General features: G+C 71.8%; 44 protein-coding genes (1 of these 44 running past the window's edge). 32 read left to right on the top strand and 12 right to left on the bottom strand.

What is annotated here, in order from left to right; genetic code table 11:
* The first annotated feature begins 935 nt into the window (after positions 1-935).
* Positions 936-3,005: a midas domain-containing protein gene (locus ACZ6SD_RS03660; RefSeq protein WP_465315332.1), complete on the top strand. Its 2,070-nt coding sequence runs from the start codon at positions 936-938 to the stop codon at positions 3,003-3,005.
* Between the two features lie 664 nt (positions 3,006-3,669).
* Here the strand turns inward: ACZ6SD_RS03660 and ACZ6SD_RS03665 are convergent.
* Positions 3,670-5,205: a putative glycoside hydrolase gene (locus tag ACZ6SD_RS03665; RefSeq protein ID WP_465315333.1), complete on the bottom strand. Its 1,536-nt coding sequence runs from the start codon at positions 5,203-5,205 to the stop codon at positions 3,670-3,672.
* A 161-nt stretch (positions 5,206-5,366) separates the two neighbouring features.
* On the opposite strand from ACZ6SD_RS03665, the gene ACZ6SD_RS03670 reads away from it, so the two are divergent.
* The 3 genes from ACZ6SD_RS03670 to ACZ6SD_RS03680 all read left to right on the top strand — a co-directional run bounded on the left by ACZ6SD_RS03670 (position 5,367) and on the right by ACZ6SD_RS03680 (position 8,655).
* Complete coding sequence (locus ACZ6SD_RS03670) at positions 5,367-6,419, top strand: polysaccharide deacetylase family protein (protein ID WP_465315334.1); 1,053 nt, start codon at positions 5,367-5,369, stop codon at positions 6,417-6,419.
* 185 nt (positions 6,420-6,604) lie between these two features.
* Entirely contained in the window at positions 6,605-7,195 is a 591-nt protein-coding gene (locus tag ACZ6SD_RS03675; RefSeq protein WP_465315335.1) for a copper resistance CopC family protein, read from the top strand.
* Complete coding sequence (locus tag ACZ6SD_RS03680; RefSeq protein ID WP_465315336.1) at positions 7,192-8,655, top strand: multicopper oxidase family protein; 1,464 nt, start codon at positions 7,192-7,194, stop codon at positions 8,653-8,655. Before ACZ6SD_RS03675 ends, ACZ6SD_RS03680 begins: the two co-directional genes overlap by 4 nt.
* Before the next feature lie 23 nt (positions 8,656-8,678).
* On the opposite strand, the gene ACZ6SD_RS03685 is transcribed toward ACZ6SD_RS03680, so the two are convergent.
* The 5 genes from ACZ6SD_RS03685 to ACZ6SD_RS03705 all read right to left on the bottom strand — a co-directional run bounded on the left by ACZ6SD_RS03685 (position 8,679) and on the right by ACZ6SD_RS03705 (position 13,193).
* On the bottom strand, positions 8,679-10,049 hold the full coding sequence (locus tag ACZ6SD_RS03685; protein WP_465315337.1) for a copper resistance D family protein: 1,371 nt from the start codon (positions 10,047-10,049) through the stop codon (positions 8,679-8,681).
* Positions 10,050-10,227: 178 nt separating this feature from the next.
* Positions 10,228-11,307, bottom strand: coding sequence for a serine hydrolase domain-containing protein (locus ACZ6SD_RS03690; protein ID WP_465315338.1), 1,080 nt, complete (start codon positions 11,305-11,307; stop codon positions 10,228-10,230).
* Positions 11,304-12,236 carry a DUF6895 family protein gene (locus ACZ6SD_RS03695; protein WP_465315339.1) on the bottom strand — a complete coding sequence of 311 codons (933 nt, stop codon included), beginning with the start codon at positions 12,234-12,236 and terminating at the stop codon, positions 11,304-11,306. Before ACZ6SD_RS03695 ends, ACZ6SD_RS03690 begins: the two co-directional genes overlap by 4 nt.
* A complete protein-coding gene (locus tag ACZ6SD_RS03700; RefSeq protein ID WP_465315340.1) occupies positions 12,233-12,934 on the bottom strand; it encodes a hypothetical protein in 702 nt (233 codons plus the stop codon). Before ACZ6SD_RS03700 ends, ACZ6SD_RS03695 begins: the two co-directional genes overlap by 4 nt.
* Positions 12,935-12,944: 10 nt before the next feature.
* Positions 12,945-13,193 (bottom strand): hypothetical protein, encoded by a 249-nt coding sequence (locus ACZ6SD_RS03705; RefSeq protein ID WP_465315341.1) that lies wholly within the window; start codon positions 13,191-13,193, stop codon positions 12,945-12,947.
* A 481-nt stretch (positions 13,194-13,674) separates the two neighbouring features.
* Here ACZ6SD_RS03705 and ACZ6SD_RS03710 point away from each other — a divergent pair, with 481 nt between their 5' ends.
* On the top strand, positions 13,675-14,781 hold the full coding sequence (locus tag ACZ6SD_RS03710) for a type III polyketide synthase (RefSeq protein ID WP_465315342.1): 1,107 nt from the start codon (positions 13,675-13,677) through the stop codon (positions 14,779-14,781).
* A gap of 53 nt (positions 14,782-14,834) precedes the next feature.
* On the opposite strand, the gene ACZ6SD_RS03715 is transcribed toward ACZ6SD_RS03710, so the two are convergent.
* A complete protein-coding gene (locus ACZ6SD_RS03715) occupies positions 14,835-18,308 on the bottom strand; it encodes a BTAD domain-containing putative transcriptional regulator (RefSeq protein WP_465315343.1) in 3,474 nt (1,157 codons plus the stop codon).
* 20 nt (positions 18,309-18,328) lie between these two features.
* Positions 18,329-20,524, bottom strand: coding sequence for a BTAD domain-containing putative transcriptional regulator (locus ACZ6SD_RS03720; protein ID WP_465315344.1), 2,196 nt, complete (start codon positions 20,522-20,524; stop codon positions 18,329-18,331).
* 400 nt (positions 20,525-20,924) lie between these two features.
* Here ACZ6SD_RS03720 and ACZ6SD_RS03725 point away from each other — a divergent pair, with 400 nt between their 5' ends.
* The 3 genes from ACZ6SD_RS03725 (at position 20,925) to ACZ6SD_RS03735 (ending at position 22,173) form a co-directional block, all read left to right on the top strand.
* Complete coding sequence (locus ACZ6SD_RS03725) at positions 20,925-21,293, top strand: hypothetical protein (protein WP_465315345.1); 369 nt, start codon at positions 20,925-20,927, stop codon at positions 21,291-21,293.
* The gene (locus ACZ6SD_RS03730) at positions 21,290-21,466 is read left to right on the top strand and encodes a hypothetical protein (protein WP_465315346.1); all 177 of its coding nucleotides are present in this window, start codon (positions 21,290-21,292) and stop codon (positions 21,464-21,466) included. Before ACZ6SD_RS03725 ends, ACZ6SD_RS03730 begins: the two co-directional genes overlap by 4 nt.
* A gap of 83 nt (positions 21,467-21,549) precedes the next feature.
* Positions 21,550-22,173, top strand: a complete 624-nt coding sequence (locus ACZ6SD_RS03735) for a helix-turn-helix transcriptional regulator (RefSeq protein ID WP_465315347.1) — start codon at positions 21,550-21,552, stop codon at positions 22,171-22,173.
* Between the two features lie 59 nt (positions 22,174-22,232).
* Here the strand turns inward: ACZ6SD_RS03735 and ACZ6SD_RS03740 are convergent, their stop codons facing one another.
* Positions 22,233-23,519: a COG1470 family protein gene (locus tag ACZ6SD_RS03740; RefSeq protein ID WP_465315348.1), complete on the bottom strand. Its 1,287-nt coding sequence runs from the start codon at positions 23,517-23,519 to the stop codon at positions 22,233-22,235.
* A gap of 180 nt (positions 23,520-23,699) precedes the next feature.
* Here ACZ6SD_RS03740 and ACZ6SD_RS03745 point away from each other — a divergent pair, with 180 nt between their 5' ends.
* From ACZ6SD_RS03745 to ACZ6SD_RS03780, 8 genes are all read left to right on the top strand, one after another.
* The gene (locus ACZ6SD_RS03745) at positions 23,700-24,323 is read left to right on the top strand and encodes a helix-turn-helix transcriptional regulator (RefSeq protein WP_465315349.1); all 624 of its coding nucleotides are present in this window, start codon (positions 23,700-23,702) and stop codon (positions 24,321-24,323) included.
* A 120-nt stretch (positions 24,324-24,443) separates the two neighbouring features.
* The gene (locus ACZ6SD_RS03750) at positions 24,444-27,518 is read left to right on the top strand and encodes a hypothetical protein (protein ID WP_465315350.1); all 3,075 of its coding nucleotides are present in this window, start codon (positions 24,444-24,446) and stop codon (positions 27,516-27,518) included.
* 13 nt (positions 27,519-27,531) lie between these two features.
* Positions 27,532-28,212, top strand: a complete 681-nt coding sequence (locus ACZ6SD_RS03755; protein ID WP_465315351.1) for a Pvc16 family protein — start codon at positions 27,532-27,534, stop codon at positions 28,210-28,212.
* Positions 28,209-30,239 carry an ATP-binding protein gene (locus ACZ6SD_RS03760; protein WP_465315352.1) on the top strand — a complete coding sequence of 677 codons (2,031 nt, stop codon included), beginning with the start codon at positions 28,209-28,211 and terminating at the stop codon, positions 30,237-30,239. The genes ACZ6SD_RS03755 and ACZ6SD_RS03760 overlap by 4 nt, the downstream gene beginning before the upstream one ends.
* 511 nt (positions 30,240-30,750) lie before the next feature.
* Complete coding sequence (locus ACZ6SD_RS03765) at positions 30,751-32,259, top strand: phage tail sheath family protein (protein ID WP_465315353.1); 1,509 nt, start codon at positions 30,751-30,753, stop codon at positions 32,257-32,259.
* A 30-nt stretch (positions 32,260-32,289) separates the two neighbouring features.
* Complete coding sequence (locus ACZ6SD_RS03770) at positions 32,290-32,730, top strand: phage tail protein (protein WP_465315354.1); 441 nt, start codon at positions 32,290-32,292, stop codon at positions 32,728-32,730.
* On the top strand, positions 32,727-33,170 hold the full coding sequence (locus ACZ6SD_RS03775; protein WP_465315355.1) for a hypothetical protein: 444 nt from the start codon (positions 32,727-32,729) through the stop codon (positions 33,168-33,170). Before ACZ6SD_RS03770 ends, ACZ6SD_RS03775 begins: the two co-directional genes overlap by 4 nt.
* A complete protein-coding gene (locus ACZ6SD_RS03780) occupies positions 33,167-33,325 on the top strand; it encodes a DUF6760 family protein (protein WP_465315356.1) in 159 nt (52 codons plus the stop codon). The genes ACZ6SD_RS03775 and ACZ6SD_RS03780 overlap by 4 nt, the downstream gene beginning before the upstream one ends.
* A gap of 1,407 nt (positions 33,326-34,732) precedes the next feature.
* On the opposite strand, the gene ACZ6SD_RS03785 is transcribed toward ACZ6SD_RS03780, so the two are convergent.
* Positions 34,733-35,572, bottom strand: a complete 840-nt coding sequence (locus ACZ6SD_RS03785; protein ID WP_465315357.1) for a hypothetical protein — start codon at positions 35,570-35,572, stop codon at positions 34,733-34,735.
* Positions 35,573-36,227: 655 nt separating this feature from the next.
* Between ACZ6SD_RS03785 and ACZ6SD_RS03790 the strand changes: the two genes are divergently transcribed.
* Genes ACZ6SD_RS03790 through ACZ6SD_RS03830 form a run of 9 tightly spaced genes read left to right on the top strand, consistent with a single transcriptional unit; the run spans position 36,228 to position 43,667 of the window.
* A complete protein-coding gene (locus tag ACZ6SD_RS03790) occupies positions 36,228-36,383 on the top strand; it encodes a hypothetical protein (protein WP_465315358.1) in 156 nt (51 codons plus the stop codon).
* Between the two features lie 15 nt (positions 36,384-36,398).
* Entirely contained in the window at positions 36,399-36,824 is a 426-nt protein-coding gene (locus ACZ6SD_RS03795) for a phage tail protein (protein WP_465315359.1), read from the top strand.
* A gap of 20 nt (positions 36,825-36,844) precedes the next feature.
* Positions 36,845-37,552, top strand: a complete 708-nt coding sequence (locus tag ACZ6SD_RS03800; protein ID WP_465315489.1) for a CIS tube protein — start codon at positions 36,845-36,847, stop codon at positions 37,550-37,552.
* Positions 37,549-39,324, top strand: a complete 1,776-nt coding sequence (locus ACZ6SD_RS03805) for a VgrG-related protein (protein ID WP_465315360.1) — start codon at positions 37,549-37,551, stop codon at positions 39,322-39,324. Before ACZ6SD_RS03800 ends, ACZ6SD_RS03805 begins: the two co-directional genes overlap by 4 nt.
* Positions 39,325-39,351: 27 nt before the next feature.
* The gene (locus ACZ6SD_RS03810; protein ID WP_465315361.1) at positions 39,352-39,666 is read left to right on the top strand and encodes a PAAR domain-containing protein; all 315 of its coding nucleotides are present in this window, start codon (positions 39,352-39,354) and stop codon (positions 39,664-39,666) included.
* A complete protein-coding gene (locus ACZ6SD_RS03815; RefSeq protein ID WP_465315362.1) occupies positions 39,663-40,067 on the top strand; it encodes a GPW/gp25 family protein in 405 nt (134 codons plus the stop codon). The genes ACZ6SD_RS03810 and ACZ6SD_RS03815 overlap by 4 nt, the downstream gene beginning before the upstream one ends.
* Entirely contained in the window at positions 40,067-42,016 is a 1,950-nt protein-coding gene (locus ACZ6SD_RS03820; RefSeq protein ID WP_465315363.1) for a putative baseplate assembly protein, read from the top strand. Before ACZ6SD_RS03815 ends, ACZ6SD_RS03820 begins: the two co-directional genes overlap by 1 nt.
* A complete protein-coding gene (locus ACZ6SD_RS03825; protein WP_465315364.1) occupies positions 42,013-42,570 on the top strand; it encodes a phage tail protein in 558 nt (185 codons plus the stop codon). Before ACZ6SD_RS03820 ends, ACZ6SD_RS03825 begins: the two co-directional genes overlap by 4 nt.
* On the top strand, positions 42,570-43,667 hold the full coding sequence (locus ACZ6SD_RS03830) for an NADase-type glycan-binding domain-containing protein (RefSeq protein ID WP_465315365.1): 1,098 nt from the start codon (positions 42,570-42,572) through the stop codon (positions 43,665-43,667). Before ACZ6SD_RS03825 ends, ACZ6SD_RS03830 begins: the two co-directional genes overlap by 1 nt.
* Here the strand turns inward: ACZ6SD_RS03830 and ACZ6SD_RS03835 are convergent.
* Complete coding sequence (locus ACZ6SD_RS03835) at positions 43,654-44,634, bottom strand: AraC family transcriptional regulator (RefSeq protein WP_465315366.1); 981 nt, start codon at positions 44,632-44,634, stop codon at positions 43,654-43,656. The genes ACZ6SD_RS03830 and ACZ6SD_RS03835 overlap by 14 nt on opposite strands.
* 282 nt (positions 44,635-44,916) lie before the next feature.
* On the opposite strand from ACZ6SD_RS03835, the gene ACZ6SD_RS03840 reads away from it, so the two are divergent.
* Complete coding sequence (locus ACZ6SD_RS03840) at positions 44,917-46,827, top strand: CocE/NonD family hydrolase (RefSeq protein WP_465315367.1); 1,911 nt, start codon at positions 44,917-44,919, stop codon at positions 46,825-46,827.
* A gap of 64 nt (positions 46,828-46,891) precedes the next feature.
* On the opposite strand, the gene ACZ6SD_RS03845 is transcribed toward ACZ6SD_RS03840, so the two are convergent.
* Complete coding sequence (locus tag ACZ6SD_RS03845) at positions 46,892-47,299, bottom strand: ester cyclase (protein WP_465315368.1); 408 nt, start codon at positions 47,297-47,299, stop codon at positions 46,892-46,894.
* A gap of 74 nt (positions 47,300-47,373) precedes the next feature.
* Here ACZ6SD_RS03845 and ACZ6SD_RS03850 point away from each other — a divergent pair, with 74 nt between their 5' ends.
* The 6 genes from ACZ6SD_RS03850 to ACZ6SD_RS03875 form a co-directional block, all read left to right on the top strand.
* Positions 47,374-47,901 (top strand): TetR/AcrR family transcriptional regulator, encoded by a 528-nt coding sequence (locus ACZ6SD_RS03850; protein ID WP_465315369.1) that lies wholly within the window; start codon positions 47,374-47,376, stop codon positions 47,899-47,901.
* A gap of 127 nt (positions 47,902-48,028) precedes the next feature.
* Positions 48,029-48,970, top strand: coding sequence for a LysR family transcriptional regulator (locus tag ACZ6SD_RS03855; protein WP_091453226.1), 942 nt, complete (start codon positions 48,029-48,031; stop codon positions 48,968-48,970).
* A 69-nt stretch (positions 48,971-49,039) separates the two neighbouring features.
* Positions 49,040-50,821, top strand: a complete 1,782-nt coding sequence (locus ACZ6SD_RS03860) for an AMP-dependent synthetase/ligase (protein ID WP_465315370.1) — start codon at positions 49,040-49,042, stop codon at positions 50,819-50,821.
* A 192-nt stretch (positions 50,822-51,013) separates the two neighbouring features.
* On the top strand, positions 51,014-52,249 hold the full coding sequence (locus ACZ6SD_RS03865; protein WP_465315371.1) for an NAD(P)/FAD-dependent oxidoreductase: 1,236 nt from the start codon (positions 51,014-51,016) through the stop codon (positions 52,247-52,249).
* Positions 52,250-52,325: 76 nt separating this feature from the next.
* Positions 52,326-52,928: an SGNH/GDSL hydrolase family protein gene (locus ACZ6SD_RS03870; protein WP_465315372.1), complete on the top strand. Its 603-nt coding sequence runs from the start codon at positions 52,326-52,328 to the stop codon at positions 52,926-52,928.
* Positions 52,929-52,969: 41 nt separating this feature from the next.
* Positions 52,970-57,671 carry the 5' portion of an SDR family NAD(P)-dependent oxidoreductase gene (locus tag ACZ6SD_RS03875; protein ID WP_465315373.1) on the top strand. The gene runs 2,846 nt beyond the window's last position, so the window shows 4,702 of its 7,548 coding nt (coding positions 1-4,702); its start codon is at positions 52,970-52,972; its stop codon lies beyond the right edge, outside the window.

Consider the following 57,671-nt stretch of genomic DNA (forward strand, 5'->3'; position numbering starts at 1 on the left):
AACCGGGAGCAGGAGACACGGGGGGTGCGGCGTTCTCAGGGGTTGGGGGGGGGGGGGGGGGGGGGGGGGGGGGTGGGGAGCCCCCCCCCCCCCCCCCCCCCCCCCCCCACGCCATCGTTTGCTGTTTTCAGAGGTATCTCGTGTCTGCTTTCCCGGCCCGCGTGTTTCGTTCCTCCGCGGCCGGATGAGGTCACCGGGTTCTCGCCGCGCGTTCCGGCGATCGAGCCCGAGTCGCTCTCTTCCCCCGTGGTGTCACCGGGGCCGTTGATCCTGCCGCGTTCGGCCGCGCCGGATCCAGACTGTCTACTGTGGTTGGTCGTGCGCCGTGCCGGTCTTCGGGTGGATCTTTTCCGGGTTATGCGCGATCTCCCTTGAGATAACCCGAAAGTAGGACGAGACGCGCCGATCCGAGTGCGGTCCGATGATCGATGACCATGCTTAGATCTTCCTGACGGGCGTGATCGCCTCCGCTCGTGCTGTCGACTTGTCGGCATATTGCCGCGCGTGCATGTCACCGTGTGAAGTCGGATTCCTTCGCTTATCCCACGAGCGTGGATCATAAGTGGTGAAACTGTTGACGTTGTGGTGGCTCACTTTCCGTGTTTAAGGCCCCAAGAATGAGATGACCAGGGTTCTCGGGGGACCCTCGAAAGAGCCACTGATCCACCCGGCAGGGGGTCTGTGATTGGTTACCTTTAATACAGGGTCAGGCCACGATGGCTGGTCCTATCCGCGGGTCGAGATGACTTGTGGGTCTTCGACAAGGAAGGAAGCGATCGGTGATCTTCGATCGATGGGTTTCGAAAGCGGCGACGGCCCTGGCGCTCGCCTTCGTATTGCCCTTCTCAACGGGCTCAGCAGAAGCGGTTCCTCGCGACCACGACCCAAACGCCACAGAAGAAGCGGAAGGCTTCTTGTGGTCAGATGTGTTCGACGTGCTTTATGACGGGTTCCCCGGCCTCGGGCACCTCGACGACGAGGACGATGACGACGACGAGGATGACGACGAGGACCTTCTCGATGACGAGGATGACGAATCCCTCGCCGACGACGAGGACCTGATTGACGAGGACGAGTACCTCGCCGACGAGGAGTCCGACGAAATCGTCCTGGTGGACGACGAAGAGTCCGACGACGAGGACGCGTACTCCGACGAGGACGAGTCCGAGGGCGACGAGTCGGACGAGTCGGACAGCGCGTACTCGGATGAGGACGAGTCTGAGGGTTACGAGTCGGACGAGGCCGACAGCGCCTACTCGGACGAGGACGAGTCCGAGAGCGACGAGTCGGACGAGGCCGACAGCGCCTACTCGGACGAAGACGAGTCTGAGGGTTACGAGTCGGACGAGGCCGACAGCGCCTACTCCGACGAGGACGAGGACGAGGGTGACCACTCCGACCACGCGTACTCGAACGACGACGAGGACGAGGGCGACCACTCGGACCACGGCTACTCGGACGACGATGAGGACGAGGGCGACCACTCCGACCACTCGGACCACGCGTACTCCGATGACGACGAGGACGAGGGCGACCACTCCGACCACGGCTACTCGGACGAGTCCGAGGGCGACGAGTCGGACGAGTCGGACAGCGCGTACTCGGACGAGGACGAGTCTGAGGGTTACGAGTCGGACGAGGCTGACAGCGCCTACTCCGATGAGGACGAGTCTGAGGGTTACGAGTCGGATGAGTCGGACAGCGCGTACTCGGATGAAGACGAGGACGAGGCTGACGAGTCGGACGAGGCCGACAGCGCCTACTCGGACGAGGACGAGTCCGAGGAGTTCATCGCTGAGGACGCCGAGGCCGTTTACTCGGACGAGGACGAATCCGAAGAGCTGATCACTGACGACGCCGACTACGTCTTCTCCGAGGACGAGACCGAGGAGATCACCACCGAGGAGATGGAGCTTCTCGACTCCGAGGACGTGCTCGCCGACGAGGACGCGGACGAGTTCTGGGGCAGCGACAACTGGATCGACGTCTACAACGACGGCGCCGAGAACCTTGTCGAGGTCCTGAACGAGGGCTCCGAGGACAACGAGATCTTCGTTGTCAACGAAGAGTCCGACGACAACGACGTCGCGGTGTACAACGAGGAATCCGACAACAACGAGATCGGTGTTGTCAACGAGGAGTCCGACGAAAACGACACCACGATCTACAACAACCTCTCGGACGAGAACGAGATCGTCGCCTACAACGACGAGTCCGAGGACAACACCACTGAGGTCTACAACCAGGACTCGGACTACAACGAGATCGTTGTCGCCAGTGAAGAGTCCGAGGACAACGCGACTGGTGTGTACAACTCCGAAGCCGACTTCAACGACATCGCCGTGGTGAGCGACGAGTCGGAGGAGAACGTCACCGAGATCGAAAGCCACGAGGCCGACTTCAACGACATCGTCGTGGTCGCCGACGAGGCCGACGAGAACTACACCGAGATCGCGACTTACGAGGCCGACGGCAACGACATCGCCGTTGTCGGCGACGAGGCTGACGAGAACTACACCGAGGTCGCGACCGCCGAGTCCGACTTCAACGACCTCACCGTCGCCAACGACGACGCGGACGCCAACTACACCGAGGTCGAGACCTACGCCTCGGACGACAACGACGTCTACGTCTCGAACGAGGAGGCTGACGAGAACGTCACCACCGTCGCGACCGAAGAGTCCGACGAGACCGCCACGGTCGTGAGCAACTACGAGGCCGACCACAACTACACCGCGGTCGAGAACGACGAGTCCGACGGCGCCACCACGGTCGTGAGCAACTTCGCGAGCGAGGACAACGCCACCATCGTCGACAACGAGGGCGCCGCCGAGGCGGTCACCGTCGTCAGCAACAACACCAGCGACGACAACCTCACCTCCGTCTACAACGGCGAGGGCGAGGAGAACGTCACGGTCGTCTCCAACAACGGCACCGACGGCAACGTCGTGTCGGTCGACAACTCGGGCGCGGAGACCACCACCCTCATCAGCAACCACGGCTGAACCAGGAGAACCGATTCGATAACCACAGCTAGATCCGATAACCACAACTAGATCCGATATATCGACAAACTGGTACTCAGGCGGGTTCGGGTGATAGCCATCCCCGAGCCCGCCTGTCCATGCGCCGGGTTGAGCGGGCGGCCCGGCTCGCGGGCCGGGACCGGCCAAGGGGGCGAACGTCAGCGCCCGCAGGCTGTGCGTCACCGGTGGGCAGGGGCGCGCTGGGCGGCCGGGCGGGCAACCGGTGGTGCGGTAGGGAGTGGCGAGGCAAGCGGTTCGCGGACGAGGGTGGTGTGGGGGACGGAGAAGAGGTTGGGGGTTAGGGGGAACTGGAAGCGGCCGGGTGCTGAGTGAGATTGGGGGAGGAGAAGTGGGGTGGGGGTGAGAAGCAAGAAGGGGCGGGGGCGAGAGGAGGGGAAGGCGAGTGGGTGGGGGTGCGGTGGATAAGGGGCGGGAAGTAGGTGGGGGTGGGAAGTAGGCGGGGGAGCAGGAAGAGGGCGGGGCGAGAGGTGGGAGAGGGCGGCAAGTGCGTGGGGGTAAGAGGTGGGGGAGGGCGGCGAGTGCGTGGGGTGAGAAGAAGTGGGTGAGGGGTGGCACGGTGGGAACGAGCGGAGGGGCCGGGAACGTCCCGGCCCCTCCGCTGTTTCGGTCTCTGTGGATCAGGTCAGGGCTTGGGCTCCAGGCCCGCGTTGTCGTAGCGGCATCCCGCGTTCCACAGGAGGAAGGAGTGCATCCCGTTGTCCTGCGACGCCTTGATCTGGGCCTGCACCTCGGCCGGGCCGTACGCCTTGCGCAGGTTGAACGCCTGGAGCCACGGGATGATCTGGGTGTCGGAGCCCTCGACCTTGGCGGCGAAGTCGGCCAGCGACCGGACCACGATGTCGTAGGGCTGCGAGTCCGGCTGCGGCACCCCGTACTCGCCCGGGCCCCAGTGGGACGGGTAGACCATGGGGGAGATGTAGTCCACGTGCGGGGCCATGGTGGGGATGTCTTGGGCCACCGGGCCGGGGCGGGTGGCGGCGATGCCGAACACCGACGCGCCGAGGAACGAGCCGCGCGCGCGCACTTCCTCGCGGCTCTTGGCGAGGAAGTTGGTGATCGCCTGTTCCGGGGTGACCTGCAGGCCCGGGATCTTCATCTGGGCCAGGTCGCCTTCGGGGCGGCGGATGTAGTCGAACAGGATGTCGTCGAAGCCGAGTTCGGCCGCCTCGGTGGCCAGGCCGATGTTGTAGGAGATGACTTCGGGGTTGGCGAAGTTGGTGAACGCGTACTCACCGTAGGAGCCCGACCATGGCCTGCCGTCGCGGGTCTGGATCACCCGGTCGTTCTTGCCGGAGGTCCAGGACGCCTTGGCCAGGATCGGGTCGCGGAAGGCGACGAGCCTGCCGACCACCCGGATGCCCTCGGCGTGCAGCTGGTCGATGACGGCCTTGGCGTCGTAGTGGCCGCGGGCGGAGCCGATCTCCTTGGCCAGCGGCACCTGGGACTGGTAGCCGACCTCGCCGCTCTCGTCCTTGATGTCGAGCTGGATGGTGTCGATCCGCTTGTCCCGCGCCATCTGCAGCACCGGGTCGCGCAGGGCGGGCGACGACCAGGCGATGGCGGTCATGTGCACGCCGCGCATCCCCGGGTGGCGCACCGGCACGGTGAACTCCTGCTTGACGCTGTTGCCCGCGTCGTCGCGGGCGGCCAGGTGGACCTTGGCGGGCGCGTGCGGGAACTTCAGGGAGAACGCGCCGTCGCCGCCCAGCGGCACCGGCTGGTCGTCGGCGGTGAGCACCGTGGCCCCGGTCGCCTTGCCCTGCAAGGTGAAGGGCTTGCGCGGGTCGGAGACCGCGGTCGGGTTCACCGACAGCGTCGGGGCCGTGCCGTCGACGGTGAAGGCCATGGTGACCTCGCGGTCGGGCATCATCTTCTCCGGCACGAGCGCGGTCAGGGTGTGCTCGCCGTCGGGCAGGGCAGGGTTGGCGAGCAGCAGCCGGTCGCCATCGCGGCGGGTCTGCGCGGGCGCCCCGTCGACCAGCAGCTGCACCTGGGAGATGTCCTTGCCCTCGGGGGCGCGGACGCTGAGCGCGCGCACGGCGTCGGTGTTCACCGTCGCGCCGTCATCGATTCCGGTGACCACCGGTTCGGCGGCGGACATGGCGCGCACGCCGATGGGCGCCGCGATCGCCAGGGTGACGAGCAGTCCGATGGCCACCAAGACCAGAGTCCGTCTACGGCCCACTTGAAGTCCCACGTGACGTCCCTCCACTGGCGCGTTTCCCCTTGTCATTCCCCCTGCGTGGCGGCGGTAACCACAAGTCATACTTTCGGGTCCTCCGCGTTGCGGCGACCGGCGCGCCGGTTGACGGTGAAGGGGTGACCAGAACTCCGATCGCCCGAGCCGAGCGGGTGTTGGCCGCCGCCGCTCTGGTGGCGTTGACGGCGGCCTGCGGGGGTTCCGGGTCCAGCGACCCACCGGCGAACCAGCCTGCGGCGAACGCCTCGGCGGCCGAGCCGGTCGTCAGTGCCCCGACGAGCCCGCCGCCACCGGAGCCGCAGGCGGTCGCGGCGAACGAGTTGGGCCAAGTGCCGGTGCTCATGTACCACCGGATCATCGCCCAGCCCACCAGCGTCTACGACCGCACGCCAGCGGACTTCCGGGCGGAGTTGGAGCGGCTGGCCAACGAGGGCTACGTGACCGTCACCGTCGCCCAGTACGCCACCGGGGACATCGACATCCCGGCGGGCAAGCACCCGGTGGTGCTGACCTTCGACGACGGCGACCCGACGCAGCTCACGCTGACCCCGGAGGGCGAACCCGCCCCGGACACCGCGGTCGCGATCCTGCGCGAGGTGGCCGAGGCGCACCCCGAGTTCCGCGGCGTGGGCAGCTTCTACGTCAACGGCGACCCGTTCGGCGACCCGGGCGGCCGCAAGACCCTGCTGTGGCTGCGCAAGCACGGCATGGAGATCGGCAACCACACCCTGGCGCACTCGAACCTGCGCAACATCTCCCCGGAGGCCGCCCAGCGGGCGATCGTCCAGGGCGACCAGGCCATCCGGGCCGCGGGCGGCGCGCCGCTGTCGATCTCGCTGCCCTTCGGCATCCATCCGCGCGACCCGGCGCTGGCCCTCAACGGCGGCGCGGACGGCGCTGAATACCACTATCGGGCCGCGTTGCTCGTCGGCGCGAACCCGGCGCGGTCGCCGTACTCGGCGGACTTCGACCCGCTGCGGATTCCGCGCATTCGCTCCCAGGGCCCCACCGGCCAGGAGGCCGAGTTCGGCTCGACGGTGTGGCTGGACAAGATCGCCGCCGCGCCCGCGCAGCGCTACACCTCCGACGGCGTCGCCGACCGGATCTCCTACCCGGCGGCATCCGGTGCGACGGTGGCCGAGACCTACCGCGCCCGCGCGAACGCGTACTGACCGCTCGGCTGTCCTCTGTGGAGTGACTGGCATCGCACCGCTGGTCGACGCCATTACTGGCTGGTTACGGCTGCGGTACAAGGTGCGCACGGACGCGCCTGGACGGGACCCGCACACCTAGGTTTGGCTCGGCGGCCTACGCCGCCGGTGTGGAACTTTCCCCCGTCTTCCCGAGGAGCTTCGACGTGAGGCGACTGTCGCTCGCGCTGGTACTGGCTGTGTTCGCCCTGGTCGCGGGCGCGGGGCCCGCCCTGGCCCACACCCGGCTGATCAGCAGCAGCCCGGCCGAGGGCGCGCTGGTCACGGCCGTGCCGGAGACGGTCAAGCTCACCTTCACCGACCCGATGCAGGCCCGGCTCAGCACGGTCACGGTGTCCGGCCCCGGCGGCGCGCGGTGGGGCCTTGGCGAGATCACCGCCCAGGACGGGACGCTGACGGTCCCGGTCCAGACCACTGGCCCGGCGGGCGACTACGTGGTCGAGTACCGGGTCCTCTCCGGTGACGGGCACCCGGTGCGCGGCGCCGTGCGGTTCACCTACACGCCGCCCCCGGTCACCAGCGCCGCGGCCGCCCCGCCCGCGACGACCAGCGTGACGACCAGCGCGGCCGAGACGTCGGCGTCGAGCGCCGTGCCGGAGCAGGTCCCGGCCGCTCAGCAGGCGCCCGCCGAGAGCGGCGGTGTGCCGCTGTGGGTGTGGATCGCGGGCGCGGCCGTGCTGCTCGCGGTCGGGTTGCTCGTCGCCCGGCGGTTCAGCGCGGACTCAGGGCGGGAATGAGCCGGAACCGGCCCTGGAGCCGCCGGGACCTGCTCGCCGCCACCGGCCAGGCCGCCGCCGGGCTGCTGCTTTCCGGGTGCACGGCCTCGCCTGCGGCCGAGTCGCGCGGGCAGCGGGCGGCGAAGACCGTCGAGGTGGACCTCGACGCGGTGGTCGGGGAGGTCGACCTCGGCGCCGGTGTGCGGGCGACAACCTGGAGCTACGGCGGACAGGTGCCGGGCAAGGAGATCCGGGTCGACGCCGGTGACCGGTTGCGGGTGACCTTGCGCAACCGGCTGCCGGTGGAGACCACCGTCCACTGGCACGGCGTCACGGTGCCCAACGCGATGGACGGCGTCCCGCACCTGACCCAGCCCGGCGTCGCGCCGTCCACCGAGTTCGCCTACGACTTCGCCGTGCCCGACCCCGGCACCTACTGGTTCCACCCGCACGTCGGCTTGCAGTTCGACCGAGGGCTCTACGCGCCGCTGATCGTGCGCGACCCGGACGAGCGCGCCGACTACGACGACGAACTCGTCGTCGTGCTCGACGACTGGCTCGACGGCCTGGGCCGCGACCCCGAGCAGGCGTTCGCCGACCTGCGGGCGGGTGGGGCGCACAGTGCGGGCGGGCACCACGGCGGCGCGGCAGGCGGCACTGGCTCGCCGTTGTTCGAGCGGGACAGCGGCGGCGTCGTCTACCCGCACTACCTGGCCAACGGGCGGGTCGCCGAGGACCCCAGGGTGGTGGAGACCCGCGCGGGCGCGCGGCTGCGGCTGCGGTTGATCAACGCGGGCGCCGACACGGCGTTCCGGGTCGCGGTGCCGGGCGCGCTGCTGACCGTGACGCACACCGACGGCTTCCCGGTCCGCCCGACGCAGGCGCAGGCGGTGCTGGTGGGCATGGGCGAGCGGGTGGACGCGCTGGTGACCGTGCCCTCGGCGACGACGGCGGTGTTCGCGGTGCCCGAGGGCAAGGGCGGGGCCGCCGGGCACGCCCAGGTGGTGCTCAAGGTCGGCGGCGGCGCGCTTGACCAGATCGCGGCGCACCACTTGGTGATGGGCCTGCCCGCGTTGCTTCTGGCGGATCTGGTCGCCCAGGACGCGGTGCGGCTGCCCGAGCGCGCTCCGGACGTGACGCACGAGATCACGCTGAACGGGCCGGGGGAGGACTACACCTGGACCATCAACGGCCGGGCGCACAACACCGCGGTGGGCAGGCCGGTGCGGGCCGGTCAGCGGGTGCGGCTGGTGTTCGCGAACCTGTCGTCGATGTTCCACCCGATGCACCTGCACGGGCACACGTTCCAGGTCAGGGGACTGAGCGGCGCCGGGCCGCGCAAGGACACCCTGACCGTCCTACCGGGACAGATGGTCGAGGTTGACTTCCAAGCCGACAACCCCGGCCGGTGGATGCTGCACTGCCACAACGCCTACCACGGCGAGGCGGGCATGATGACCACTCTGTCCTATGTGGACTAAGTGGACTATGTGGACTAAGTGGTTCAGCGCACGGTGATCATGCTGGTGACGCCCGCCGCCTTGTCCTTGGAGACGCGCAGGATCAGCTTGAGCTGCCACTGGCCCGCGGTCGGCAGCGTGACGTTCTCGGCGATGTAGTGGCCCGCGCCCGCGTAGGCGATGGTCAGCGGCACCGGCGGCGCCGTGCTCCCGGGCAGGCTCATCTCGCCGAGCATCCCGGAGACCGAGCGCGGGGTGCCCTGGAGGGTGAACACGCCGATGTGGAAGGTGTTCGCGCCCACCTTGGCCGGGGTGACCACGACGCTCACCACGCCCTGCCCGCTTGGCCCGATGGCGCCGTCAAAGGGGAGCTGGACCGACACCGGGGCCTCGGCGACCGGGGCGTTGGCCGACGCGGGCTTGACCAGACCGGCCTGCTCGGCGAAGGCCCGCTCGGCCTGGGCGCGGGCGTAAGCCACGTGCGCTGGCTCGAAGTTGACCAGGATCGAGGTGACGGCCAGCACCGCCAGGCCGATGCCCGCCTCGGCGGCCACCCAGGCGCGGAACCGGCCGGTCTCACTGCGGCCGGGGCCGCGGGGCCGCTTGCGCTCGCCCGCGGCAGCCGTGTCGGCCTTGGCCTTGAGGTGCTTGCCGACCCAGGAGCGGGCGGCCACGGCGATCGCGACGATGGCCGCGACGAGGGAGACCTTGAGCAGCAGCAGTTCGCCGTAGTCGGTGCTCACCAGCGCGGGCAGCGTCTCCACCTGCCGCCAGCCGGTGTACAGGCCGGTCACGGCGAGGACCGCGACGCTGATCAGGGCCGCCTTGGAGAACGGCGGCAGCGCCGCGCGCATCACCTCCGGGTCCCGCACGGCCAGCACGACCCCGACGAGCACGATCACGCCGCCGAGCCACACGCCCATCGCGACCAGGTGCGCCATGTCCAGCGGCAGCGCGAGCGCCCCGTCCTCGCGGGCGGCGCTGTGGGTGACCGCGCTCCACGTCGCCGCCAGCGCCGCCGCGCCAGCCAGCACGCCGAAGGTCGCCCGCCGCCTGCCGACCTGCCCGAAGGCGGCGGCACGGGCCAGCAGGACCTTGACGAACCCGGCGGCCAGGCACAGCAGCAGCACCCGGGCCAGCAGCGCCGTGCCCTGCGGGGTGGCGACCGTCTCCGACAGCAGCGCCGGGCTCAGCGCGTCGCCCAGCGGCGCGGCCAGGACATAGGGCCCATACAGCGCGAGGCTTGCCAGGGTGGCGGCCAGCAGCGCGCCCCACCCGCCCCACAGCAGACCGCGCACCACCCGGTGCGCCGCGCCCGCGGGCCAGCACGCGACGGTGAAGAACGCGGAGCCGACGACGAGCGCGAACCCCAGGAACGCGACCCACCGGGCCACCCCGTACAGCGCCTCGACCACTGCTCACCCCGATTCGCTCGCCCGCGGCTCGCCGGTGGCGCGAGCCTGCGCGGGCGCACCGGTACCGGGGACTACTCAAGCCCACCGCTGTGTCTTGGGCGTCTCCGCTCCGTTAAGCGGCGACGATCTCGACCTCACCGCCGCCGATTCCGGTCAGTGAGTGGCGGATTCTGCTCGGTCAGCGGTGGGGTTGTTCCTCCGCCGCGGGTGCCGCAGCGGCCGCCGCCGTTCCGGGGTACTCGGGAACTAGTGCGCCGAACAGCTTGCGGGCCGCCCGCAGAATCGGCTGGCGGGGAGTGGGGGCGGCGTTGGCCAGCAGCGCGACGCCCGCGCCCGCGGTCGGGCTGAACCCGACGAAGCACAGGAAGCCGGTGGTGGCCCCGGTGTGCCAGAGCAGGATGTGCCCGCGCATCGCCCGCCGCGACCAGCCGAGGCAGTTCTCCACCGCGCCGTGGCGGCGGCGGGGAAGCTGGGTGGCGGCCACGGCTTCGGCGAGCGGGGTCGCCGCGGGCTCGATGTTCGCCGCCAGGTAGCGCAGCAGGTCGGTCGGGGTGGCGCACCACGCGCCCGCCGGGGCGAGGGCGTCGAAGTGCCAGTGCGGCCGGGCCTTGCCGCGCCGGTGCCCGGTCGCGGTCGCCGAGGTCGGCCCCAGCGTGCTCCCGGACAGGCCCAGCGGTTCGAGGACCCGCTCGGTGACCAACTCGCGGTAGTCGCGGCCCGCGGCTATGGCCAGCAACTGGCCGAGCAGGCCGACGCCGAAGGTGGAGTAGCGCACGCCCGTGCCCGGCGGCCTGCGCGCGCGCAGGCGGGCGGTGGCCTCGAACAGGTCGTCGAGGTGGTAGTGCGCGTACGGGTCGGTCAGCCAGTGCGGCAGGGCGCGGCGGTAGAAGTTGACGGGCAGCTTGGGCAGGCCGGAGGTGTGCGTGGCCAGGTCGAGCAGCGTGATCCGGCCCGCGGCCGGGTCGCGCGGGCGGGCGGTCAGCGGCAGGTGCTCGGCGACCGGGTCGTGGTAGCCGACCTCGCCGCGGGTCGCCAGGTCGGCCAGCAGCAGCGTGGTGCACGTCTTGGTCAGCGAGCCCAGCTCGAAGGAGGTGTCCGGGCCGACCACGGCTCCGGTGGCCCGGTCGGCGATCCCCCGGCACACTACGACCCGCTCCGTGCCGCGCACGGCGGCGACCGCGACCCCGGGGGTGTGCCCCTGCGCGACCAGCGCGCCGATCTTCGGGCCGACCAGGTCCGCGAGCGGCGTGCCGGTCATGCCGGTGCGCCGACTGGCCGCAGCGCGCCGCTGACCACCCGGGACAGGATCATCGTCCCGGCGACCACCGCGACGACGGTCGGGTGGTGGTGGTTGCGCCACGCCTTCTCCGGGTCGTCCGGCGGCTTGGTCACCCCGTTGGGCAGCATGCCGTCGCCGCGCTGGGCCGCGGCGAGCAGGCCCCAGGCGTGCGGGTGGAACTGCGGCTCGCTCAGGCACAGGCCCACGATCAGCAGCTCCCCCAGCAGGTCCCACAGCTTGGTCTCGGCGTAGACCTCGACCCACGCGGGCAGCCACCGGTGCAGGTAGTCCTGCAGCGGTTCGGGCAGCCCGGCCGGGTTCTCGCCGAAATCGGTGGTGTGGAAGACGGTGTGCGTCATCGCGTAGCCGTTGTAGGCGTCGAACATCCACGGCTCCGGCAGCGTGCCGAGCCAGGTCCGGGAGATCAGCTCGGCCGGGTCGCGGTGCGGCGGGAGGCCGAGCCTGCGGCAGGCGGCGACCAGGCCGAGCTGCCGGTTGGGCACCAGCTCCACGCCCGCGGCCGAGCGCGCGGTGTTCAGGTGGGCGAGAAAGCGCTCCAGCGCCGGGTGCTGGTAGCCCGCCGCCTTGAACGTCGAGTACGTCTCCAGCACGTGGGTCGTGGGCGGCATCTCCTGCTGCATCGCGTACAGCAGGTCGCCTTCGCGGAGCTGATGCCAGCCGAAGTCCAGCAGCGAGCGGGCCGTGTCGGCGGCCTTGGGCCCGGCCACCGCCTCCCGCACCACGATCCGCGCGGCCACGGCCAGCTCGCCCAGCGCCTTGAACGCGTTGAGGTCGAGGTCGTAGGCGGGGCTGTCGGGCAGGGCGAAGCAGGAGCGGGTGGCCGAAAGCCAGTCGAGGGCTCGCGCGTAGACCCGGTGCGCCTGCTCTGCGCTGTCGGTCGTGGTCACTTCCTGGCCTCCAGCAGCCGTGCGATCGCCAGTTCCAGCCGCGCCCTTGGCGCGGTGGCGGCGTAGAACTCCAGGTGCGCCAGGGCGGGCGCGAGCAGCGGCTCCGGCTCGTCGGCGAGGTCGACGGCCACCCAGCGGGCCAGCCGCGCCGCGGTCGGCGGGTCCTTGCGGAGCATCGCGCGGACCATGCCCCGGGTGAGGTCCTGGCGGCGGAGCCGGGCCTGGTCGCGGGCCGGGCTCCGCAGGCCGGGCAGGGCCAGCGACGACAATTGCGCCAGCAGCGCGGTGAACGCGGGCCACCCTTGCCCGGTGGGGAACTCCGCGGCGGGGAACTCGGCCGCCACGGGCGTGCCGGGCAACTCGTGCCCGCCGAGATCGCGCAGCAGGCGCCCCAGTGCCCAGTCCCGGTAGCGCCACAGCAGGGCGGAGCCCGCTTCGGTCGGTTCGGGCGGCGGGTAGGTGAGCACCGCCTCCCGGATCACCTCGGCGTCTTCCGCCGCGAGGGGCTGCCCGCGCAGGGCGAAGGGCGCGATGGCGTCGGTGTTGAGGACGCGGACCGCGGCCAGGTCGGTGGGATTGCGCACATGGTCCCGCAGGCGGAAAGCGTGTCGCGGGCCGGTGAGGGCCCGCAGCACGCTTTCCGCCAGTGACTCCGTAGCATCCGCGGGAGCCTGCGAACGGGTTTCAGTGATTTTCACCCGTTGCCTTTCACAGTGCGAGGGCGAGTTCGTCGACCAGGCTCCGCGCCGCCGCGCTGTCCTCGATCGGCTCCGCTTCGTCCGGGTCGGGGGAGAGCAAAAGGGCGAGGCCCAGCAGCAGCAGCCCGGCCATCCGGGGGCCGCTCGTGCGGAACGCGCCGCTCTCCGGGGCTTCACCGGCCTCGATCAACCGGATTACCTCGGCCCGCCGATCTGGCGCGAAGGGAGCGACGGATTCCCATTCTCTTTGGCCCAACATAGTGATCCTCCTCGGTCTGGACGGTCCAACAAATCGAGAGTAACCCCGGCACATGGTCGTTAAGAGATCGTTTTCTGGGTTCCCACTATCGAGTTCGCTCCCCGGCGCGCCGTCACTCATGGTGAGTTCTTCTCCCGATCTGACCACTGGATTGGCGCAGTGTGAACCTCGTGGTTCGGTCCGTGGTCGACTGCGCGCGACTACGGGCGGTATGGTCACGATGTGAAGAACGCGGGCGGACGCGCCGCGCGGACTTCTTCGTCTCACCTCAGTCGCCGTGATCTAGGTCGCACTGTTCGCGGGGGTATTTGCGAACTTTCCCCGATTTCGTGAACTTGCCGGGGTATGATCTAAGTTTTTCACTCTTTCCAGTGATCCGATGCCCTTCCGTTCGCCTTTGTTCGCGGCAGACGACCATCCTCGATGGACAGTGAAACTGGCGCGTCGAGCGCCTCGGGGGCGAAGAAGAGGAAGGGATCGCATGGCAATCCTGTGCAAACCGGCTGTCGCCGTTCCGGAGCATGTGATCACCGTCGAGCAGACGCTGTATCTGGCGCGCGAGATGCACGCCGAACATCCGCAGCTGTCGTTGGCCTTGCGGCTGATCGCTAACACCGGCGTGCGAAAGAGACATCTGATCCAGCCCATCGAGGAAACCCTGCGACACCGGGGTTTCCGCTGGCGCAACGAGGTGTACGAGGCCGAGGCCAAAGCCCGGGTGCCCGAGGTGGCGCACGCTGCGCTCACCAACGCGGGCCTGGAGGCCAGTGAGATCGACCTCATCATCTACGTCTCGTGCACCGGGTTCATGATGCCGTCGCTCACCGCGTGGATGATCAACAATCTGGGTTTCCGGCAGGACACCCGGCAGATGCCCATCGCGCAGCTCGGCTGCGCCGCGGGCGGAATGGCCATCAACCGGGCGCACGACTTCTGCATGGCCTATCCGAAGGGCAACGTGCTGATCGTGGCGTGCGAGTTCTGCTCGCTGTGCTATCAGCCCACCGATATCGGCGTGGGCACGTTGCTGTCCAACGGTCTCTTCGGCGACGCGGTGGCGGCCGCGGTCGTGCGCGGGCAGGGCGGCGAGGGCATCCACCTGCGGCGCAACGGCTCGCACCTGGTGCCCGACACCGAGGACTGGATCGCCTACAGCGTGCGGGAGACCGGGTTCCACTTCCTGCTGGACAAGCGGGTGCCCACCACCATGGAGCCGCTGGCGCCCGCGCTGCTGTCGTTGGCCCGCTCGCACGGCTGGGACGCCTCCCGGCTCGACTTCTACATCGTGCACGCGGGCGGGCCGCGCATCCTCGACGACCTGTGCCGCTTCCTGCGCGTGGAGCCGGAGGCGTTCCGGCACAGTCGGGCGACGCTCACCGAGTACGGCAACATCGCCAGCGCGGTGGTCTTCGACGCCTTGCGCAGACTCTTCGACAGCGGCGGCGCGCATCACGACGCCCAGGGGCTGATCGCGGGCTTCGGTCCCGGTATCACCGCCGAGATCGCGCTGGGCACCTGGTCCGTCGGCGACGCGGCGATCCCCGCTCCCGCGTCGCCAGCGGAAGAGAACGCGATGAGCCTGCTCTGACCGCACCGGCTCCGGACGGCCCGGCCCCCCGATGCCGGGCCGTCCGGTCTCGTTCAGCCGACGCGGTCGCTCGCCCGCAGTTTGTCCAGCACGCCGGACACGTGCTCTCGCACGGTCCGGTGCGGGAGGGACAGCCTGCGTGCGATCTCCGCGGCGGGCAGGCCAGCGGCGAGCAGGCGGGCGATCCTGACCTCGATCGCGGACAGCGCGCCCCACCCGGGGCGCGCCGGGTCCCGCCGGACGCCGAACGCGGCCAGTCGGGTCTCCGCGCGCCGGATGTCGCCGTGCGCGCGCACCAGGGCGTACTCCCCGAGCGCTTCGGTGAGCGCAGCCGTCGCCTCCTCGGCCTGCCCGGCGGCGGCGAGCAGGGCGGCGGCGTCCTCTAAGGCGGCGGCGAGTTCCAGTGGGCGGCCCACCGCGCGGTAGTGCGCGGCGGCTTCCAGCGCGGGGGCCGGGTCGCCCGCGACCAGGGCCCGGCAGTGCGCCGCCGCGGCGGCCGCCCGCGCGGGCACGACCTCGTTGTCCGCCTCGGCCGCGCACACCGCCAGCGCGTTCCGCGCCAGGTCCGCGTCGCCGACGTCCAAGGCGAGCCGGGTCACGTGCGGAAGCCATTGGTGGCGCAGCATCATCCACGCGTAGTCCGGTCGCAGGACCGGCGCGAGCACGCGCAGCGCCTCGGCGGGATCGCCGCGCCGCTCGGCGGCCAGCGCCACGGCCATCAGGTGGAAGTCGCAGTTCTCCCGTTCCGGCAGGGTCCTGGGCGGCTGCGCCGCGACCGCGTCCAGGTGGGCGGCCACGGCCGCGCGGTCGTCGCGGCGGGCCGCGATCAGCGCCGCGACCCCGTGCCGCAACAGCACGGCGGCCCCGGGATCACGCAGGCCGGGGCGGACGCCAGTGGGACCGTATTCGGTCACCGCGGCCAGGTCGGCCAGCGCCTGGTCCCAGTCGCCGGTCCAGTAGTGGTGCACCGCGGCCGACACGGGCAAGCCGTCCGGCAGGCCGTGTCGGGCGGCCTGCTCCCGCGCCGAGCGCAGCGCCGCGCCCGCCTCGGCGAGCCGGTCCAGGTTGTGCAGCGTGAACACCCGGTTGTCGATCAGGTCGAAGCGCAGTTCGGCGAGGTCGGGGTGGTCGCCGACGACGGCCAGGGCGCTGTCCACGCAGGCCAGCGCCCGCTCGTGGTCGCGGCGCACGGAATGCGCCAGCCACAGGGTCTGCGTCGCGTGCGCGACCGGGTAGGGCTCGCCCGCCGCCACCGAGTCGGCCAGCGCCTGCCGCGCGGACTGCTCCATCGCGGCCAGGTCAGCGGGGTCGGTCAGGTCGCCCCGGCGGAAACCGGCCAGCAGCGACCGGTGCCGGGCGCGCCAGGGCCGGGGGACCGCCGGGTCGTCCACCGCGGCGCGCAGCGCGGTGACCGCGCCTTCGGTGTCACCGCGTTGGTGCCGCAGGGCCGCGAGCACCTGCCGCGCCTCGGCGGCCTCGTCCGGGTCGGTCGTGGCCGCCAGCGCCTGCTCCGCCTCGGCCTCCGGGCGCTGCCCCAGCCGGAACCGGACCCGGGCCAGCGCGGTCAGCAGACTCGCCCGCCGCGCCCGGGTGAGCAGACCGGTGGCCAGGACCCGGCGCAGCAGGTCCACCGCGATCGACGGCGCCCGGTCGACCACCTCGGCGTGGTTGTCCACCAGCCAGCGCACCACCCACGCGTCCACCGGGACCGGCGCGGCGGCCACCTGCTCGGCGACGGACCTGACCGGCGCCCCCGCGCCAGCCAGCGCCTCCGCCGCGTGCCGGTGCGCCGCCGCGCGCTCCGAGGGTGCGGCGCTGGCGTGCAGGGCCTGGCGCAGGAACGGGTCGCGGAAGGCCAGGGTGTCGCCCGCGGCCACGACGACCGCGGCGGCGACGGCCTCGTCCAGCGCGGCCACCAGGTCGACCGGGGACGTCCCGGTCACCGTCGCGAGGTCGCCGACGCCGAACTCATCGCCCAGCACCGCGGCCGACCACAAGACCGCCCGCGCCCGCGGGGACAGGGCGGCCAGCGTCCGACGCGCCTCGGTTAGCAGCGAGTGGGGCGCCTCGGCCGCGTGGTCCTGGTCAACCTCGGCGACGCCCGCGTCGACCCGCACCGCGTTCTCGCGCATGAGGTTGTCGGTCACTTCCTTGGCGTAGCGCGGGTTTCCGCCCGCGCGGCGGGCCACCGCCTGAAGGCTCGCGCCAAGGCGGGCGCCGACGACGTGGCCGATCAGGCGCTCGGTGTCGGCCTCGCCCAGCGGCTCCAGCACCAGCACCGGGCCGCCGTGCGCGCGCACGCCGCGCCGGACCTGCGCGAGCCTCGGCCGGTTCGGGGCGGGCCGGGCCGCGGCCACCAGCAGCAGCGGCAGCCGCCGGGCCGTCGCCGCGAGCCGGTGCCACAGCAGCACGCCCGCGTCGTCGGCCAGGTGCACATCGTCGACCACCAGCGCCAAGGGGCCGTTCGCGCAGACCCGGTCGACCAGCGCCGACAGCCCCTCGGCCGGGTCGGACTCCGCGTGCCCGTCGAGGCGTTCGGCGATCACCCGCTGCCGCCCGTGCTCGTCGGCGACCACCCACACCAGGGCGCAGCCGCGCGCGCCCGCGTCGGCGAACGCGGCTTTGAGCAATTCCGACTTGCCGATGCCGGGCTCGCCCTCGACCCACACCGGCCCGCCGCGGCCCGCCAGCACGTCGGCGACCAGGCCGCGCAGCAGCGCGGTCTCCTCGCCACGGCCCACGAAGGCGGCGGCCCGTGGCCCCGCGGCCGGTGCGCCCGCCCGGGCGAAGATCGCGCCGCGCAGGTCCCGCAGCGCCGGACCCGGCTCGATTCCCTGCTCCGCCAACAGAGTCCGGCGCGCGTCGGCGAACGCGGCCAGCGCCAGCACCGGCCGCCCCGACCGGTGCAGCGCGCCGATGAGCACCTCCCGCAGCGACTCCCGCAGCGGGTGCGCGCGGATCTCCGCGCGCAGCAGGGGCAGCAGGCAGGCGTGCTCGCCGGTCTCCACCGCCGCCCGCACGCGCAGCTCCAGCGCGCTCAGCCGCGCCTCGGTCAGCCGCGCCCGCTCCAGGGCCGCGAACGGGCCGGGCACCCCCGCGTACGCCTCGCCGCGCCACAGCCCGGCGACCGCGTCCAGCGCACGCGCCGTCCCGTGCCAGTCGCCCGCGGCGAACCGCCGCCGCGCCCGCGTCCTGGCCCGGTCGAAGATCTCCGCGTCGAGCGCGCAGTCCGCCAGCCGCAGCGAATAGCCCGCCCCGTCGGTCGCCAGCAGCGCGCGGGCTGGGCCCAGCGCGCGCCGCAGCCCGCTGACATAGGTGTGCAGGCTGCCGTTCGCGCTCGCGGGCGGCCGTTCGCCCCACACGCCGTCGATCAACTCGTGCCGCGCGACGACCTGGCCCCCGCGGGTGGCCAACGCGACGAACACCGCGCGCTGCCGGGCCGGGCCCAACGCGATCTCGGTGTCGCCGAGCCAGGCGCGCGGCGGCCCGAGAACGCTGACCCGCAGTTCGGCGTCGCCCGCCAGCACAATGCCTCCCTCGCCCGCGATCAGGGTGGTTCGCGTCTGCGCGTCGAGCGGGTCCCGGTGCCCAGGCAGGCCGCGGCGCGCCTGGGCACGGGCACCTCCGGCGCCGCGCGTCGCCCCGATCGAGCCTGCCGGGTCCGTGCGGCCAGGTCCAGCGCCGCGGTCTCGGTCTCGGTCCGCGAGAGGCCCGCCGTCTCGGTGCGGTCCAGCAGCAGCCGCACCAGCGTCGAGGTGAACGCCGCGCGCAGCACCGGCGGCACGCAGTCCTGCTCGGTGGTGTGCCGCAACAGATCGATCGCGGTGTCGGGGGCGTGCTCGGACATCTGCCGGACGTTGTTGGCCAGCCACGCGCACGCCCAGGCGTCCATCCGCGCCCCGCCCGCCAGCAGTTGCTCGGCCACCCGCTCCGGCGCGGCCGCCGCGGCGGCCAGCGACTCGGCCAGCTGCCGGTGCAGCACCGCCCGGATCGGGCCGGGAATCCCGGCGCGCAACACCTGCCGCACCACCGGGTGCCGAAACCGCAGCCGGTCCCAGGACATCGCCAGCACACCAGCGTCGATCGCGCCGTCGAGATCGGGCAGCACCCGCTCCACCGGCAGCCCCATGGCCGCGGCGAGTTCGCCCACGGCGCAGGCGTCGCCGAGCAGGGCCGCCGACCGCAGCGCGGCGCGGGCCCCCTCGGGCAGCGAATCCACCTGTCCGCGCACGGTGTCGGCCAGCCCGGGCGGCACGGCGGCCGGGTCGCCGATCGCCATGCCCTCGTCCACCACCGCGGCCACGACGGCCCGCGCGTAGAGCGGGTTCCCGCCCGCCTGCCGCACGGTGAAGGCGACCAGGTCGGCGTCGGCGTGCCGGGGAGCCAGCGACCAGATCAGGTCGCGGATCTGCTCGTCGGTCAGCGGCCGCAGCCGCAGCACGTCGGCGCCGCCGCCAGCCAGCGGCGCGCGCAGCCGGTCCGGCGCCCGGCCCCCGGTCGACCGGGAGGCCACGACCAGCAGCAGCGGCAGCGTCGCGGTGAGCCGGTGCAGCAGACGGCCGAGCGCGACGGTCTCCGCGTCGGCCCACTGCGCGTCGTCGAGCACCACTACCTGGGGCGCCTGCCCGCACCGCGCCCGCACCAGCGCCAGGACGTCCTCGTGGTTTTCCTGGCCCCCCAGGCTTTCCTGGGCCAGGGCCTCGGCCAGCGGCAGGGCCCCGGTCACCTCGTCGCCGGTCGCCCACACCAGCCCGCAGCCCACGTGCTCCGCCCCGGCCAGCCCCTCGGCCAGCACGCTGGTCTTGCCGATTCCCCGTTCGCCCTCGATCCAGACGCAGCCGCCGCGCCCCGCCGCGACCGCGGTCACCGCGGTCCGCAGCCGCGACACCTCGAACCGTCTGCCGATGAACCTGGTGGGTCTGGCCGCGACCGCCTCGGGTCTGCCCGCGCGCGGGTGGGCGGACCGGTCACCATCGCTATCGCCGTCGCCGAGGGGATCTCCCGCGAGGATCCGCTCGTGCAGGCCGCGCAGGGCCGCGCCGGGCTCGACCCCGGTGCGGTCGACCAGCGTCGCCCGCGCCGTCCGGTAGACCGCCAGCGCCTCCGATCGCCGCCCGCCGCGGGCGAGCGCGGTCATCAACAGTCCGTAAAGTTCTTCCCGAAACGGGTTCTCGTGAATGCGCATCGGCAATTCCCCGACTAGTTCGTCGTGTTCGCCCGCTTGCAAAAGAAGCGTCGCGCGCCGTTCCCAGGCGGCCAGCCGCAGTTCGGTCAATCGGACCCGCTGACCGCGTGCGAACGGACCCGGCACCCCGGCCAGCGCTTCGCCGCGCCACAGTGCCAATGCCCGCTCCAGCGCGGCCCGCTCGGCCACCGGGTCGCCGTCGCGCCGGTGCGCGCCAGCCTGCTCGCGCAACGCCTCGAAGCGGCGGACGTCCAAGCCGCTGTCGGGGACGAGCAGGCGGTACCCGCCGCCGGTCGTGGTGAGCACTTCGCCCGCGGACCACCGCTCCCGCCGGGGTTCCAGCGCCCGGCGCAGGTCGGAGACGTAGGTCTGGATGATCGCCGCCGCGCTCGCGGGCGGGACGCCGTCCCACACCGCGTCGATCAACTGCTCCCGGGTGACCACGTCGCCCGCGCGCACGGCGAGCACCGAGAACACCGCCCGCCTGCGCGCCGAGCCCAAATCGAGTTCGACTCCCGCGCGTCGGGCGACGGGTCGGCCCAGCAGATCGATGCGCAACGATGCCGAGTTATTCGCCGTCATCGTTTCCTGTCCTGTTCCTATTTCAGACCAGCGGAACGTCGACGTAGCCCGGTCGGCGCGAGTGATTTCGCATTCACCGAATGTGATCTTACACTCGGCCGTGATGTGCGCGCAACCAAGCCGGTGTGATTCTCATTAATCGCGCCGAAAATGCCCTTCCGGAGTAAGCGAACCCCCGACTGGTCCTGGCTCGCCCGGTCCGCGCGTGCGCGCAGTGACCATGCGGGCACCCGGTCGGGCCCGAGGGGGCACACCTGCGCCGCAACGCTTTGCCGCGCGCCGGGCCCGTGGTGGGCTCGGTTGGCAGGCCGACGAAGCCGACGCGATCTCGGCTCCGGGAACCGTTGTCGATTCCCGGACCCCGTTCGGAGGTGCGATGGGCAGGCGACCCGATGGCCCCGGCGCCTCGGCCGGGGACAGCGCGGAGGACTTCGCGGGCGACCTCTTCCTTTACCTGGCCACCGAGGGCCTGCTCGTGGTCGACCCGGAGCACGCCGAACGGGTGATCGCCGAATTGCACCGGACGTTGGACATCGTCAAAGCGCGGCTGCGCCGCCGCGAGATCGCGCGCAGGCTGCGCGCGGCCGCGGGCGCGGACATCGCCCCGGGGGTGGCGAAACTCGCCGTGGACGCCGCGTTCGCCGAACAGGTCACCGCGGGGCACTGGGACCAGGCGCTGGTCGAGCTGCCCAAGTACATCGAGGCTTTCCGGATCGCCGCCCGGCGCGCCAGGGAGCGGCCGTGAGCGACGCCCCGGGGGACGTGGCCGCCGCCGATCTCGTCGCCGAACTTACTGCGGCGGCAAGGGACCTGCGCCGGGCGCGCGGCGACGCCGAGACCTCGGCGCTGCTGCGCGCCTGGATCGACGCGCTGCTCGACGAGTGGAACCGCAGGGAACGCGCGGGCGGCGACGGGTGATGGGCGCCCGAGGGCCGCGTGAAGAGTTCGTGGAGTCGCCCCGGCCAGGCTGGGGACGACACAACCGCATTGGGGAGGAACAAGTGACACGAGTCCGAGTCGCGGTCAGCTCCGCGGACCCCCTCACCCTGGTCGGGCTGGCCAGCCAGCTCCGGACGTGCCCGGACCTGGTCGTGGAGCCGGGGGCGCCGACCGAGGCGACTCAGGTGGTCGTCGTCGCGGCCGCCCGGCTCACCGCGGCGCTGGTCTCGGCTCTGCGCTCGGCAGCGGCCCGGCTCGGCCCGCCGGTGGTGCTGGTGGTGGACGAGATCGGCGAGGCGGAGGTGCTCACCGCGGTGGAGTGCCGGGTGGTGGCGGTGCTGCCCAGGGCGGCCGCGACGACCGAGCGGCTGCCGAGCGCGGTGCTGGCCGCGGCCGCGGGCGGCGGGGTCCTGCCGCCGAACCTGCTCGGTGAGCTGCTCAAGCACGTCGAGCGGCTGCAACGGGAGATCTTGGCTCCGCTGGGCCACAACACCGCCGGGCTGACCCCGAGGGAGATCGACGTGCTGCGGCTGATGGCCGAGGGGTGCGACACCGCGGAGATCGCGGCCCGGCTCTGCTACTCGGAGCGGATGATCAAGAACGTCATCCACGCCGTCACCAACCGGCTCAACCTGCGCAACCGGCCGCACGCGGTCGCCTACGCCCTGCGCGCGGGCGTGATCTGACTGGATCAGCGCCCACGCGGGACAAGTACGGACAAGTACGGACAGCGGGGTCGGCTGGATCAGCGGGGGAGATCGGCCAGTTCGCCGCTGACGTTGAGCAGTTGCAGGCAGTTTCGGGCCTGCTGGCCGCTTGCCGGGGTGCCCGGCCGGGCGCAGGCGACCTCGACCGAGACGGCGGCGTTCTCCGGGATGTCGATCGGGGTCACCCAGTGGTAGTCCTGGTTGCGGAAGGTCTCCAGGGCGATCGTGGTGATGACGCGGTCGCCGAAGACGATGGTGACGACGCCCTCGTCGCCCTGGTGGTTGGCGACCAGGATGTCGGTGACGCGGAACACTTTGCCCTCGGGCACGGTGTAGCTGCCGGTGCCGCGGTCGCCGGTGTTGGTGCGGACCTCGATGGTGCTCGAACTCTGCTGCCCGCGGCCGCCACCCGTCCCGGCGCCGGTCCCGGTCCCGGTCTCCTGGCCGCCGCCTTCCTGTTGCGGAGGCGGCGGATTCGGGGTCTCCGCTGGCGGCGGGGGCGGCGCGGCGGGCTGCTCGCGGCCGACGTCGGCGATCTCCTGCGCCCGGTCGTCCGCCGCCTCGCGCGCGGCGCTGCGCACAGCCGGGCGCACCAGAGCCAGCCAGGCCAGGATGAGCGCCAGCAGCAGCGCGGCCAGCGCCAGCAGCCACTTGGGCAGCAGCGGAAGCTGGACGAACTCGCCGTCGAGGTCGTGCTCCTGGCGGTCGAGGGCGACCGGAGCCGCCGCGTCGGCGGCCGCGGTCAGCCGTAGCGGCCAGTCGACCGGCTTGCCGAACCACAGCAGCTTCCCGACCCGGACCCGCACGTCGATCTCGGCCTCCGCGCCGGGCTCGACGATGACGGATTCCTTGACGCGATAGGCGATCTGGTCGTCCGCGGCGGCCGGGGCCAGCGACACCGCGACCGGCGTGTTGCCCTCGTTGCGCGCCTCGACCCGGTAGCGGGCGCCGCGCCAGGCGCGACGACGCTCGGGGACCAGCGCGACCCGCTGCGCCCCGAACGGCTCGACCACCACGGTCGTCTCCGGCACGACCACCGACGTCGGCCGCTCGACCGGCAGCACCCGCACGGCCAGCGGCGTCTCACCCGCCCGGACCTCGGGCGAGCGCGGCGGCCGCAGCAGCACCGCCACTTGCTCGGAAGTGCCCGGATACAGCGAAAGACGGGCGGGCTCGACGCTCGTCCACGGCGCGCAGTCGCCCACGACGTCGAACTCGTACGCCTCGACGATGTCGCTGTCGTTGCGGACGGTCAGCGTCGTGCTGGTCTCCAGACCAGGGGTCACGACCACGGTGGGAAGCCCGAACTCGGTCGTAGTGCTCACTTGTCGAACGGTAGGGACGCGGATTCGGCCGCGGCAGGGAGGAAAGGGCAATCAATCGGCAATGGCGGTGCACAGCGGGCGGCGCGCGCCTGCCCCGCCGGGCGCGGTCGGCGCACGATGGGACCGGGCGCCGATCTCCGTTTCGCGCCTGTGGTGTTGGTTGCGCTCAGGAGGGGTGACATGACCAGAGTTCCGCTGGCGGTGTACGCGGAGGATCCGGTCCTGCGGGCCGGGATCACCGCGCAGTTGCGCCCCCGGCCCGAGGTGGAGGTGCTGGCCGCGGCGGAGGACCAGCGGGCGCGCGTGTCGTTGGTGGTGGTGGACCAGGTGGACGAGAACGCCGAGCGGCTGCTGCGCCGGTTGCAGCGGTCGTCGCCGACGCGGACCGGGCTGGTGGTCGGCCGGTTCGAGCAGAACTCGCTGCAAACCGCCATCGAGTGCGGGGTGGCCGCGGTGATCCGCCGCGCGGAGGCGAGCCAGGACCGGTTGGTGGCCGCGGTTTCCGCGCTGGCCAAGGGCGAGGCGGTGCTGCCCGGCGACCTGCTCGGCAAGCTGCTCGACCACGTGGGCCGGTTGCAGCGCAGCGTGCTCGATCCCCGGGGACTGGGCATGTCCACGCTCACCGCGCGCGAGGCGGACATGCTGCGGCTGCTCTCGGAAGGGCTCGACACGGCCGAGATCGCGGCCAAGATGTCGTTCTCCGAGCGGACCGTGAAGAACGTCCTGCACCAGGTCACCACCCGGCTGGAGTTGCGCAACCGGGCGCACGCGGTCGGGTACGCGTTGCGGCACGGGCTGATCTGATCGGACACGCCCGCTTGCCCCGGTGTCCCCGCGGTTTTCCGCGACGCTGCCCGCGGGGACCTCGCGGGCGCGGGCGGGCGCGGGTGAGGATCGCGGCAGAACCTGACCGAAGGTGGAGATGTGGCGCACAACGCGCGAACCCGCTGCCTCGCCGCCGTCGCGGTCGCCGCGCTGTGCGCCGGGACCGCGGTGGTGTGGGGAGTCACGGCGCGGACGCCCGCCGCCGCCCAGGAGGCGCCGGGGCCCGCGGGCCGGATCGCGTTCACCGGCACCGGGCACCGGAGTCTCGGCGCGGTGCTCGACCCGGTGCCCGACCGGCCGCGGCCGACCGATCCGTTGCTGGGTCCCGGTCCGGCGCACTACGACGACCAGGTGTCCGCGCGCGGCGACTTGGCCGTGTTCGTCAGCCTCCGCGACGACGCGCGGCCCCAGGTGTACTTGCGTGCCGCGGATGGCGCGGTGCGGCGGCTGACGACTGACCGGGACGCCGGGCACCCGCAGCTCTCGCCGGACCTGCGGACGGTGGTGTTCGACTCCGCCGAGCCGAGATTCGTCGGCACGCAACGGGATCTGTGGCTGGTCAACGTCGACGGGACCGGACTGCGCAGGCTCACCGACAGCGCGGCGGACGAGACCTGGCCGACGTTCTCTCCCGATGGCAGGAATATCGCCTATGCCGGAAACCGGGGCGGTGACTGGGAAATCTACCGGCGGCCGGTGAGCGGCGGGCAGACCGTCCAAGTCACCCGCGAGCCCGGCGGCGATGCCAGGGAACCGGCCTGGAACCCGGTGGACGACCGCATCGCCTACACCCTCTACCCCTTCTCCCGGGCGGCGGCGTCCCAGGTCCGGGTGATCGACGGCGGCGGCGCGGGAACGCCGCTGCTGGGCGGGAACCAAGCGGGCTGGGGCAGCCGCTGGCCCGCGTGGAAGCCGGACGGGGAGGCGCTGCTGTTCCTCTCCCGGGACCAGGATTGCTCGTGCACGGCCGATCCGAACGTCGAGAAGGTCTACAAGGCCCACACCGCGCCAGGAATCCCCATCACCAACATTCCCGAGCTGCTGTTGACCGAGGACCGGCAAGTCGGCTCGCCCACTTGGCTTGAGGACGCGCGCGGAGAGCACTTGGTGGTGTCGCGGACTTCCGCCGCGAACGGGATCACCGCGACCCTCCAGGACATGCGCCCGGACGGGTCCGACCCGCGCGATCTCGGATTCGCCGTGCTGCGCGAAGATCCCCTCGCGGGCGAGCAGCCCAACCTGCTGTTCCACCCTCGGCCGGGATTCGACCCGTGGAACCAGCGGCAGAGCTATTCCCCGGACGGGCGGCGGATCGCGGTGAGCCGCTTCGAGGACATCGACGGCAGGCGGGTGCAGCGGATCTGGCTGGTCGACGCGGACGGGGCCAACCCGCGCCCGCTGCCGGTCGCCGACCGGCAGCCTGCCGACTGGGAGTTTGACGCGGCTTGGTCGCCGGACGGCCGGTTCATCGCCTTCGCCCGCCGCTCGCCCGGCGGGGTGCGCCCGGACGGCGGTCCCAGCCGGGTCGTCGTGGTCGACGCGGCCACCGGCGCGGTGGCCGGGGAACTGCGCCCGCCGCCGGAAGCCGCGGGCGAGGAGGACACCCAGCCGTCGTGGTCCCCGGACGGCGCCACGCTCGCGTTCACCCGGGGCCGGGTGTTCGACGGCCCGAACGGCGAGGTCCGCGACAACCACGTGTGGACGGCGCGGGCCGGGACCCTCGACCAACAGCGCGACCTCAGCGCCGGGGTGTGCGGGTTCGACTGCGCGGTCACCGACGACAGCTCGGCGTTCAGCCCGGACAGCCGGTCGCTGGTCTTCAACCGGGAGAACGACGGCGTGCTGCTCGTCTCCCTCGCGGACCTAAACTGCCGGGTGCTGCTCCCGGCGGAGGCGAATTCGTGCGCCACACCGCTGAACGCGCCAACGGGCCCGTTCCAACCCCGGGACGCCGCGTTTTCCCCAGACGGCAGCCAGTTGGTGCTGACCACCCGCCGCGCGGGCGACGCGCGGTCCCCGGAGGCGCTGGCGGTGCTGGACGTGGCCACCGGCGCGCTGACCCCGCTCGACTGGAACCTGCCCGGCAGGCAGAAGGAGCCGACCTGGCAGCAGTCGGTCGACCTGGCGGTCGCCGCGCCGCCGGAGGCGCCGGGCGTGGACGTCGGCGGCCGGGTGCCGGTGACGGTCGTCGTGACCAACCGCGGCCCCTCCCCGTCGCCGGGGGCGGAGTTGGTTCTCGCCGTGCCGAACGAGATTCGGTTGGCAGACTTGCGATCGGACGGCGGCCGGTGCGCTGTGGCGGAGGTGCGGTGCGTGTTCGACGTGCTCGCGCCGGGCGCCTCCGTCGAGGTCACCGCCGACCTGGTGGGGGTGGCGCGGGGGCGGCCGCGCGTCGGGTTCACGGTGGCCGGGCCGGTGCTTGACCCGCTGCCGTCGGACAACGCCGCGGGCACGGTGATCCCGGTCGCCAACCCGGAACCCGTGCCACCGCCGCCACTCCCGCCGCCATCGCCACCCCCGCCACCGCCGTTGGCCGGTCCTGGCGTGAGCGTCGAGGCGCAGCCGAATCCGTCCTATGTGGGCGGTCGGTCGACGGTGACCTACACCGTGCGCAACGGCTCCGGCGGCCTGGCCACCGGGCTGCGGCTGGACTTCGGGCTGCCCGCGTCGGTGCCGGTGGCGGCCGTCCCGCCCGGCTGCGCGCCGGAGGGCTGCGCGTTGGCGGACCTGCCCTCCGGCGGAACTCAAGTGGTGCAGGTGATTCTGGCTCCGACCCAGCCGGGGGAGTCCACCGTGTCCGCGACGCTGCGGACCACCGGAACCGACGCTGACCCGGCCGACAACACCGCGACCACGCCGTTTCGCGTGCTGCTGCCCAGGATCGTCGCCGTGCCGCCGATCGGCGAGCCCGGGTTCGTGACTTCCGTGCGCGGACTGGACTTCCCGCCCGGCGCGCCGGTGCGGCTCACTTGGTCGCCCGGCATCACCGCGCCCGCGGCGCCCGCGATTCCCCGGCCGGACGGCGGGTTCGCCGCGCAACTGCTGATCCTGGGCAAGGACCAGCCCGGCCAACGCGTGATCACCGCGGCCAGGCCCGGGTTCGGGCCGGTGACCACGCCGTTCCTGGTGGTGCCCGGCACTATCGGGCCGCCGGACTGGGTGCGGCGCAGATGACGGGGAGGCGCTGGTGATCCACGAGGTGGACGAGGGCATCCGCAGACTGCTCACCGAGGCGGGTGTGCCCGGCGGCGGTGGCGAACTGGCCTTCGACGCGCCGACGACGGAGTGGACGGCTCGCCGCAACGGCCCCACGGTCAACGTGTTCCTCTACGACATCCGCGAGGACTTGGCCCTGCGGCGCACCGGCACGGTCGAGGAGCACGACGCGGACGGCATGGTCGTCGGGTGGCGCCCGCCGCCGCGCTGGTACCAGCTTTCCTACCTGGTGACGGCGTGGACAAACCGGCCGCAGGACGAGCACCGCCTGCTGTCCGAGGCCTTGGCGACCCTCACCCGCTCCGACACGCTGGCCCCCCGCTGGCTCACTGGTTCCTTGGCGGAGCTGGGTTTGGCGGTCTCTCTGGAGACGGCGGGACCGGTTTCCGAGGGCCGCGCGGTCACCGACGTGTGGTCCGCGCTCGGCGGGGAACTCAAGCCCGCCATCGACGTGAAGGTCACCGCGCCGCTGGCGGGGGCGCGGACACCGGCCGGGCCGCCGGTCACCGAAGGCGTGGTCCTGCGCTCCGGGCACGAACCCGCGCACCGCCTCCGCTACGACGGCCCTACCCGCGCCGAGGGCGAGGGTTTCGCGGTGTCCCGGCCCAAGGCCCTGCCCCCGGGACGGCGGCGGCGGGGGACGAGCCGATGACCGACACAGTGGCCTCCGTTCAGGCGCCCGACCTGATGTACCTGTGGGCGCGGCTTGGGGCGGTGGAGCGACGGGTCCGGCGTGCGGTCGCGGCGCGGCGGTCGACCGACCCCACGCCAGACGACCCGTTCCGCGGACTCTACCTGACGCCGGAAGCCGTGCAGCGCGTGCTTTCCACGCCCCGGGAGCCGATGCTGGTCGCGCCCGAGGAAGACCCGGACCTCGATGTGCTCGCCGAGATGGTGCCCGCGCCCGGCCCCCGGCTGCTGACCCTGGCCCGACGCTTCCGCCTCGACCCGGTGGCGGTGGAGTTGCTGCTTGTCGCGCTGGCGCCGGATGTCGACGCCCGGTTCGAGCGCCTTTACGGCTATCTCAACGACGACGTCACCCGGCGCAGGGCGACCATCGGACTGGCGTTGGAGCTGTGTGGGCTGCCTCCGGCGGGCACGGGCCGGTTTCGCTTCACCGCGACCGCGCCGCTGGTGGCCGGTGGCCTGATCGAAGTCCAGGAGCTCGGGCTGCCCGGGTTGTCCCGGGTGCTGCGGGTGCCCGACCGGGTGGTGGCGCACCTACTCGGCGACGACGAACCAGACCCGGCCTTGGCGGGCGTGGCCAGGATTGTGGCGGCTGGGGACGCGGAAAGCGGCTTGGCGCAACGGCTCGGCACCGCGCTCAGCGCCGGACCAGTCCACTTGCGTGACACTGACGGTGAGGCGGGCGGACTGGCGGTGGCCGCGTTGGCCGCGGCGGGCCTCGGCGCGCTGGTGCTCGACGTGGCCGCGCTGGCCGAGAAGCCCCCGTTGGCCTCCGCCGCCCGCGAGGCGACGCTGCGCGGTGCCGGGCTTGTCGTGGGACCGGTGGACATCCTTGTCCCCGAACGGGTAGAGCTGATCAGGGAGATCGCAGCGCTGTCCGTCCCGTTGATTCTGCACGGCATTCGGCACTGGGATCCACAGTGGACTCGGCGACCGGTGGTGTCCGTCCCAGTGCCCGCCGCGGCCGTCGATCAACGCCGGGCCCGGTGGGCTGAAGCCTTGGGAGACGACGCGCTCGCCGCGCGACTCACCGCGTACCGGCTTGGCGCGGAAGACATCGACCGGGCGGTGGGCATGGCGACCCGGCTCGCAGCGCTGGCCGGGCGGCCGGTCACCCTGGCCGACGTCCGCGCGGGCGTGCGGGCGCGCAACGGGGCCGGACTGGACCGGCTGGCGCGGCGGGTCACCCCGACGATCGGGTGGGACGATTTGGTGCTGCCTGAGCAGACCCGGCGGCACCTAGGCGAACTGGCGATGCGGGCGCGGCACCGGGACCGCGTGCTGGGCCAGTGGGGCATGCGCCCCGGCGGCGGTCGGGGCCGCGGCGTGGTCGCCCTGTTCGCGGGCGAGTCCGGAACCGGCAAGACCATGTCGGCTGAGGTGATCGCCGCCGAGGTGGGCATGGACCTCTATGTGGTCGATCTGTCCACAGTGGTCGACAAGTACATCGGCGAGACGGAGAAGAACCTGGAGCGGATCTTCACCGAGGCCGCAGGCGTGCACGGCGTCCTACTGTTCGACGAGGCCGACGCGATCTTCGGCAAACGCTCCGAGGTCAAGGACGCCCGTGACCGTTACGCCAACGTCGAGTCGGCGTACCTGTTGCAACGCATGGAAACCTTCGAGGGCATCGCCATACTCACCACAAACTTGCGCGCCAACGTCGACCCCGCGTTCACCCGCCGCCTTGACGTCATAGCCGACTTCCCAATGCCCGACGCACCACACCGCCGCGCCCTCTGGGACCGCTGCCTTGGCAAGGCACTGCCCCGCGCCGCCGACCTGGACCTGGAGTTCTGCGCAGAACGCTTCGAGCTGGCAGGCGGTTCCATCCGAGCATGCGCCGTGACCGCGGCCTACCTGGCCGCGGAAGCCGACAGCCCCGTGACGATGGCAGACGTGATAGCCGCCGTCCGCCAGGAGTACCGCAAGCTCGGAAGGCTGGTGCTGGAAAGCGAATTCGGCCCTTGGCTGGACACCCCCGGTTCCTAACTCCCAAGCAACGAGAAGCAGGCGAAATACCAGGAACCAGCCCTCCTGCCAACCGCACCCAACCCTGCCAGGTGCTCAATGTGCGGAACGAGCAGCAGCGAACCCACGCCCCCACGAAGCCGCACGAACCCTGCCAGGTGCTCGATGGTGCGGAACGAGCAGCAGCGAACCCGCCCCCTGGCCAGGCCGAACCAGCGCTCGCCCAGTGCTCGATGGGGTGGAGTGGTTTCTTTGGGGGTGAAGGAAGATCCCTAAACTTGCCGTGGTCGTGGGGCCGAAGGCTCCCCACCCGTCTTTCCCACGACGGGATCTTCCTTCGTAGGGGCCCCGAAGAAACCACTCCACTCCATCGAGCAAACCCCCGGAACCAGCCACCCACGGAACCCACGAGAGCCAGCCATGCCTGAGAAGGCAGCCACCCTGCCCCCACCAGAGCCCCACCAGCCCTGTCGCCCCACCCCACGCAAGGACACGCTGAACCAAGCCAGAGCGAATGAACGAAGGAGCGAACATGCCGTCGTACCTCTCCCCAGGCGTGTACGTGGAGGAGGTTCAGTCCGGAGCCCGCCCAATCGAAGGGGTCGGCACCGCGGTAGCTGCCTTCGTCGGGTTCGCCGAGCAGGGGCCTTTCCATGAGCCGACCTTGGTGACGAACTGGAACCAGTTCACCCAGCATTTCGGCGGTTTCAACGAAGACGCCTACCTTCCGCACGCGGTCTACGGCTACTTCGCCAACGGCGGCGGCTCGGCCTACATCGTCCGCGTTGGCAGCGCCACGCAGGAAGTCGAGCAGGCCGCGGTCCCAGCGACGCTCGGCGGTCTGCGGATTTCGGCGAAACCGTCTGCGGCAGGGGAAATCGCCGTGGAGATCGCTGACGCGGAGGGGGAAAACCCGCCGGAGGACCGGTTCAGGCTGCTGGTGCGCCAGGACGGCAAGGTCGTGGAGACTTTCGACGTCTCCACCAAGAAGAACCTCAAGAACTACGTCGTCACGCAGGTCGCCGAGCGGTCCAAGCTGATCGAGGTCAGTGAGCAGTCCGGGACGGCGCTGGCCCGGCCGGACAAGCAGTCCGTCACCCTGCCCGCCGGTCCCAGTGGCGCGCCCGCGAAGCTCGACGCCCAGGAGTACGTCGGCGACATCGAGGCGCGGACCGGGTTCGGCGGACTCGAAGCCGTCGACGAGATCACCATGCTCGCCGTGCCCGATTTGATGAGCGCCTACCAGCGCGGCCTGATCGGCCTTGAAGGCGTCAAGGCCGTGCAGCTCGCGATGATCTCGCACTGCGAGCAGATGGCCGACCGCGTCGCGGTGCTCGACACCCCGCCTGGGCTGTCCGCGCAGAAGGTGCGCGCGTGGCGCATGGACGAGGCGGGCTACGACTCGCGCTACGCGGCGCTGTATTACCCGTGGATCAAGGTGTTCGACCCGGCCACCGGCCGCAACACCCTGGTGCCGCCGTCGGGGCACGTCGCCGGGGTGTGGGCGCGCAGCGACGCCGAGCGCGGCGTCCATAAGGCGCCCGCGAACGAGGTGATCCGGGGCGCGATCGACCTGGAAACGGGACTGAGCAAGGGAGAGCAGGACCTGCTCAACCCGGTCGGGGTGAACTGTGTGCGCGCGTTCCCCGGGCGCGGCATCCGGATCTGGGGCGCCCGAACGCTGTCCTCCGACCCGGCGTGGCGCTACCTCAACGTGCGCAGGTTGTTCAACTACCTGGAGGAGTCCATTCTCCTGGGCACGCAGTGGGTTGTCTTCGAGCCCAACGACGACCGCCTGTGGGCCAGCATTCGGCGCAATATCACCGCGTTCCTCACCGAGCAGTGGCGGCAGGGCGCGCTGTTCGGTCGCACAGCGGAAGAGGCGTTCTACGTCAAGTGCGACCGCGACACCAACCCGCAGGAGTCCATCGACCTCGGCCAGGTGATGTGCGAGATCGGCGTCGCGCCGGTCAAACCTGCCGAGTTCGTCGTGTTCCGGCTCTCCCAGTACTCCGACAGCACCAGCCTCGTCAGCGAATGAGCGACATGACCCGGGAAGGCGGAAGCAGCCATGGCAGAAGGTGACGCTCTCTCCACGCACGTGTTCGGCGTGCAGCTCGGCGGCTACTCCGTCGAGTCGATCCAGGAGATCAGCGGGTTGACCGTGGAAGAGGACGTGGTCGAGGTCTTCCAGGTGACCTCGCAAGGGAAACCGTTGGTGCGCAAGCAACCTGGCGCGCAGAAAGGCGGCGAGGTCACCATCACCCGGGGCCTCGACCAGAGCGGCGAGTTCACCAAGTGGATCAAGGAGACCCTGAACAAGGGCGCGGTGAGCGCGGCGCGGCAGAACCTCACCGTCGAGATCAAGGACTCCGAGGGCACGACCGTGCGCAGGCTGCAACTGATGAACGGCTGGGCCAGCAAGTGGGAAGGCCCCTCGCTCAAGGCCGGTGAGTCCAGCGCCGCGACGGAGAAGGTGACCATCACCTTCGAGCAGATCGTCGTCGAATGAGGCGCCGCACCGTCACCCTGGACGAATTGGTGGACGCCGCCCCGCGCCCGGCGGAGCAGCCGCCCACCCACGCGCGCACCGAGTTCGAGTTCGAGCTGCCGCGCGGCTATGTGGACCAGGAAGGCGTCGTGCACAAGCACGGCCGCATGCGCCTGGCCACGGCCCGGGACGAACTGCGGCCGCAGATTGACCTGCGCGTCAAGGAGAATCCGGCCTACCTGAGCGTGGTGCTGCTGAGCCAGGTCATCACCCAGCTCGGCACGGTCGCCGACGTGCACGCCGGGGTGGTCGAGCTGATGTACGCCACCGACATCGCGTTCCTGCAAGACTTCTACCGCCGCGTCAACAGCGAGGGACACACCCGCGCCGGGGTGTCCTGCCCGTCCTGCGGGAGCGCGTTCGAGGTCGACCTCGCCGGGGGCCGCCTGGGGGAATCGTGACGTACGCGGCCGAACGGCTGCACGAAGAGGTCGCGTACGTGGCCTACCACTTCCACTGGCCGCGCGGGGAGATCCTCGACTTGGAGCACCACGAGCGCAGGCGCTGGGTCCAGGAGATTTCCCGCATCATCACACGAGCGAACGAGGGCAGGTGACCACATGGGCCTGTTGAGCAGATTCCGACGGCAGCGCACCTCGGTCCCTGAACAGTCCTCTTGGGACGGTGGCTGGCAGGCGGCTGGCCCGATGCCGAGGGTGATCCAACGCTCCGAAATCGGCGTCAGCGACGGCCTCCGCTTCCGCGCGGGCCTCGCGGCCTGGCAGGACCACACTTTCAGCACGGACCTGGGCCACTCGGTCAGCCCAACGGCCCCCGCGGGCGTCATCCACGGACTGGCCCGTCCCGCCGAGGTGGCTCCCCCGAGCCCGCGCCGTCGTGCGCCCAGTCCGGCTGGTGGTCAAGCCCCGAAGGGGCGTGCGGTTGCTCGGCTTTTCTCTCCGGGACTGGACCGTAGTGGGTCTGGTGCTGCTGGTGGGCAGGGGTCGGAGGGCCGTGCGGCTGCTTCGGCTTTGTCTCGGGGGCTGGACCGTGGTGGGTCTGGTGCGGCTGGTGGTGAAACGTCGGAGGGGCGTGTGGTTGCTCCGGCTTTGTCACCGGGACTCGCCCGTGGTGTGTCCCGTGCGGCTGGTGCTCTGGGGTCGGAGGGCCGTTTGGCCGCTTCGGCTTTGTCTCCGGGGCTGGACCGTGGCGGGTCTGGTTCGGTTGGTGGTCAGGGGTCGGAGGGGCGTGCGGCTGCCTCGACTCCCTCTCCGGGAGTCGACGGTCCTGTGTCTGGCCCGGGTGTCGGCCAGACGCTCCAGCGTCGTGCGGCTGCTTCGACAGCGGGCCGTCCAGTGTCTGGCCTGGTCGGTGGCGGACTTGGTCCGACCTTCTCCCCGGGATCGGACGGTCCCGCGTCCGGACCGGGTGGCCAAGGACGGGACCGTCGTGCGCCCGACCCGGCTTTCCCCCAACGCGCGGGAACTCCCGCGCTCCCGGAGGGGACTGCTGGGCCCGCGCAAGCTTCGCTGTCCTCGCGCGGATCTGGTGATCCCGAGCGGGGCCCGGCGTCCTCGACATACGGGCGGATGCCCGCTCCGGTGCTCCGCAGGAGCGCCGAGCCCGCTCCCGGCGCCCCGGCTGTGGGCGATCGACCGGAACCCGTGCCCCTGCGCCGCATCGGACCAGCCGTGACCGTCGCCCGCCGCGTCGCCCAACCGCTTCGGCGGCTCCCCGTCGTGGGCCGGGCGCCGGAGCCGAAACCCGACCAGCCCGCCCCTCCGGTCGCTGCTCCCCGCACCCGGGCGGGCATCGGGGCACCGATCGCCACCATCCCGGCGACTGCTGTCCCGCCTCAGCAGGGGAGTGGGTCACCTGTCCAGCGGTCGACCGCACCGAAACCGAACCGCTCTGGCGACAGCCCGACTCCCACACCGCGCCTCGACGGCCTTCTCCCGATGCCCCAGCCAAGCCCGCTCGTGTCACCTGCCGGGGACGTTCGGCGCGCCCCCGTGACCCGCGATCACCCAGCCCCCGCGCCCACTCCCAGCCCGCCCGTGTCCGGGCAGCTTCGGCCCGGCGCCCAGCCCACGCGGGATGCGCTGGTGCCGCCCACCGGGTTCGAGGGCCAATCGGATGGACTCCCCAACATCCAGCGCCGGGGAAGCAGCCCAAGCCAGACCGCCACCTCCACCGAGCCCCCGACCAGGTCAAGCGCGGCAACCGCACAGACCGCCACCCCGACCACCGCGCCCCTGATCACCGCGAGCCCAGCCACCGCGACGTCACCCCTCGCCCCATCCGCCCCGATTCCAACAAGCGCGCCCCTGACCGTCGCAAGGTCGACGGCATCGACCGCCGATGACGTGCCCTCCGCCGCCCCGACCGCCACGGGTTCGCCTTCCTCCGCCCCGACTACCGTGCCCCCGATCGTCGCGAGGTCCGCCAAGGTTCCGAGTACCGCAAGCCGACCTACCGCCGCGTTCCCGTCCGGCGTAACCACCAGCTCCACAGTCCCGTCTTCTGCCTCCCGAACCGCCGCTGCGGCCGCGATCCCGTTCATGACTGCGGGCACGCCTTCTGCGTCCCAGACCACCACTCCTGCCAGCTCGTCAACGGCGGGTTCGTCGGCAAGCCCGGCAGGCGCGGACCTGCTTCCTGTGTCTCGGGCCGCCAGCCCGCCTTCGGTCTCGTCCTCCGAGGGTTCGTCGGTGAGTCCGGCTGGTGCGGGCTTGCTTCCTGTGTCTCGGGCTGTCAGCCCGTCTTCGGTCTCGTCCTCCGAGGGTTCGTCGGTGAGTCCGGCCGGCGTGGGCCTGTTTCCGGTGTCTCGCGCCGCCAGCTTGCCTTCGGCCTCGTCCTCCACGGGTTCGCCGGCAAGCCCGGCTGGCGCAGGCCCGTTTCCTGTGTCCCGGCCCACCACTCCTGTCGGCCCGACGACAGTTCCGCCCCTGGTGGGTTCTTCGGCGAATCCGGCCAGCGCCGGTCCACTCCCTGTGTTTCGAGCTGCCACACCCGCACCGCCTGCGGCCACCGCGAGCGGACGGCAGTCCCCTACGCCCCTGATCGCCGCGCCCGCGACCACGGTGTCCGCGCGTCCGGCAGACGCGCCCCCCACCTCCCCGAGTTCGCCCCCCAGCCTCCCCGGTGCCGCGCCAACGCTTCCCTTCGCCGGAAGCCCGACCACGGCCCACCCTGGAAGTCCAGCCACCGCCCTAGCCGCCTCCGAAGGCGTGTTCCGCCGGGCGCTGCCGCTCCTGCCCAACCGCCCCCTCACCCCCAGGCTGACATCACCGTCGACACCAGACACCGCGCCCGCACCCGTCCGCCCCCGGTGGTCTCCCTCCCAGACCAATCTTCCCGCTCACCGCGCGCCCGCCGTGCAACGCGCGACCGCCGCGGCTCCCGCGCCCCCGGTGTCGCAGCCGCTTCCCGCGACCGCGCCGGTGATCCAACCGCGGTCCGTTCCCACTGCGCCGCCTCGGCCGTCGCCGACCGTCCCGGTGGAAGTCGTCCCGAGCGTGAAGGAGCGCAAGACCGACGCGAAACAGCCGCGCGACGAGCTTGATCTCGATGAGTTGGCTCGGAGTTTGTTGGAACCGGTCGGCAGGCTGTTGCGCGCGGAACTGCGCCAGGGCAGGGAACGCGCGGGACGTCCGCATGACCGTCGTCGGTGAGCAGAGGAGCGAGTCGTGACCGACACCGTTTTCGCCAGCACCGTGTTCTTCCAGTTGTCCATCGCGGGCAATGACCTCGGGGCGTTCCACACCTGTTCGGGGATGGGCGCGCAGATGGAGGTCGAGCAGTTCGCCGAAGGGGGGAACAACGGGTTCGCCTGGCAGCTTCCGTCGCGGATCACGTGGTCGAACATCACCATGACCCGGCCGGTGACCGCGGCGTCGGCGAAGGTCGTGCGGTGGATGACCGAGGTGATCGAGCGGGTGGAGCGCAAGAACGGCGAGATCGTCGCGCTCACCCCCGATCTCACGCCGATCACCCGGTGGCAGGTGCTGGGCATCGTCCCGGTGCGGTGGCAGGGGCCCTCGTTCGACCCGGCCGACTCGGCCGCGGCGGTGGAGACGTTGGAGTTCGCTCATGAGGGTCTGCGGGCGTCCTGAGAAAGGGGAGCACGGTGGCGATGACGTCGGGGGCCGGTCTGGCCCGCGCCCAGCTCACGATCATGGAGCCGCCCGCGAAGGTCGGCGCGAAGCCGGGCGCGCAGATCGCCCGTGTCCCGTTCCAGTTCAACCCCAACACGTTGGCGTTGACCAAAAGCACCGAGTGGCGGCGCAAGCCGTCGCGGATGGCCAGCCAGTCGGCGCTTCCCGAGTTCGTCGGCAGCGGCCCGCGGTCGTTGTCGCTGGAGGTGTTCCTGGACGCGACGGCGACGCACGACAATTCCGTTGAGCGCAAAGTGGAGCAGCTCATGCTGGCGTGTGTGCCGACACCGCGCAGCCTGGCGAACAAGAAGCCCGCGAGCCCGTGGATCCGCTTCGAGTGGGGGACGTCGAAGACGACCTCGTTCGACGGGGTGCTGTCCAGCTTCTCGGTCAACTACTCGCTGTTCGACGTCGATGGGAAACCCTTGCGCGCCACCTGTTCCCTGGCGATCGAGGAGGCCAGCGCGGACGCGCCGGGGCAGAATCCGACGTCCGGGTCGCGGGTCGCGCGCCGCACGCACCGGGTCGTCGCCGGGGACAGCTTGCCGCAGCTCGCGTGGCGCGAGTACGGCGACGCGACCGCGTGGCGGCTCATCGCCGAAGCCAACGGCATCGATGACCCGCTGGTGCTGGTCCCGGGCGCGGAGCTGCTGGTTCCCGCCGCCGACGAGGAAGGCGCCTGGTGACCGCCGCCGCGCTTTCAGCCCGTTCGTACTCGGCGTATCCGCTGATCGAGGCGCCCGGCGCGCTGCCGAAGCCGTGGCTCACGCAGCTGGTGAGCTGTGTCGTGGACGAGAACGTGGGTCTGCCCGACACCGCCGTCCTCACGTTCCGCGACCCCGACCACGAGTTTCTGACCGCGACCGGTGTCACGATCGGCACGGTGCTGCGGATCTCGGTCACCACCGCTTCCGGAAAGGCGCAGGAGGTGCTGTTCGAGGGCGAGGTGACCGCGTTGGAACTGGACGCGGACCCGACCGGCTCGTTCACCGTGGTGCGCGGATTCACCAAGGCGCACCGGCTTTTCCGCGGCCGCAAGGTCGAAGCGTTCCGCAACATGACCGCCGCGGACATCGTGCGCAAGGTGGCCAGGGGCGCGGGCCTGTCCGTCGGCCGAGTCCAGGCTGGGACGGTCACCTACACGCAGCTGACCCAGGCGGGCGTTTCGGACTGGGAGTTCCTGCAGAGCCTCGCCCAGGAGCACGGCGCGATCGTGCGCGTGGACGGGAAAGGCCGGATCGAGTTCAGCAAGCCGGAGCCCGCCGCGAGCGCCCCGGCGCCGAGCACCCCGTCGCTGCGCGACCCGTTCGTGCTGGAGTACGGGCGCAACCTGATGTCCCTGCGCGCGTCGCTGACCAGCGCCGACCAGGTGGGCGCGGTCGAGGTGCGCGGGTGGGACGTGGCGACGAAGAAGGCGTTGGTGGCCGTGGAACCCGCCGTCACCAGCACGACGGTCGCGCCCGGGTTGCCCGCGGCCAAGGTGGGCGCGGTGTTCGGGACCCGCGCCAGGATGCTCGTCGCCGACGCCCCGTACGGCACCCAGGCCGAGACGGCGGCGGCGGCTCGGTCGCTGGCCTCGGCCGTGAGCGCCGGGTTCGGCGAGATCGAGGCCGTCGTGGAGGGAAATCCGCTGTTGCGCGCGGGTGTTCCGGTGGCGCTGGGCAACGCCGGTCCGGCTTTTTCGGGGAAATACACGGCAAGCGCGGTGCGGCACGTGCTCGAACCGGGTGGCGGCTACCGGACCACGGTCATGGTCAGCGCCTCGCCCGACCGGTCGCTGGCGGGTCTGGTGACCGGCGGCAACGCGCCCGCCCGCAGCCCGAAGATGCCCGGTCTCGCGATCGGGATCGTCACCGACATCAAGGAAGTGGGCAAATCCGAGCGCGGCTGGGTGAAGCTGCGGTTCCCGTGGCTGGACGACAACTACGTGACCGACTGGGTGCGCACCGTGCAGCTGGGCGGGCACGGCGGCGGCGGGGTGTTCAGCCCGGACGTCAACGACGAGGTGCTGGTCGGGTTCGAGCAGGGCAGCCTGGACCGGCCCTATGTCCTCGGCGGGCTCTACAACGGGATCGACAGCCCCTCGCCGCACGACGTTCCGTTGGTGGACCGCAGAAGCGGCCGGGTCAACCGCCGGTCGCTGGTGTCGCGCAAGGGAAACCGGATCGAGCTGCTGGACGGGACCACGGCCTCGGGCGTGCGGATCGCCAGCGGCGACAAGCGGTTGGCGATTCACATCGATGAGACGACTGGGACGATCGAGGTCACCGTGCGGGCCAGGGGCGGCAGCCGGGTCCTCAGCGCCATCACGCTCACCGACCGCGGCATCACCCTCGACGCCAAGCGCGGCGACCTGACCCTCAAGGGGCGGTCGGTGTCGGTCGAGGGCACCGCGTCGGTGTCGGTCGACGGCGGGGCGCAGGCCGTACTCAAGGGCCGGATCGTCCGGATCAACTGAACCACCAGGCACCTGAAGGAGTGGGACATGCCCGCCGCGGCTCGACTGGGAGACAAGACCTCGCACGGGGGCGCCATCGGCCCGCCTCCGGCGTCGGCGGCGGCCGCGGTGTCGACCGTGCTGATCGGCGGCAAACCCGCCGCCGTCGTGGGCAGCACGCACATCTGCGTCGTGCCGCCACACGCCGCGCTCGGCCCGACGAATGTGATCATGCCCAGACCCTCGGCGACCGGGCTGGTGCTGATCGGCGGGCTGCCCGCGGCCCGGGCGGGCGACAGCACCACCTGCCAGGCGACCATCCTTTTGGGAGAGCTGACCGTCCAAATAGGAGGGGCGCTGTGAGCGAGCGGTTCATTGGACGGGGCTGGGCGTTCCCGCTGCGCGTCGGCCCGACCGGCGGAATCGGGATGGTGGAACGGGAACAGGAGATCGAGGAGGCGATCCGGCTGGTGCTGGGCACCGCGCCCGGCGAGCGGCCGATGCGCCCGGAGTTCGGCTGCGGCATCCACGAGCACGTGTTCGCATCGGCCGATGGCGCCACCGCTGGCCGGATCGCCTATGAGGTCCGCGCCGCGCTCGACCGATGGGAGCCGCGCATCGAGACCACCGACGTGCTGGTCGCGTTCGACGCCGTCGACATCGGGACCCTCTACATCGATGTGCGCTACACGGTGCGGTCCACCAACGACCAGCGCAACCTCGTCTTCCCCTTCTACACCATTCCCTCCGACGGGAGCGACTGATGGTGCTCCCCGCGCCCAACCTGGACGACCGCCGATTCCAGCAGCTGGTGGACGAGGCCAAGCGGTACGTGCAGCAGCGCTGTCCGGAGTGGACGGACCACAACGTCTCCGACCCCGGCGTCACCCTGATCGAGACGTTCGCGCACATGGTCGACCAGCTCGTCTACCGACTCAACCGCGTGCCGGACAAGAACTACATCGCCTTCCTCGACCTGCTGGGCGTGCGGCTGTTCCCGCCAGCCGCGGCCAAGGCGGAGGTCACCTTCTGGCTTTCCGCGCCCCAGGCGGAAACCGTGGTCCTGCCGAGGGGGACCGAGGTGGCGACCGCGCGGACGGACAACGCCGAGGCGGTGGTGTTCGCCACCGTGGACGAGCTTCCGGTGCCGCCCTGCGCGCTGGAACGGCTGGTGACCCGCTCGGCGAGCGGCGAGCACGCCGACCGCACCAAGGATTTGGACGCGGGCAAGGACGTGCCCTGCTTCCAGCCCGCGCCGGTCGCGGGCGATGTGACGCTGTTCGGGCTGTCCGCCGCGGTGCCGCGCTGTGTGGTGGTGCTGCGGCTGGACAGCCGGGTCGAGGGCATAGGCGTCGACCCCCGGCAGCCGCCGCTGGTGTGGGAGGCGTGGGACGGGCAGGGCTGGGTGCGGTGCGCCGCCGACGAGGACAGCACCGGCGGACTCAACCGGCCGGGCGAGGTGGTGCTGCACGTTCCCCCGGGGCACACCACGTCCGTCGTCGCGGGCAACCGCGCGGGCTGGCTGCGGTGCCGGGTGACCGAACCGGAGCCGGGACAGCCGTTCTACAGCGAGTCGCCGACCGTGCGGGTCGCCGAGGCGTTCACCATCGGCGCCACCACGACCGTCGAGCACGCCGAGACCGTGACCGACGTGCCGCTGGGCGAGTCCGCTGGCGTGCCGGGGCAGCGGTTCGCCCTGGCCAGGACCCCGGTTCTGCTCGACGGCGCGCCGATCGTCGTCCGTGTGTCCACTGTGGATGGCTGGGTGGACTGGACGGTGGTGGAGCACTTCGGCGCGTCCGGCCCCGATGACCGGCACGTCGTGCTGGACGCGACCAGCGGCGAGGTGCTGTTCCCGCCCGCCGTGCGCGAGGCGGACGGGACGCTGCGCCGGTACGGGGCGGTGCCCGCCAAAGGCGCTGTCGTCCAGGTCCCGCGCTACCGCACCGGCGGCGGGCGCGCGGGCAACGTCGCGCGCGGCGCGATCTCGGTGCTGCGCAGCTCGGTTCCGTATGTCGCCGCGGTCGAGAACCGGGAGGCCGCGGTCGGCGGGGTGGACGGGGAGACCGTCGAAGAAGCGAAACTGCGCGCTCCCAACCAGTTGCGGTTGCAGGAGCGGGCGGTGACGGCCGAGGACTACGAGCAGATCGCCCGGCTGGCCGCGCCATCCGCGGCTCGGGTGCGGTGCCTGCCGGTGGACGGCGAGCCGGGCGCGGCGCGGGTGCTGGTCGTGCCGGAGGTCGTGGCCGATCGCGGGGACCGGCTGCGGTTCGAGCAGTTGGTGCCCGCGGCTGAGATGCTCGCCTCGATCGCCCGGCGGCTGGACGAGCGGCGGCTGCTGGGCACCCGCCTGGTGGTGGAGCCCCCGGACTACCAGGGTGTCACGGTCGTCACGCGGCTTGTGGCCACCACGGCGGTCAACGAGGTGCGCGAGGCCGCGCTCGACGCGCTGTACCGGTACCTCAACCCACTGCGCGGCGGCCAGGACGGAACCGGTTGGCAGTTCGGCCGACCGGTGCAGTTCGGCGAGGTTTTCGCCGTGCTGCAACAGGTTCCGGGAGTGGGACTGGTGGAAGAGGTCCGGCTGTTCCCCGCCAACCCGCTGACCGGCGAACGCGGCGCCCTGGTCGAACGCGTCGAGGTGGCCGCCAACTCGCTCGTGTTCTCCCACCAGCACCAGGTCGTGGTCACGCTCGCGGCGGGGCCGTCGTGAGCCGGGCGGCGCTGCCGGAGCTACCCAGCAGGCACCCGCTCGGCGGCCTGCTCCCAGCCATGTACGCCGGGGACGAGTTCACCCAGCGGTTCACCGGCGGCCTCGACGCCGTGCTGTCCGCGATCGTGTCCACAATGGACAACCTGCCGGGCTATCTCGACCCGCGCCTGGCGCCGGACGACTTCCTGTCCTGGCTGGCGTCCTGGGTCGCCACCCGGCTGGACCCCGCCTGGCCGGAGCCGCTGCGGCGGGTGGTGGTCGGCCGCGCCGTCGAACTGCACCGCTGGCGCGGCACCGCCCGCGGCTTGGTCGAACGGCTTGAGCTGTCCCTGGGCGTGCGCGCGCAAGTGCTCGACGGCCCGGGGGCGGCTTGGTCACCGACCCCGGGGACGCCGCTGCCCGGCGCGGCGGTGGACACGGTCGTCGTGCGGGTGTGGCCGGGCCGGTCCGGAGCGATCGACCGGGCCCGGGTGTCGGCGGTGGTGGCCGCGGCGTGCCCGGTGCACGTGGCCTGCGCGGTCGAGGTGCTGTCCGAGGCGCCGGAGGGAACCTGATGTCGTTGTCCTGTCCCCAATGCGGCGCCCCCGTGCACGCCACCGACGACTTCTGCGGCAACTGCGGCACCTATCTCGGCTGGCTTAAGGACCCGCCCCCTGACCCAGGCGTGAGCGAGGCGGCCGGGACTCGATCGGCGGCGAGCGCGCCGGAAAACAGCGCGGAAACCGGCGACCGGGACGGGCCGGACCCGGCCGGCGAAGGGGCGAGCGGGCAGGGCGCCGCCCGTGCGGTGGGGCAGCGGGACGGTGACGCGGAGCCGGAAACGCCCGCGTCGGACGCTGTCGCGAGCGCGGAGCGGGAACCCGGGCCCGCGGATTCTGCCGCAGTGGACAGCCGGATCGGGCCGGTGCAGCCGGGGCTGCCCGCGGCGCGGCGGCCGCTGCCGAGTCCGTCGGCCGAGGCCGCCGTCGTGGGGCCGCCGTGTCCGATGTGCGGCGCGGCGAATCCGCCGGGCAGGCGGTTCTGTCGCCGGTGCGCGGCCCCGCTCAATCCGGACGGCGGCGCCGCGGGCGGGCCGTCGCGGCGGCGGTGGCGCTGGCGGGGCGACGGCTCGCGGTGGCTGCGGCGGCTGGTGGCGCTGATCGTGATCGCGGTCCTGGTGGTCGCCGGGTTCCTGCTGTTTCCGCACGCCAAGGGCTTGGTCGAGGACCTTCGGGACCGGACGGCCACCCCGGCGCCAATCGGCCCGACCGGCGCGACGGCGACCGCCGAGGTGGCCGGTCACCCGGCCGCGGCCGCCGCGGACGGGCTGTCCAACCGGTACTGGGGCGCCCCGGCGGTGGGGGACGCCGTCGAGTTCGGGTTCGCCGGTCCGTTCCGGCTGCTGACCGTCGTCGTGCACGCGGGGGCCTCGACCAAGGAAGAGGACTTCTTCGCCCAGGCCCGGCCCGCCGCGCTGGACCTGGTGCTGACCACGGCGGACGGCGCCACCCGGACGATCCCGGTGACGCTGGCCGACCAGCCCGGCCCGCAGCGCACCGACCTCGGCGTCAGCGACGTGGTGCGCGTTCGCCTGGTCGTGCGCGCCGCGGTCGGGTTGAGCGCGGGCAGGCACATCGCGCTGGGCGAGGTGGAGTTCTTCAGGCGTCCGTGACCGGCGGCGGCCCGGTGCGCTCCGCGGTCGGATAGGTGCCGAAGGCGGCGCGGAAGGCGCGGGTGAAGGCCGCGTGGTGGGTGAAGCCCCAACGGGCGGCGATCTGGTTGACCGGGACCGCGTGCAGGGCGGGGTCCCGTAGGTCGCGGCGGGCGTGTTCGAGGCGCTGCTGGCGGATCCAGGCCATCACCGGGACGCCGTCGAGTTGGAACAGGCGGTGCAGGTAGCTGGTCGAGATGTGGTGGGCGGCGGCGATCGCGGCCGGGGTGAGCTTCGGGTCGTGCAGGTGCTGGCTGATGAAGGCGCGGATGCGCAGCACCAGGACACGCTGGTGGCTTTCCGGCGCCAGTCGGTCGTTCGCGTCGAGGATGTGCGCGAACACCGCCGACATCAGGTCGATCAGGACCGCGCCCAGGCGTGGACCGTCCGCGGGGTGGTATGTGCTCGCGTCCGCGGCCAGCCGGGTGACGAAGCCCGCGAACAGGGCGCCCATCCCGTCCTGGCCCGACATCACCCGCCCGACGATGCGGTCCGCCTTGTTCCTCGGCAGCGGCAGCAGCACCTTGGGGACCTTGACGCCCACGCTCTCGATCATGTCCTGGTCCTCGTCCACCCAGACCGAGCAGGGCAGCGACGAGTTGTTGCAGTGCAGGTCGTGCTCGCGGTACTCGGCCTCGTGGCCGTCCCAGGCCGCGCCGCCGCGCCCGCGCGTGACCAGGGCCAGGTGGTACATCTCCGGGTCGGACTGGCGGATGAGCTTGGAGGTGCGCCGGAAAACCAGCGGCTGGTAGGCCGCGGTCAGCACCGACACGTGGCCGAACCGCAGAATGCGCTGGCTGGCTTGGAAATCCGCGCTGTGCGCGCTGACCAGGTCCATCGGCGCGTGCATCCGGCGCAGGTTGTCGCGCCAGTACTCGAACCGGTCCGCCGCGGGCACGTCCGCGGTCCGGATCACCGTCTCGATCATGTTTTCCCCCTCGGGCGTCTCGGTGCGGACGATAGTGGATAGCCATGCGGAAGGTCGCGAGCGGTTCCGATGAATGTCGATGTGGACTCCCGGTCAAAGAGTTGTGCACTCGGTGTCAAGCGGTGACCGCCGTACTCGGGAGTAGCGTGCGCGGGGGATATGACCTGGTCGGACGAGTCCGCGCGGCCGAGACCCGCGCGCGGTCGGCCGAATGCGATTCGCTTCGTCGCTTTGGGGGACTTTTCTTGCTTTTCCCGAGGAAACAGAGGTACAAACAGCGGCGTGCCCCTATTTCTCGCCCGGCTGCTCACCGTTGTCGCATTGACCGGTGTTTGCCTGGTGGATTCCGGGCAGCGGGCGAGCGCGGCGTGGGAGCCGGGGCCGCAGCGGTACGGGATGGGCAGGCAGGGCGACGTCCCGGTGACGATGTCCGACGGCACCGTCCTGCGGGCCGACGTGTACTACCCGACCGACGACAGCGGCGCCCCGGCCGCCGGGCGGTTTCCGGTGGTGCTGAGCCAAACCCCGTACGGCGCGCTGGCCGAGACCGCGCCGGGCCTGAACAACCCGGACGCGGGCGCCCTGACCCTGATCGGCGGCGGCGACGCCTACCTGGTGCGGCGCGGGTACGTCAACGTCGTCGCCGACGTGCGCGGCACCGGCGGATCGCAGGGCACCTGGGACTTCCTCGGCCCACGCGAGGCGCGCGACGGCGCGGCACTCGTCCGGTGGGCCGCCGCGCTGCCGATGTCCAACGGTGTGGTCGGCCTGACCGGGTCGTCCTATATGGCCATCAACCAGTTCTTCACCATGGCCGCGCTCGGCCCGGATTCGCCGGTGCGGGCGCTGTTCCCGGTTATGCCGAGCCTCGATCCCTTCCGCGACATGGTGTTCCCGGGCGGCACGTTCGGTCTCGGCTCCAACGCCGTCTACTTGGGACTCACCGCGCTCATGCACCTGGTCAATGCCACGACCGCGGGCAACCCGGACCTGGCCCAGGTGTTGGTCCACCGAATCGCGGGCCTGTTGTCCTTGCACGCCACCATGATCCTCAACGGCGTCGCCGACGGCGACCTGGCTTACGACGGCCCGTTCTGGCAGGCGCGCAGCCCCCGCACTGTCCTGTCCGACGTCGTTCGGACCGGCGTGCCGATCCACCTGGTCGGCGGCTGGGACGACGTCTTCGCCCGCGGCCAACTCCACCTCTACAGCGACCTGCAATCCCTGGCGGCGGGCGGCCGAACCGGCGAGCCCATGCGGCCCGACCGCCCGGCCGACCCGCGCTACCGCTTGCTGATGGGGAAGTGGCACCACGTCACCGTAGGCACCGGCATCGACCTGAACGCGCTGCGGCTGCGGTGGTTCGACCACTGGCTCAAGGGCGTCGACACCGGAATCACCGGCCCGCCACTGCGACTGGCCGAGATCGGCGGCGACCGCTGGGTGAGGGCCACCCATTTCCCGTTCCCCCAAGCCAACCCCACGCCCCTGCACTTCCGCGAAGCCGGTGGCCTCACCCCGGAACGCGCCCCCGTCCACCGCGCCGACCTGCTCGTCCACTCGCCACTCGGCGTCCCCTGCAACCGCGGCCTCGACCAGTCGACAGCGGGCGGCCTCATCGTGGCACTGCGGACGCTGGGACTGCCGGAACCCTGCGCCCACAACGACAATCTCATCCAGCTCTCACCGCTGGCCACGACCTACACCACCGCGCCGTTCACCGAGCCGACCGTGCTCGCGGGCCCGATCGCGGCCACCGTCCACGCCACCTCCACCCGCCCGGACACCCAACTCGCCATCACCGTCTCCGACATAGCCCCCAACGGCGCCTCCACCCCCTTGACCTCCGGCTCCCTCACGGGCAGACACCGCGCCGTCGACCCCGCCCGCAGCTGGCTCGCCCCGGACGGCAACTACCTCCTGCCGTTCCACCCCTTCACCCGGGAAGCGGCCACACCGGTCCCGGTGGGCGCTCTGGTGCGCCACGACATCGAGATCGCCCCCACCTTCGCCAGGCTGGCCCCAGGACACCGCCTGCGGATCACACTGTCCACAACAGACACCCCGCGCTTGCTGTCACTACCGAAACCTTTGCTGAACCAGCTAGGCGGCCTCTACGGCATCCACCACGGCCCGACCGTTCCATCCCTGATCGAGATCCCCCTGGCCCCGGCGGCGGCGTTCACCGGCTGACACCTACACGAGCGCGGGCATCTAGACGTCGGCTTCAGGCGCCGCGCGGGCAAGGGTGGACAGCCTAGCCGCTCAGACCCAGTTGATGCCGGATGGCGTCGGTGTCTTGGAGCGCCCAGTGTTCGACGATCTTGCCGTTGTGGACGCGGACCATGTCGATGCCGTGCACCGCGTAGTGCTTGCCGGTGGCCGCGTGGGTGCCGCGGCTGGTGTAGCGGTTGACGGAGATGTCGCCCGCGGTGACGTTCTGTTCGATGGTGACCGAGGTGTCGTGGAAGCTGCTGTCGGCCGCCATCGCGGTTTCCCACTTGCGGCGCCAGGCGTCGATCCCGTGGTGGTCGCCGTCGGAGCCGCCGCGGTGGTCGATGACGTCGGGATCGATCAGGGCGAGGGCTGGGGCCAGGTCGCCGGTGGCCAGGGCTTCCGGGTACATCTCGACTATTCGCCGGTGGACTTCCGCCGCGCTGAGCATGCTCTCCTCCTAACCGGGGAGTTCCCCGTTTAGGTACTCTAAGTGGGGTTGTCCCCGGTTGGCAAGGGAGTGCGGTGCGGGCGGACGCGCGGAGGAACCGAGAGCGGCTGCTGGCCGCGGCCCGGGATGTGTTCGATGAGCAGGGGATCGACGCGGCGCTGGACGAGGTGGCGCGGCGGGCGGGGATCGGCAACGCCACCCTGTACCGGCATTTTCCGACCCGGCGTGACCTGATCGTCGCGGTGTACGCCGACGAGGTCGCCGACCTCTGTGGCCGTGGGGAGGCGTTGCTCACCGCCGACTCGCCTGGCGCGGCGCTGGCGGAGTGGCTGCGGCTGTTCGTGTCCCACGTGGCCGCCAAGCGTGAACTGGCGCTGGCCGTCGAGGGGGAGCGCTCCGCTCTGTTCGAGCAGTGGCACCGCGCGATGAACGCCACCGCGGCCGCCTTGCTGGCCAGGGCGCGGCGCCACGGCGCGGCTCGGGACGACGTGGACGTGGCGGATCTGATGGCGCTGGCGACCGGGATCGCGGTGGTCGACCCCGGCGGGGAGCGCGCCGAGGCGTTGTTGTCCTTGGTGCGACTTGGTCTTGTGCCCCGGTGAGCACGCGCACACGGTCCATCTGGGCCGTTGGGGAACGTCACTCCTTCGCCGCGCGGTTTGCAGGCGGGATTCACCGGGAGTTACCCCGCGCCGCTACCCTTGCTGGGGACACGCGGGGGAGGTCTCGGTGGAGTTCAGACATCTCGTCTCGTTTCTCGCCATCGCCGACGAACTGCATTTCGGACGTGCCGCCGCCCGGCTGCACCTGACCCAGCCATCGCTGAGCCAGCAGCTTCAGCGGTTGGAGCGGACGCTGGGTGTGGAGCTGGTGGCGCGCACGTCCCACGAGGTCCGGCTGACCTCGGCCGGTCGCGCCTTCGAGATCGAGGCGCGGGCGATCGTCGCGCAGATGGACAAGGCCGCGCACACCGCGCGGGAGGCGGCGGCCGGGCGCACCGGGACGATCACCGTGGGCTACAATTTCCCGGCTGGGCAGCACATTCTGCCCGCGACGCTGGCGCGGATGCACGCGGAGTATCCCGATGTGACGGTCGCGCTGGAAGAGAAGCGCACGGGTCCGCAGCTCGCCGCGTTAGCCGACGGCGCGCTGGACGTGGCGCTGGTCTACGGGCGGCCGATGACCTCGGACTTCCACTACCGGCGGCTGTTGCAGCTGCCGATGGTGGCGGTGGTCGGCCAGGGGCACAAGTGGGCCAACCGCCCGGGGGTGCCGTTCGCGGAGCTTGCCCGGCAGCCGTGCATCCTGTTCGACCGGGAGACGTGCCCGGCGATGTACGACGCGATCCTCTCTGCCGTCGAGCGGACCGGCATCATGCTCAACGTCGTGCACAAGCTGGACGACCCGGGCGCCACCTCGATCCTGGTGTCCATCAAGCCGCTGATCGGCTTCGCGTCCGCTTCGCGCGGGATGCTGGTCGGCTCGGTGGCGGGCGGGGTGCGGCCGGTGGCGGTGCAGCTGTACGACCCGGTGCCCACCGTCGACCTCTACGCGGTGTGGCGGGGGTCGAGCACCAACCCGCTGGCGGAGGCGTTCCTCAACTGCCTGGAGGCGGTGGGGCCGTTCCAGAATCCGTCCTTCGGCCGCGCCGACGCGCGTCCGGCGCGATAGGATATTCCAACCGGCCGATCGTCTCTCGTGTGTTGCCCCGTGGTCGGGGCATCCCGAGAATCAATTAACGTGAATATACCGACTTTTTCCGGGACCTCTAATTCCGACCTTTCCCTGTTAAGCACATCGTTCTCCGGCAGCGGGGTCGAACTGGCGAGTGACTCCGGTCTCTTCTCCGTCCTCGTCGCGGGCTCCGAGAAGTACGCTGGCGCGCCCGCGCTGAGCCGGAAAATCGGCGCGGAATGGCAGGACATCGGTTACCCCGAATTCACCGAGCACGTGCGGGCGGTGGCGAGCGTGCTGCTCGGCCATGGGGTCGCGGCCGGTGACCGGGTCGCGGTGTTCGGCCGTACCGCCTACGAGTGGGCGGTGGCCGATTTCGCCGCGCTGGCGATCGGCGCGGTGACCGTGCCGATCTACCCGACCGCGTCCGACGCCCAGATCCAGCACGTCCTCGACGACAGCGGCGCCCGGGTGTGCTTCGCCGAGACCGCCGAGTTCGCCGACCGGCTGATCGCCGCGGGCGCCACCCGGGTGTGGCTGTTCGCCGAGGTCGAGGGCATGCGGGCGCAGGCGGCGCACGCCGACCTCGACGCCAGGGTGGCCGCGGTCCGGGCCGACGACCTCGCCACGATCGTGTACACCAGTGGGACCACGGGCCTGCCCAAGGGCTGCATGCTCACCCACCGCAACATGTACGCGTCCTCGGCGAACACCGTCGAGCAGACCGACTGGCTGTTCCGCACGGCGGTCGAAGGGAGCGACGAGCAGGCCGCGACGATGCTGTGCCTGCCGCTCTCGCACGTGTTCGGCCGCACGATCCTGCTGTCGTGCCTGGTCGCGGGCACCCGCACCGGGCTGGTGGCGGGGGTGCCGGAGATGCTGCCCGAGCTGCCGGTGTTCCGGCCGACGTTCCTGGCCCTGGTGCCCTACGCGCTGGAGAAGATCCGCAAGCGGGCCCGCGCGCTGGTCGACCCGGCCGCCGAGGAGACCGCGATCGAGCTGGGCCTGGCGGTGGCCAGGGGCGTGCCGGTCGAGCCCGCGCTGAGCGAGGCGCACGCGGCGCTGGACGCCACGGTGTTCCAGCGGGTGCGCGACTCCTTCGGCGGCCGGTTCCGCTACGTGATCTCCGGCGGCGCGTCGCTGGACGACAGCACCGCGGGCTTCTACGCGGGTGTGGGCGTGCGGATTCTGAACTGCTACGGGCTTACCGAGGCCGCGACAGCGGTGACGGTGAACGAGACGGTGACCAACCGGCTGGGCAGCGTCGGCAGGCCCATCCCGGGCACCACGATCGCCATCGCCGAGGACGGCGAGCTGCTGGTCCGCGGCCCCAACGTCTCGCCCGGCTACTGGCCCAACCCCAGCTCGGACGGCCCGTGGCTGCGGACCGGTGACCTGGGCGCCATCGACGAGGACGGCTTCCTCTACATCACCGGGCGGCGCAAGGAGCTGCTGGTCACCAGCGGCGGCAAGAACGTGGCCCCCACCCCGCTCGAAGACCGGGTGCGGCTGCACCCGCTGGTGAGCAACTGCATGGTCATCGGCGACAACCGGTCCTACGTCACGGCGCTGATCACCCTGGACGAGCCCGCGCTGCGGCAGTGGGCCGCCGACCACGGCCTCGACCTGGGCGACCCCGCCTGGCGCGACGACCCCCGGCTGCTGGCCGAGGTCCAGGTCGCCGTGGACGACGCCAACGGGCTGGTGTCCCGCGCCGAGTCGATCCGCAAGTTCCGCCTGCTCCCGGTGGACTTCACCGTCGCCGACGGGCACCTGACCCCGTCGATGAAGCTGCGCCGCGCGGTGATCGAGGCCGCCTTCGCCGAGGACGTCGCCGCCCTCTACTGATCTGTCCGGCACGTGAATACCGGCGCAACGGAAAGAGAAATTCACCCCGAAATGTTTCGGGCGGGTTTCCCATATCTGTCGTCATTGTGCGAGCCAATCGCACCATGGGGGCCGACCCGGGCGCATTGACCCCTATTCAGCGGCTCAGCAGAATCGAATTCATCCGGCCTGCGAGGAGAAGTGAGAGATCACATGTACGACGTAATCGTGGTGGGCGCGCGCTGCGCAGGCTCACCGGTGGCGATGCTGTTGGCCCGGCGCGGTCACCGGGTCCTCGTCGTCGACCGCTCGACTTTCCCCAGTGACACGGTTTCCACCCACTACATCCACCAGGCTGGCCTTTCCCGGCTGAAGTCCTGGGGTCTGCTGGACAAGGTCGTGGCCACCGGCGTGCCCGCGATCCGGAAGCTGAACTTCTCCTACACCGGCATCTCGCTGGAAGGCTTCGCCGACCCGATCGACGGCATCGACGCCGTCTACTGCCCGCGCCGCACCGTGCTGGACGAGGTCCTCGTCGGTGGCGCGCGGGAGGCCGGGGCCGAGGTCATCGAGGGCTTCACCGTGAGCGACGTCCTGTTCGAGGACGGTCGCGCGGTCGGCATCCGCGGCCGAGAGGGCGACGGGCCCGAGCGCGAGTTCCGCGCCACCGTCGTCGTCGGCGCGGACGGGCGCGGCTCCATCGTCGCGGAGAAGGTCGGCGCCGAGTTCTACCGGGTCGTCCCCGCGGCCGGGTTCATCTACTACAGCTACCACAGCGGCCTGGACTGGGGCATGCACCACCGCACCGGGTTCGGCGAGCAGCAGATCGGCACCTGGCCCACCAACGACGGGCTCAACCTGCTGGCGATCATCCGCGGCCGGGAGCGGTTCGGCGAGTTCCGCGCCGACGTCGAGGGCTCCTTCCAGGAGGTCTTCGACCAGGTCGTGCCCGAGATGGGCGAGGAGCTGCGGAGCAAGGGCAAGCGTGAGGAGCCGTGGCGGCCCATGCGTTACCCGGACAACTACTACCGCACCTCCGCTGGCCCCGGCTGGGCGCTGGTCGGCGACGCCGGGTACCACAAGGACCCGTTCACCGGCTGGGGCATCACCGACGCGTTCAAGTACGGCGAGGTGCTGGCCGACCGGCTGCACGAGGGCCTGTCCGGCGAGCGCGACATGGCCGAGGCGATGGCCGACTACGTCAAGGTCCGCGACGAGGAGAGCTCCGGCACCTTCGAGCTGACCTGCACCCTGGCGAAGCTCCAGCTCACCCCGTTCTACGACTCGGTGTTCCGCGCCACCAGCCAGAGCCCGGCCTACACCAAGAAGTTCTTCGGCCTGATCGCCGGTGGCATCCACGGCGAGGAGTTCTTCGCCCCCGGTCACCTCGAAGAGCTCTACGACGAGGTCGGCATGCCCGCCGACGAGCGTCGCTACAGCCCCTCCTGAGTCCTTTCCGGACAGCTCTCCTGACGACTCATCCCGATCAGCACCCCGATCAGCGTTGCCGACAGCGGAGGACCGCATGCCCACGACCAGGCTGACTGTGCTCGGAGACAGTTTCGTGGAGGGTCGCGGCGACCCCCGCCCGGGCGGCGGCTACCACGGCTGGGTGCCGCGCCTGGCGGACTCACTTGGCCTGCCCGCCGGGGCCGTGCGGAACCTGGGCGCGTACCAGGCGACCACGCAGGTCGTGCTCGACCAGCAGCTCGACCGCGCGCTGGCGGGCAAGGCTCCGCTGATCGGGGTGATCGTCGGGGTCAACGACCTCGTCACCGACTATCACCCGATCAGGTTCCGCCGCAACCTGGGCACGATCTTCGGTGTTCTGACCGGCATGGACACCACCGTCGTCACCGCGAGCTACCCCGACATCCCGGCGAACCTGCCCGTGCCGGAGGGTTTCCGCGCCCTGCTGCGCGGCCGGTTCGCCGAGGCCAACGCCGTCCTGCGCGAGGTCACCGAGCAGACCGGGACCCTGTGCCTGGACATCGCGGCCGACCCGAAGTGGGCGAGCGCGGACATGTGGTCCGAGGACGGCCTGCACCCCAGCCCCCAGGGGCACCGAGTTTTCGCCGAGAGCGTGGCGGACCTGCTGGCCCGGGTCTCCGGGCTCGTCGCCGCGTGATGTTCGCGGATGATCACCGAGTCATATCCGAGAGGAAGAACGTGAGCGAGCAGCACGAGGCGTCGGACCGGCGCCTGGCCCGCAACCCGATCGCGATCGTGGGCATGTCCGGTCTGTTCCCGATGGCCCGAGACCACCGCGAGTACTGGCAGAACATCGTCGACGGCGTTGACTGCACCGAGGACGTCCCGGCGTCCCGGTGGAGCCTGGACGACTACTACGACGCCGACCCCGCCGCCCCGGACAAGACCTACTCCCGGCGCGGCGCGTTCCTGCCCGACGTCGACTTCGACCCGGTCGAGTTCGGTCTGCCGCCCAACCAGCTCGACGTCACCAGCACCATGCAGACGCTGAGCCTGGGCGTGGCCCGGGACCTGCTGCGCGACGCGGGCGCTGGCCCGGACGGCTGGTACGACCCGTCGCGCACCGGCGTGGTGCTGGGCACCACCGGCCCGGTGCCGCTGATGCACCCGCTGGCCGCCCGGCTCTCCACGCCGGTGCTCAAGGAGGTCGTGCAGAGCTGCGGTCTGTCCACTGAGGACGCGGACGCGATCGCGGAGAAGTACGTCAAGGCTTTCGCGCCGTGGGAGGAGAACTCGTTCCCCGGTCTGCTCGCCAACGTCGTCGCGGGCCGGGTGGCCAACCGCCTCGGCCTGGGCGGGATGAACTCGACCGTGGACGCGGCGTGCGCCGCGTCGCTGTCGGCGATCCGCACCGCCGTGGCCGAGCTGGTCGACGGCCGCGCCGACATGATGATCACCGGTGGCGTCGACACCGAGAACTCGATCTTCATCTACCTGTGCTTCAGCAAGGTCGGCGCGCTCTCCCGCAGCGGCCGCATCAGCCCGTTCGCCGACAACGCCGACGGCACCCTGCTCGGCGAGGGCATCGGCATGCTCGCCCTGCGCAGGCTCTCCGACGCCGTGCGCGACGGAAACCGGATCTACGCGGTCATCCGCGGCATCGGCTCGTCCAGCGACGGCCGCTCCAAGAGCATCTACGCGCCCCGCGCGGAAGGCCAGCGGGTCGCGATCGAGCGCGCCTACGCCGACGCCGAGTGCTCGCCCGCCTCGGTCGAGCTGTTCGAGGCGCACGCCACCGGCACCGCCGTGGGCGACCGCACCGAGCTGACCGCCCTCGGCGACGTCCTGCGCGCGGCCTCCGACGAGCGGCACTTCGCCGCGCTGGGCAGCGTCAAGTCCCAGATCGGGCACACCAAGGGCGCCGCGGGCACGGCCAGCCTGATGAAGCTCGCGCTCGGCCTCTACCACAAGGTGTTGCCGCCGACGATCAACGTCGAGCGGCCCAACAGCGCCGTCGACTTCTCGACCGCGCCCTACTACGTCAACACCGAGACCCGCCCCTGGATCCGCGACCCGCACCGCCCGGTCCGCCGCGCGGCCGCGTCGGCGATGGGCTTCGGCGGCACCAACTTCCACGTGGTGCTGGAGGAGCACGACCCGGACCGGGCGCCGATCCGCACCCTGCACCGCACCGCGCGGGCGCACCTGTGGCACGCGCCGGACCCCGCCGCGCTGCTGGCCGCGCTGCGCGCGGGCGAGCCGTCCGTCGATGGCGGCGAGATCCCCGACGAGCACGCCCGCGTCGGGTTTGTCGCCCATGGCGATGACGCGCTGGCCGCGCTGCGCGACCTGGCCATCGAGCGGCTGGCCGCAGCGTCCGACGCCGACGAGTGGGCGCACCCCCGCGGCGTGTTCTACCGCCGCCGCGCGAAGGCCGACCTCAAGATCGGCGCGCTGTTCGCCGGACAGGGCAGCCAGTACCTCGGCATGGGCCTGGAGGCCGTCCTCAACAACCCGGTCGTCGGCGCCGCGTTCGACGAGGCCAACGCCGCCTTCGACGGCGCGCCGACCCGGCTCGCGCCGGTCGTGTTCCCGCCGCCGACCTTCGACGGCGAGCAGCGCCAGGCCCAGGAGGCCGCGCTGCGCCGCACTGAGCACGCGCAGCCCGCGATCGGCGCGCTGGCGGCAGGCCAGTTCCGCTACCTGCGTGGCCTCGGCCTCGACTGCGCGGGCTACCTCGGCCACAGCTTCGGCGAGCTGACCGCCCTGTGGGCGGCGGGCTCGCTGTCCGACGCGGACTTCTTCCGGCTCGCCCGCGCCCGCGGCGCGGCGATGGCCCCGGCCGAGGGCACCGACGACCCGGGCGCCATGGCGGCGGTCACCGCGAGCCGCGAGGACGTCGAGCGGCTGCTCGCCGACGTCGACGGCGTGGTGATCTGCAACCACAACGCCCCCGACCAGGTCGTCGTCGGCGGCCCCACCGACGCGGTCGGCCAGGTCGTGCGGCTGTGCGCCGACCGCGGCCTGACCGCGCGGATCCTGCCGGTCGCCGCCGCCTTCCACACCAGCCACGTGGCCCACGCGGTCGAGGCGTTCGGCCAGACCGTGGCGTCGGTGCGCGTCGGTGAGCCTGCCGCCCCGGTGTACGCCAACTCGCCCGAGGCGGGCTACGGCTCCGACCCCGAGGCCAACGCCCAGACCCTCACCAACCAACTGCTTCGCCCGGTCGAGTTCGTCGCGGGCCTGCGCGCCATGCGCGACGCGGGCTGCACGGTGTTCGTGGAGTTCGGCCCCAAGCAGATCCTGACCTCCCTGGTCGGCCGCACCCTGGGCGACGAGGTCGTCGCCATCCCGACCGACGCGGGCCCGCTGGGCGACAGCGACGTGGCCCTCAAGCAGGCCGTGGTCCGCCTGGCCGTGCTCGGTGTGCCGCTGTCCGCCGCGAACGCCACCGATGCCCCGGTGGCCGAGCGTCCGAAGCCCAGCGGCATGTCGATTCCCCTGTCCGCCCCCGAGTACGTCTCCCCGGCCCGCCGCGAGGCCTACCGCGCCGCCCTCACCGACGGCTACCGAATCGCCCTGGCCAACCCGGCGACCAACGGCGTCCCCGCCGCGGTCGGCGCGGCGCCCACCTCGAACGGCACACCGATGACAGCGGCAAGCTCCCTTCCCTCCACCTCCACGGCCGCGGCCGCCGCCACGGGCCTCTCGCCCGCGGCTTCCACCCCGGCCGCCTCCACCCCGGCTGCATCTGCGGCGGCCCTCTCGCCCGCTGCTTCGGCCACGGCCGGTTTCTCGACCACCCCGGGCGTCTCGCCCGCGGCAGGCGGAGCGTCGACCGCGCTCGCCGTGAACGGCGGCACCGGCATGACCGCCCACACGGCATCCGCCCCCGCCGCGAACGGCTCGGCGGGCGGCGCTTCGAGCGCGCCCAACGGCCTGTCCACGGTGCCGCCGACCACGGTGGCCGCCCCCGCCGCCCCGGCCGCCCACCCGGTCGCCGCGCACGGCCACGCGCCTGCCCCGGCCGCCGTCCACCCGGGCGTCGGAGTCGCGCTGCAGCAGCACATCGCCATCCACAGCGAGTACCTGGAAACCCAGCTGCGCGTCGCGGGCACGCTCGCCGACGCGGTGCGCCACGGCGACGTCGACCTCCACCTGGCCGACGCGGTGACCGCGGTGAAGGACCAGAGCGTCGCTATCGGCCAGGCGCACACCCGCGCCAACGAGATCCTCGCCGCCCTGACCGAGATCGAGCTGACCGGCGCGACCTCTTTCCCGACCATCCAGCGCCCCAGCGTCGAGGCCGAACTCCAGGCCCTGGTCGACGAACCTCCCCACTCCCTGCCCCCCGCCATCCCGACCCCGCCCCAACTCCCGCCGACCCCGCCCGCCCAGCCGCCCACCGCCGCCCGCCCGGCCACGCCCGCCCCCACCCACCCGGCGGCGCCCCACACCGCCGCCACTCACTCGGCCCCGACCCACACCGCCCCGTCCGCCGCTCCCCACCCCACCCCGGCGGCCGCCCCAGCTTCGTCCACAGTGGACAGCGCGAGCGTTCGCACGGCACTGCGGGAAGTAGTGGCGGAAAAGACGGGCTACCCGGTCGAGATGGTCGACCCGTCGATGGACTTGGAGGCCGACCTCGGAGTCGACTCCATTAAGCGGGTTCAGGTTCTCGGCGTGGTGCAGGAGCGCTTCCCCTCGCTGCCCAACATCGGCCCCGAGCAGCTTGGCGAGCTTCGCACGCTGGACCAGATCGCGGACTTCCTGTCGGCTGCCGCCCCCGCGGCTTCGGCTCCCGCCGCGACTGGCGCCCCCGCCGCCGACATTCGGTTGGCGCTGCGGGAGGTCGTCGCGGAGAAGACGGGCTACCCGGTCGAGATGGTCGACCCGTCGATGGATCTCGAAGCGGACTTGGGTGTGGACTCGATCAAGCGGGTTCAGGTTCTCGGTGTGGTGCAGGAGCGGTTCCCGTCCCTGCCGAACATTGGCCCGGAGCAGCTTGGCGAACTCCGCACGCTGGACCAGATCGCCGACTTCCTCTCCGCCGCCGCCCCTGCGGCTTCGGCTCCCGCCGCGAGTGGCGCCCCGACCGGTGACATTCGGTTGGTGCTGCGGGAAGTGGTGGCCGAGAAGACGGGCTACCCGGTGGAGATGGTCGATCCGTCGATGGATCTCGAAGCGGACTTGGGTGTGGACTCCATTAAGCGGGTTCAGGTGCTGGGTGTGGTGCAGGAGCGGTTCCCGTCTCTGCCGAACATCGGTCCGGAGCAGCTTGGTGAGCTTCGCACGCTGGACCAGATCGCGGACTTCCTGTCGGCTGCGGCCCCCGCGACGCAGGCCCCGGCTTCCGCCGCCGCCGATGTGCGCACCGTGCTCCGGGAGGTCGTCGCCGAGAAGACCGGTTACCCGGTCGAAATGGTGGACCCGTCGATGG

The sequence above is a fragment of the Actinokineospora sp. NPDC051303 genome (assembly GCF_055586285.1).

Bases quoted from the DNA above. Each gene is read 5' to 3' on its own strand.
- ACZ6SD_RS03680 (WP_465315336.1), top strand. From the start codon at position 7,192: ATGAGCCGGAACCGGCCCTGGAGCCGCCGGGACCTGCTCGCCGCCACC.
- ACZ6SD_RS03690 (WP_465315338.1), bottom strand. From the start codon at position 11,307: ATGACCGGCACGCCGCTCGCGGACCTGGTCGGCCCGAAGATCGGCGCG.
- ACZ6SD_RS03705 (WP_465315341.1), bottom strand. From the start codon at position 13,193: ATGTTGGGCCAAAGAGAATGGGAATCCGTCGCTCCCTTCGCGCCAGAT.
- ACZ6SD_RS03710 (WP_465315342.1), top strand. From the start codon at position 13,675: ATGGCAATCCTGTGCAAACCGGCTGTCGCCGTTCCGGAGCATGTGATC.
- ACZ6SD_RS03725 (WP_465315345.1), top strand. From the start codon at position 20,925: ATGGGCAGGCGACCCGATGGCCCCGGCGCCTCGGCCGGGGACAGCGCG.
- ACZ6SD_RS03745 (WP_465315349.1), top strand. From the start codon at position 23,700: ATGACCAGAGTTCCGCTGGCGGTGTACGCGGAGGATCCGGTCCTGCGG.
- ACZ6SD_RS03760 (WP_465315352.1), top strand. From the start codon at position 28,209: ATGACCGACACAGTGGCCTCCGTTCAGGCGCCCGACCTGATGTACCTG.
- ACZ6SD_RS03765 (WP_465315353.1), top strand. From the start codon at position 30,751: ATGCCGTCGTACCTCTCCCCAGGCGTGTACGTGGAGGAGGTTCAGTCC.
- ACZ6SD_RS03770 (WP_465315354.1), top strand. From the start codon at position 32,290: ATGGCAGAAGGTGACGCTCTCTCCACGCACGTGTTCGGCGTGCAGCTC.
- ACZ6SD_RS03775 (WP_465315355.1), top strand. From the start codon at position 32,727: ATGAGGCGCCGCACCGTCACCCTGGACGAATTGGTGGACGCCGCCCCG.
- ACZ6SD_RS03800 (WP_465315489.1), top strand. From the start codon at position 36,845: ATGACGTCGGGGGCCGGTCTGGCCCGCGCCCAGCTCACGATCATGGAG.
- ACZ6SD_RS03810 (WP_465315361.1), top strand. From the start codon at position 39,352: ATGCCCGCCGCGGCTCGACTGGGAGACAAGACCTCGCACGGGGGCGCC.
- ACZ6SD_RS03820 (WP_465315363.1), top strand. From the start codon at position 40,067: ATGGTGCTCCCCGCGCCCAACCTGGACGACCGCCGATTCCAGCAGCTG.
- ACZ6SD_RS03830 (WP_465315365.1), top strand. From the start codon at position 42,570: ATGTCGTTGTCCTGTCCCCAATGCGGCGCCCCCGTGCACGCCACCGAC.
- ACZ6SD_RS03835 (WP_465315366.1), bottom strand. From the start codon at position 44,634: ATGATCGAGACGGTGATCCGGACCGCGGACGTGCCCGCGGCGGACCGG.
- ACZ6SD_RS03845 (WP_465315368.1), bottom strand. From the start codon at position 47,299: ATGCTCAGCGCGGCGGAAGTCCACCGGCGAATAGTCGAGATGTACCCG.
- ACZ6SD_RS03865 (WP_465315371.1), top strand. From the start codon at position 51,014: ATGTACGACGTAATCGTGGTGGGCGCGCGCTGCGCAGGCTCACCGGTG.
- ACZ6SD_RS03870 (WP_465315372.1), top strand. From the start codon at position 52,326: ATGCCCACGACCAGGCTGACTGTGCTCGGAGACAGTTTCGTGGAGGGT.